The following is a 57,671-nucleotide window of genomic DNA, read 5'->3' on the forward strand; positions in this document are numbered from 1 at the left end:
CTTTCAGGAAAATCAGTGATATTATAGATGGTACTAGAACAAGAACAATACAGGTAATCAGAACTTTCAGGGAAGGCTCAGTATATAGAACAAAGGAAGGAAGCCTGTAGAATACATCAAACTCGAGTCCCTGGAAGAAAATCAGGAACAATACTGGAATCAATAGTAGCAGGAAAAGAGCCTTCTTGCCAAGATTAGCATAGATTGTGGATAGTAAGAATACAAACGATAGACCGATGCAGAATGAAAAGAACAGTGTCAACAGCAATAGGAAGAATGAATAATGCATGTCAATTATGATGGCTCCTGCCACAAATCCCACTGTGAACGGCAGCACATACAAGAAGAAATAATAGATAACATCCTTGACAATGAAATTAGCAAAAATGGTTCTCTCAGATATCGGAAGTGTCCTTGAAGAATAGGCTAGCAGACTTGCCTGTCCGAATCTCCTGTTCATAACTTCCCTGCCTAGCAGACCGAAACCTCCAACCATTGAACCCATGAAAAGCAACAGGTAATGTATTCCCAGCAGCACATCGGTCTGGCTAATTATCCTCCAGAATATTATCATGGAAAGTGAGAGTAACATGGAAGCGGCTGCAATCACAGCCGGAAATAGGGCAAAGCCTCTATCCCCGAAGAATGCGGAATGCATCCTCCATTCTTCCTTCATCATGCTCCTGAACAGCTCGAACATTACCGGCACCTCAGTTCACAAGTTCAAGGAAGAAATCTTCAAGCGGCCTGTCACCAATCGCAGGGTCGTCCATATTTCCTGAGAAAACCAGCTTTCCCTTGTAGATTATACCCATACTGCTGCATATTTCCCTGGCAATTTCCAGAATGTGGGTCGATATAAAAACCGTGCCTCCCTTGCTCACATAGTCCCTTAGATAATCCTTGACCTTGCGCTGCATCAACGGATCGAGATTAATAAGAGGTTCATCGATTATCACAAGTTCAGGCTCGTGCAGAAAAGCCTGTGCAAGCATCAGTTTTTGTCTTGTTCCTCTGGAAAGATCTTTGCAGAGAATGTCTTTCTGGCCTGCAAAATCAAGATATGTGAACCACCATTCACATTTATCTTCAAAAGCTTCAAGCTTTCTTATTTTTGCAACAAAATGCAGGTATTCTTCAGCCGTAAGGAAACTTGGTGGTGTTTCCTGCTCAGGAATGATACCAGTAAGCTCTTTTACTCTCAAAGGATTGGCAAGCACATCGACTCCAAGCACTGAAACCTCACCTTCAGTAGGCTTAATCTGACCGGTGAGCATTTTTATCATTGTTGTTTTGCCTGAACCATTCGGACCCAGAAGGCCAAATAGTTCACCTTTTTTGACTTCAAGGTCAACGGCATCCACAGCTTTTGTATCACCGAAATTCTTTGAGAGATTCTTTACGGTTATCAAGGTATCTACCTGCAAGTATTGGGTTGGTTTTCTGTTAACCTATAATTATAGTTTTGAAAAGTATAAATAAGTAAAGAAAAGAAAAAGTTCTCAAAAGAGAACTTCAGCAACTGTCGTCAGCAAATAACTGCTTTGCAAAAGCAATTCTTTCTCCAAGACCCGGACCTTCAAACTCCTCTGCAACCTTCTCAAGCGTGTCAGGTATCGGAATATGCTGAGGACATGCATCCAGGCACTGGCCACATTGCACACACTGTGAAGCAAAGTTTGTCTCGGCACCTCTGAGAATTCCACCCATTTTCGCAGCATACATCATCTTAAGTCTGTCCTCGCCACCAAACATGTGCAAGTTGTTGTAGACCTCAAAACATGCAGGGATATCGACTTCTTCAGGACATGGCATACAATATCTGCATGCGGTACAGTTGATCTTCATAAGCTCACCGTACTTCTCTGCGGCCCTTTCCACAAGTTGCAGCTCTTTTTCGGTCAATGAGTTTGGAAGACCATCATCTGCAACCTTCAGATTCTCTTGAACGTGTTCCGGTGCACTCATACCTGAAAGCACAACTGTAACTTCCGGATGATTCCATACCCACCGCAGAGCCCATTCAACCGGACTGCGTTTCACATCAGCCTCATTCCATATATCCAGAATCTCCTTTGGAACAGGATCCGCAAGATTTCCACCACGCAAAGGTTCCATTATCACAACAGCAAGACCTTTGGAAGCGGCATATTCCAGACCTGCTGTTCCTGCCTGGACGTTGGTATCCAGGAAATTGTACTGTATCTGGCAGAAATCCCAGTCGTAGGCATCGATTATAGGTGCAAAGTCCTCCGGGTCACCATGATAGGAAAAACCGGCATTGATTATGCGACCATCTGCCTTTGCTTTGTCAAGGAATTCAAGCACACCTATTTCCTTAATTGTTTTCCAGCTACTGCCTACAAGACTGTGTACAAGATAGTAATCGATATGATCAGTATTGAGTTTCTCAAGCTGTGCGTTGAGGAACTTATCCATATCCTCCAGCCTTTTAACCATCCACTGAGGTAATTTTGTAGCGAGCTTTACCTTTCCCCTGTATCCGTCTGCAAGAGCATCGGCAAGGAAAGTCTCACTTTCTCCCATGTGATAAGGCCATGCAGTGTCAACATAGTTCACGCCATTGTCTATGCATGTGCGAACCATATCAGTTGCCGTCTTGTCATCTATACTTCCATCTTCTTTCACCGGCAGGCGCATGGCGCCAAAACCCAGTATTGAAAGCTCATCACCGTTCTTTGGATTTTTCCTGTATAACATCCTTTTATGCTCCGTTTAAGGTATCTAAGTGACTAATCAGTCATTAAACTCTAAGATTACTTAAAGGCTCTGCAAAGGAAATATAAATAATAAAAAAGTCCATTTTCCTATATGCCTTCTAACCAAGATCGCGAAAACAAAACTCCTCATCTTCCAGAGGATTATGATGCTAAGATATCTACCGTTCTCCCTTATTACAGATCATTTCATGAAGAGACCATAAATCTTGTCAGATCACTCCCGAAACCACCAAAAGTATGGATGGATACAGGATGTGGAACCGGGACATTTATCGCAAAAGCGATTGAACATTTCCCTGATACAAAGTTCCTCATGCTCGACCCTTCAGAAGGAATGCTAAAGCAAACAAGGGAAAAACTCTCATCATGTTCCTGTGACAGAGTTAAAATTCTCGAAGCTTCCGCAACCCAGGATTTCACTCAGGAACTCAGTGAACAAACAGACGTAATTACGGCAATCCAGTGTCATCACTACCTTGATATGGAAAACAGAAAAAAAGCGGTTGCAAAATGCTATGAACTGCTCAAAGATGGCGGATTTTTCATCACATTCGAGAACATCAGCCCACTTACAAAAGAAGGTATCAGCGTTGGTAAAAGATACTGGGCGGATTTTCAGAGAGTCCACAAAAGAACTGAGGAAGAAATAGAGATTCACCTGGAACGTTTTGGTACTGAATACTTCCCCATTACAGTTGAGGAACATCTCAAACTGCTTAGGGAAACAGGATTCAGGACCGTGGAACTTTTCTGGTACTCTTACATGCAGGCTGGTTTTTATTGTATAAAGTAAAAAAGTAGTATTTTACTTTAATTCGCTTTCTGCTTCTGGTACCAATACAGAACTCTTATATTCAACAGGGGTGAACTTTACGGCAATCGCACGAACAATACCCAAAACCAGAAGCAATGCTGCAAACGCAAGTAAGGTCTCTGTTTCAAATTCATGGCCGTAGATCAGTACAGTGATTTCACGCATGACTATCAATATGGTTGCGTCGGTCACATATGTAAGCCTGATCCTTTCATGTACCTGATAATCTGCAAAAGCCTTGAAAAAATCAATAAGCACAAAGATTGTCAGTACACTGTACACTACCTGACTGAAACCTCCTTTTTTCAGCCATACCAGTCCTATATTCTGGAAAACATTGAACATTCCTACAATTATTGCCAGCAGAAGTATGTAAAGGACAATTACCGTAACCAGATGAATGATCTTCCTGAATATTTTTTCATGCGATAACATATTATAGTTCATAGCAAGCCTGCTAATCTCTAATGATTCAAAATATGTTATTTATATGTGCATATCATGTATTTCTTTTCTAGCATTGACGATTATTTGGGACTGTTATATGCAGAAAAATTGACAATTCAGTATCTTAGAAGCGCACCCACATCATCATCAGATTCAAGGAAGTCCTCTTTTTCTACAAACTCAACCTTTGCACCTGTGCGCTGTGCCATCTCATAGAGTTCTTCTATCACATTGACAACCAATGTTGGACCTCCACACCTGTCACATTCTTTTGGAGCATTGGCGTTTGCCTGAAGGTTCTGGCATCTCTCACATATCCAGCCGGGAACAGAAGAATCTTTCAGTATGAGCAGGGTGTTAACTCTTGCCTGTTCAAGTGCATTCTTAACATCTTCAAAGCCATGAACAGCGAGCCCGCCTTTGAGAATCGCACTTTTCAGTTCTTCACCCACCGTTATGGCCTCGGAATGCTCACTCTTCTGAAGCACGGCATCTCCGGCTTCTACCAGTTCATCCCGTGGAATATCAATAGGAACATCAATAACACCCAGAACCTTCTGCTGGACTTCATATGGCAGCATTTCCATAAGCTGCTGTTTTGCCTCCCCGGGTCCTGCAAGAACAAAACCTCTTGTCTGAAGCTGATCACATGTTCCCTGGACATTTTCAGCAACCTCTGAGAGGAAGGATTTGATAGCGCCTTTTCTCAGATGGTTGAAACGCATCTGACTCCAGCCACCTTTTTTGTGCTTATTCATAAGGTCTGTTGAGAGGTGTTTTTTCTCCTCTGCAATATCTGAACGTATGCAGGTGAACTTAGCCTCCTGGGAATCAACCAGAAGCACACCATAGTCCTCATAATCGGCTCTTAATTTCGCCAGTGGAAGCAGATAAGGTGATGTGTCAAGAACAAAAGATTGCTCCGGTTCCACTGCAAGCCTGTGAACACGTAGGAAAGATTCTTTTGAACTTGCGAAGATAATTCTTCCCTTCTCACCTGAAATTGCTGCATCAAAAACTGCGGGTTCTGCCATCTCAAATGTCTTTTCGAATTCTGAGCGAAGTTCAGGGTCCAGAGCTTTTTTGATAGCACTCACTCTTGAATCTATAAATATACGGTTCAGGTGCTCATTTTCCCTTCCGGATACAGGAAGATAAACTGAAAGGTAGACTGGTTTTTCATCATAGATATCTGCCAGTGCCCTGATATCAATATCCGTTACTGGAAGCAGTTCCTCATTAATTATCTCTTTTTGACCTTTAGATGATTGCATAAAATATCTAATACAGAGTTCTATATAAATTTATTTAGCATGGTTAAATGTGATGGAATGAACCTTAAAAGAATAATTCTGAAAAATGGTTCATCAAAAAGAGTAAATAACCGCTATGACAGATTTTTATATATGACTCCTGTAGCTCCATCATCTAATACTGCAGACATCCTTTCAAGCTCACGAAAATATATCATTTCAATTCTTGACAATATTCCACAGTCACTTAAAGACGCAAGCAGTGAAGTTGTGGTTGAGTTCGTGTGTGATGAACTGAGAAAGATACCCGTACCTCTTCTTGGTTCCATACTTGCAAAGGCTGTTGAGAGTAAGTATGGAGGAAAGAAAGCTAACGACGAGTCCCTCTACGAACTCGGAAAAATGCTCCAGAGTATGAAGGATTCTGATGATGATTTCCAGAAAGAGCTTGAGAAGATCAACATCTTCCTGCCCGAGATCATGCAGGCCATAACTACACAGGAACAGAGAATGATAGACAGGGATGCTCCCGATCTTCAGGTGCTGAATGCAACACTGGACCTGAAATATCCCATGAACGATGATGAGCTGAGGATCATTCTTTCAAATACTGGTGGCAGTTCCGTCATGGTGGATGAAATAGTCCTTGAGATAGAGAACTGGGAACCTGAAATTAATGTAGACCTCAGCATGCCAGCAGCTCCGATGCAGATGATTTTTCTTAAAACTGAGCTTTCAGTTGAAAGAACCGAGTATCCGCTTTTCAATCTGAATTCGATTCAACCACGCATATTTGGAGAAAGAGGAGATGGTGCAGAAATCATTGTAATACAGATTTCTTCACTTAATAACGCAAAATACAGCATTAGACTGAAAATACCCTGGCAAGATCTCTCTACTGGAAATAAAGGGTTCTTAAACTATCCTGCTTCTGAAGAAAAGCCCCTGGAAATCGCATTTCCTTATTCACCTGGATGGAATCAGTATATACAAATAGATTCACTTCTGGAAAGTCAGAAAATATTTGATCAGATGCAACTGAAACTCACAAAAGTCAGATCAATACTGAAAAATGGCCATCTTTCTGACGGAAAGAATGTGGATAAAACCAATAATGAGCTCTTTGCTATCGGATTGAACACAGGTATTGGTACCTATCCTGATCTGAATTCTATGCTCACAGTATTCGGACCAATATTTGTGGAACTAGCACCTGATGAAAGGAAAAATGATGCAGGGGCACTTATTGCAGAAATTGGAGAAATGCTCCAATAGCAGCTTCAAAGATTTTAAATGGTATTATCTTCAATCATATATGGGTTTAATAAAAGTGGACGTTGCTGAATATAGATAAGTATTTTAGAATGAGAAAATTATGCAAAAAAGAGAGCTTGTAGATGTGAGTATTGTTAACGCTGTGAACAATATAAATAAATCAGATTTTAAATGACGTGATAAAATGGCCAAAACATCATCAGAACAAAAAGGATGCACGATTCTAAACTCCATGGTCGACAACATATACCGTCCGGAAATTCCGGATATCGTGGACCTTGTCGTCAACAGTTGTTCTGAAAGAGGATGTTTTGACCACCTTGAAGCTGCTGTTATCCCATCCAGAGAAGCGCTTGTAGAAATTATCGACCTGCTGAAGGATATTCTCTTCCCCGGTTACTTTGGAGACCAGACAGTTGACAGGAATACCTTGCCGTATCATCTGGGAAATGAGATCACTGAACTGTTTGGTAAACTATCAGAACAGATAACCAACAGCATAATACACGAATGCAACCGCTGCGATGAGGAATGCACCGAATGCATTGATCGTGGACGCGAGGAGACATTACGATTTCTGAGAAAGATACCTGATATCAGGTCCATGCTGGCTTCAGATATCATTGCCACATATGAAGGTGACCCTGCAGCTAAAAGCCATGATGAGATCATCTTCAGCTATCCGGGAATATTTGCTATGACAATTTACCGCTCAGCACATGAACTGCACAAGCAGGGAATATCCATAATTCCCCGCATCATGACAGAGTATGCTCATAGCGTTGTAGGAATAGACATCCATCCCGGTGCAAAGATAGGTAAAGGATTTTTTATTGACCATGGTACTGGTGTTGTTATAGGTGAGACTTGTGAGATAGGGGACAATGTACGTGTCTATCAGGGTGTTACCCTTGGTTCTCTGAGTTTTCCAAAAGACGAATCCGGAAAACTCATACGGGATCAGAAAAGGCATCCTACCATTGAAGATGATGTTATCATTTATTCCAATGCAACCATTCTTGGGGGAGACACTGTAATCGGAGCAAGAACGGTAATTGGCGGTAATGTATGGATCACAAAGTCTGTTCCGCCTGATACAAAAGTGATCATCGAAGAACCAAGACTAATTTTTAAGGAGAAAAAGGAACACAAATAATGGAGTTGGTAAAATTCACATTTACGAAGACATAACTAAGACCGTTGGCAACACACCTCTTGTACGCCTGAACAGAATCACTGAAGGTTGCCATGCAACTGTGATCGGTAAAGTTGAATCCTTCAATCCATTAAGCTCAATTAAGGACCGTATTGCTCTTAATATGATAGAAACGGCTGAAAAAGACGGAATGATCAACAAGGATTCTGTTGTCATAGAACCAACATCAGGCAACACAGGAATAGGACTGGCTTTTGTATGTGCTGCAAAAGGATATCGTCTTATTCTTACGATGCCTGAGACCATGAGCATTGAAAGAAGAAAGATACTCAGGATGCTTGGTGCTGAAATAGTTCTCACACCTGGGAACAAGGGTATGAACGGAGCAATCGCCGAAGCTGAGGAGCTCGCAAAGAAAACTGAGAGATCCTTTGTTCCACATCAATTCATGAACCCGGCAAATCCTGATATTCACCGCCGTACCACTGCCGAAGAGATCTGGGAGGATACGGATGGTAAAATAGATTATCTTGTGGCAGGTGTCGGGACTGGAGGAACAATTACTGGAATCTCTGAAGTAATTAAAGCCCGCAAACCTTCTTTTAAAGCAATAGCTGTCGAACCAGAGAATTCACCTGTACTTTCCGGTGGCAAGCCAGGACCTCACAAGATACAGGGAATTGGTGCCGGTTTCATCCCTGATGTACTGAATACAGAGATTATTGATGAGGTAATCAAAGTCAGTAATGAGGATGCTTTTGAAAACGCAAGACAGATGGCAAAAAAAGAGGGAATACTTGTTGGGATATCATGTGGTGCAGCTGTTCACGCGGCTTTAGAGCTTGCCAGACGAGAGGAAAATGCGGGAAAAATGATAGTTGTGATATTACCGGATACCGGAGAGAGATATCTCAGCACGGCACTTGCTGAATTTGAGGAATGAAGATAATTAGGAGGAGTTTTTAGCTTATCAATTTGATAGCTGCTCTTGCTATATTATTAATATGGACATTATTTAAATCCAAAACCTATATATCCAATCAAATTCAATTTTTATTTGGGAGTAGTAGAATACAAAATCTGTGATGCGGAGTTATGACTCTGTTTTTCCGGGTTCCCTTATTACCGGGACATCTCATAAAAGAGACCGGGTGATCGCATGGTCAATATAAGACCTTTTAGGGAAGAGGACAACGATACTCTGTTGGACATTGAAAAGCTGTGTCCTCAGGGAAATGAAGAACGCGCAATGATCATTGACAAGGGACCGGATATAACAGCAAGATATGAAATTTATGACAACTGGGAGATCCGTGTTGCAGAAAAGAATGCCACCGCTGTGGGGTGGATAGGGTGGACAATTAAACAAGGAACGGATGAACCATATCTTTATATTGCAGAAGTTGTGGTTCATCCTGAACACAAAGATAAGGGAATTGAAGTCGAACTTATCAGGAAAGCAGAAAAAGCCGCAGCAGAAGTTAAAGCTTCTTATATCTATTGTTATGCATATGAACCAAATGAAGAGTTCATTGATCTTTTTGAAAAACTAGGCTACATGAGAGAAAAGAAAATACAGGCCATTTCAATTTCAGCTTATAAAAAGGAAAAGATAGAAAGCGCATATGAAATTGAAAGGATAAATCCTGATGATATCCATGAAGCTATTAAGCTGATCAATAGCTACTACCATGGAAATGCTCAATTCTATCCATTTACAACAGAGAGTTTCAGGGACTATACTGAAAGAATACTGGGATACGGTCTGGAGAATTTCATTGTGGCAAAGTGGAAAGGACATATAGTTGCATGTGCTGGTTTCTGGGATTCATCTGTCCTTATGGAACTTACCTATACAAAAGAGCCAACTATGTGGAAACTCATGACAAATGCCTATGGAATACTCAGACATTTTGTCAGCATGCCAAGAATACCATCAGAAGGCGAGGTATGCAAAATGCATTCAATTGTTGATTTTGCATTTGAACAGGATCACAGTCTTGCAATGGAAGAGATAATTGACTATTGCAATAACCTGATGTTTGACACTAACTGTAAGTTCTTCGGAGCTTACACAGACCCTGATGATCCGGTTCTTGGAGTTATAAAGAAGTTCAAGCCGATATATGAGAAACTCTACCTCTACGCAAAACCAATCTCAGGAAAAGTGCCTGATTTCAGCCGGATTTATGTGGATTGCAGGGATACTATACTTTAAATCTGGTTCTTCAAACTCATTTTTAATCATTTTTCAGTTAACCATAAAAAGAACCCAAACCTTCTTACTTAGTGATGGAACGTGTGATAATTCATGTGGACATGGACTATTTCTATGCTGCAATAGAAGAAAGGGAAGAACCGATGCTTAAAGGAAAAGCTGTAGTTGTCTGCATGTATTCCAACCGTGGTGAATCAGGCGGAGCTGTCAGTACTTCTAATTACATTGCAAGAGATGCCGGAATTCGTTCTGCTATGCCATGTAAACTTGCAAAATCCAAAAAGCCTGATGCTGTTTTTCTCCCGGTTCGCAAAGCGTTCTATGAAGAGGTTTCTGCAAATGTTATGGAAATCCTTAGATCAAATGCAGATAGTGAGGAATCCTTTGAGAAAATAAGTATTGATGAGGCATTTCTTGAGATAACCGAATCCTGCAACGGTGATTATGATATTGCAAAAGAAATCGGTCTCAGGATAAAGGAAGAAGTGAAGTCACAGGAGAGAATAACCTGCTCAGTTGGCATCGGTCCAAACAAACTTATTGCTAAGATGGCATCATCTTTCCGCAAACCCGATGGGATAACTGTGATAAGACCGGAAGAAACTGAGGATTTTCTAAAACCGATGCCTGTGAAGAAATTATGGGGAATTGGCAAGGTAACTGAGGATAAACTGATCGAAATGGGAATAACAACCGTTAAAGAACTGGCAGCTTTTAATGTTATGGAACTCATTTCTGTTTTTGGAAAGAATAAAGGTATGTGGCTAAAACAAGCTGCATCAGGTCAGGATGACAGTCCTGTGAAGGAGAGGACTGCAAGCGACCAGATAGGCAGGATGGCATCACTGAAAAATGACAGCCGGAATGAGAATATGATATTCTCGTTGCTTGATGAGCTTATGGACGATGTTGTTAGCAAGGTCAAAAAAAGGAAAGTATCGTTCCGCTCTGTTACAGTAACCGTTATATTTTCAAATTTCAAAACCTCAACAAAAAGCAGGACTTTCAATCATGCCGTAAGCGACAGGGAGATACTGGCTGAGAATGCCGTGGAACTCATGAAACAGTTCCTTGACGAAAGTACAATCAACTTCAGGCGTGTTGGTGTCAGGGTTGGCAACCTTCAGGAAAGTACAGGACAAAAGAGCCTTTTTGATTTCTGAGGATTACAATGGCTGCATATGAGCAAAAATATTCAGATAACAAACCGGATGGAAATAACTGGAGAAGCCATCTTTATGAGATAATATTTGAGGCTGATACTCCTGCCGGAAAGAATTTCGATATCGTTCTTATAGTAAGCATCCTTCTGAGCGTACTGGCTGTCATGCTTGACAGCGTGAAGTCATTCAGACTTGCGCACGGTGACCTGCTCTATAATATAGAATGGTTCTTCACCATACTTTTTACAATTGAATATACTCTGAGGCTGCTTTGTGTCAAAAGTAAGACCAGATATGCAACCAGCCTTTTAGGGATAATTGACCTGCTGGCCATCATGCCTACATACCTGAGTCTTTTCCTGCCGGGAAGCCAGTTCCTGCTGGTTATCAGGATACTAAGAGTTCTGAGAATATTCCGTATCCTCAAACTTGTGCAGTATCTGAACGAGGCTGAACTGCTGATAAGCGCATTAAAAGCAAGCGGCAGGAAAATTACTGTTTTCCTTTTCACAGTTCTGACACTTGTTGTTATCCTGGGTTCGCTGATGTATCTTATAGAAGGGGAAGAGAATGGTTTTACCAGCATACCTATGAGCATTCACTGGGCTATCGTGACTCTTACAACAGTGGGTTATGGTGATATTGTACCAAAAACACCACTTGGAATTGCACTTTCTTCGGTTGTTATGATCATTGGTTACAGTATAATTGCTGTTCCAACAGGTATCGTGACTGCTGAGATCAGTTTTGCTTCAATTGAAGAAAGGGAAAAGAGAAGACCTAAGAATGTCTGCATTAATTGCGGTAATGATAAAAACGATAGTGATGCCATGTTTTGCAAGCATTGCGGAACGAGATTAGAAGGTAAATATCAGATATTTACCTGAAGTAAATATATGAGATTGGATATATTATGTGCTTATAATATTGTTCGCTCTCTGCACATAGATTTTATTGATATTTTTTGAGAAGTATACTGATGAAGATTCTATATATCACACTCATCCTCATCATCATATATGCAGACCCCGGATACATATAAATAGCAGAATTCTAGACAGTTTTCATCTTGATTCAGTATTATAACATTATATTAATGATATAATGTTTGGATAACAAGCTACATGCACCTGAATCGCAATAATTGAAGTATCCGGGGGATTCACATTTCGATCTGTGACACGAAAAACGATGAGCTGAACAATAATCAGCTCAGTCTATTGAAAAAAACCCTGTCATCGGTACAGGACCTTATAGTCGTAATAGACCGGGATATGCGGATTGTAACAAGTAACTGGAAGAATTGTGATTCTATAGCTGCTAATGAAAAAATGGGTCATCCATTATGTTACAATTGTCTAATGAAGCAGACAAAACCCTGTGAATCATGCCGTATGCTTGAAGTTTTTGCCACCGGCAAATGCTGCAGCTTCGAAATAACAGACCCTATTGACAACAAAGCAAAACTCATAGAGCTTTCACCTCTTTTTGATGATAATGGCAATGTGTCAATGGTAGTACGGCATGCAAAAGACATCAGTGAATGCAAATCCATTGAAAACATCCTGAAAATGAGAGAAAAACAACAGGCTGCTGTTGCAAAACTGGGACAGGAAGGACTCGCAGGAGCAGATCTTGGCAAGCTTATGCATGAATCTGTCAGACTTGTGACAGACACTCTTAATGTCGAATATTGCCGAATCATGAAAAAAGAAGACCATAACGCTGTCATGGTTGCCGGTGTTGGCTGGGAAGAAGAGAACAACACCAAAAATGAGAGTCAAAGCAGCAAAAATGACATTGTCTGCTATACATTGTATTCTGACTGCGAAGAAGACTCACTTATTCAGGATAACAATTCACAGGACAAATTCAGCGGATTTTCATTATTGCAAAAGAATGGTATTGTTAGCGGTATGGATGTTACTATCGGAAGCAGAGAAGACCCTTACGGTGTCATGAACGTACACACTACGCAGAGAAGGGTGTTCACTAAGGACGATATGCACTTCATGCAATCTGTGGCCAATGTGCTTGCAGAAGCTATCAGCAGGAAAGAAGCTGAAGAGAATCTCAAAAAATATGCAAAGCGTCTTGAAGATGCAAACCATTTGAAAGTGCTTTTCACAGACATACTGACACACGACCTTCTTAATCCTGCAAATATAATACGCGGCTTTACTGAAGAGCTGATAATTGTCGAGGATGAGGACAGCAAACAAAACCTGCTTGACAAGATACACAAGAACAATGAAAGAATGATCTATATGATAGAGTCAGCTTCAAAGTTCATTAAACTGGAATCTATAGACGATATAAAATTTGAAGAGTATGACTTTTTGCCCATTCTCGAAAAAGTTGTCAGGAACCTCGGTTCTGAAATGAATAAAAAGGATATTCATTTCGATATGAAAGCAACCGGACCTTATCCCTCATTTATGAACCCAATAATGGAAGAAGTGTTCCTCAATCTGCTTTCAAATGCTATAAAATTCACTCCTCCAAACGGAAGAATAGCAATATCCATTTCTGATTCAATGGACAAATGGAAAATACAGGTCACTGACACCGGACCGGGGATCAATAATAATGACAAGGAAATGATATTCGAGCGCTTCAGACGTGCTGAGAAGGGAAGCATAAAGGGAAGCGGTCTTGGTCTTGCAATTGCAAAAAGAATAGTTGAACTTCACGGTGGAGAAATTGGAGTTGAAAATAATCCAATTGGCCGTGGAAGTGTCTTCTGGTTCACGATCAGAAAAGCTCCATGCATCTGATTTTCAGATGATAACACTCTGAAACCCCGATAAATTGATTCTTACTACTTTTTTCTCTTTTTACTGAGTTCAATATCAACTTTGACCTTTTTTATCGCAAGATCGGTCGAAAGTCCTCTCAGCATCCATCTGAGTGCTGAGGCTTGCTGGCTTGAATTTTTGGGGAATTCTTTTTTGGCAATGGACGAAGCTTTTGAACCTGCTTCTTTCTGCAAAGTCTCAAGTTTCTTTCTTGAAAATGAGTCAAATCCTCCAACCTTAAGCTGGGCAAACGATTTGAAACCCGGAGATGGAGAAGTGTTAAGCTCATTGATCTGAAGTCTCAGTTTTGAAGAAACAGAAGAAGAGTTCACATCTGCAACGAACTTTCTGTTCTCAGGTTTTACAGAACTTTCCTTTGATGTTTTTGATTCTGTTTTTGACACTTTGTTTCTTCTGGATTTAGGCAGTGCAAGCCTGTCAGCAATACTGTTCTGCTCTCTGGGAACCCATGTGAATTTAACCTTCAGATTATGTTTTTTAATTATGGAAGCAGTTTCCTCTTTGATCTTTGCAAGATTTTCGTTATTGACTTTCCATTTCCCTGACATCTGGCTGATAACAAGTTTGCTGTCACCACGAACGTGAAGAGGACCCTTCCCACCAAGTTTCAGGTAATTGGAAATACCTTCCTTCAGGGCTGTGTACTCGGCAACGTTATTGGTATTGGATGGTGAAGGTTTCTTTTCCTTGCTCCCTTCTGTTGGTTTTTTTCCAGTGCTCCAGTTGATTATCCATCCAAATCCCATTATTCCGCCGGGATTCGGGTCGCATGAGCCGTCAAAGTTCAGGGTGTCCATATTTACTTTTCAAGGGTGTTCATTACTTTTGTATTTGCCGGGAAAATTGAATTAAAGGAAAAAAAGAAAAGTAGAGAGTAGAAATCACGCATCTTTTACAGATTTCCCAAAACTCAGCGCATCCTTTGGACAGATATCAATACATCTTCCGCATTTGATACAATCAGGATTATGTGTCATATCCACGATATTCAGGTGCATCGGACAGATCTTTTCACATTTGTGGCATTTGATACATTTTTCGATATCCATTTTTAGCGGATACTTATTCACACCTACTATGCTTTGGAGTGTCCCCATAGGACAGAAAGTGCACCATGTCCTTGGAGCTATCGTAACTCCCAATACAACTGCAATGGAAGACGTTACCAGACACATTATCACAAGCACCATTCCAATCTGGTTGATGAGTCCATGAGTGTTCATGAGCCTGTAACCCATAAAAACAATCATTAGCATGAAAAGAGGAACTCTTATCCAGTAGCTTTTGAGAAACTTAGGTATCTTTCTTTTTTCTGAGACTTTACCCACCCAGAAATCCATGAAACTTCCCCTCGGACAAAGGTTTCCGCAGAACCAGCGGCCTCTGAACGGTGCGATCAGAAAGATAGCACCAAAAACAAGCAACATGAAATAGCCAAGCAGTGGAAACCATAATCCTGCTATTGAAACGATGATCACAAGTGGCCCCATATAGGGAGTTATTTTTAACATGATTTCACCAGTGTGTTATTTTTGTATTGTTGTATTATTAATTATTGTTGGTTTCAAATAAAAAAGAAAAAGAGTCGGGATTACTTTTCAACAGTAACAATATATTGTTACACTGAAACAAAAAGTAGGATGATAAACTGGTTTTGAGACGGTATCCAAATTATCTGTTGATAATAGCGAGAATGCGATCACAACACGTCCTCACTTCATCTGTCCTATTGTTTTGCTTATAATTGGTGGTCCGGGTCTTTAAATTCACTTATTGTACACTGCTGCAAATTCCACGAAATCATCGAAATCGACATCTTTGTCATTGTCAAAATCGAATACTGGATTGTATTTTACATTATCTGATGTTGAATTATAGACTTCGGCAAATTCCACGAAATCATCGAAGTCAACATCTTTATCTCCGTCAAAATCTCCCTTCATGGATTCAGAAGGCATTACTTCCAGTTCCCATGCAACGGAATCGGTTCCTCCGGAACTCACGGCGGTTGCCTCAATATCGTGAGTGGCTTCCGAAGGTGATTGCATGTTGTAAGAAGAAACGGTCACATCTTCATCGGTCTTGACAACAGTGCCGTCCACCGACCAGCTGACATCACATAAATCGTTTGCCTGTATGCTGAAAAGCTGGTCACTGCCATCTGAGCTTATGCTGTATGACGCCGGGCTGGATGAAGTAATGGAAAATGCAGTTTGTGCGTCCGCATTCCAGCCGAAGTCCTCTGTGTACATGGCAGTGTTCGGATATGAAGTGTATTCTCCGACCCATATGCCAATACCTATCTCATTGTAATCGGGATTCAGGATATTAGCCCTGTGACCCGGAGAGTTCATGAGGTTCTCGTGAGCTTTCACAACATCAGGAGGATAATTCATGGCGATATTCTCGGCAACACGATAGATTGGATAGCCCGCATCCTTCATTCTTTCCCAGAAAAGAGTACCATCATAGGAATCATGGGAAAAATAATCCTTTTCTATCATCTCTTTACTATGGTCTCTGGCAACCTGAGTAAGAACAGGATTGAGACTTAAGGGTTCAAGACCGTAACTTATCCTTTCAGCGTTGATAAGATCAAGCATCTGTTTTTCCTGCGCTGCATACACATCTTCTGCAGAGACAGCCGATACTAAGCAGGATAGCAGTATGATACATACAAAAATGCATCCTGGCAAATAATACGTTTTCTTCATAATAAAATCCCTCAACAGGAACCTAAAAAGTATATTGTTCCTTAAGCAGCAAAAGTATCTGATATATTATATATATTCTTATATAATAACTTGAGAGAGATTATTTTATCGAAAGAACTATGATAATATAGAATTTCAGAAATTTTGGGAAGATACCTTCCAAAGAGTTTTTATGTTGTACTATCTCCATATATAATGGGCACATAAAAGCCCGACTTCAAACATATGGGGAATTAATGTGGAAGATGACAGAATATCGTATCATGAGTCAGTGCGTACAGTATATAAAAGGATAAAAGAAGACGGTATGACCAATGTCTGGGACCGCTACGAAGCCCAGGGAATGGGTAGCAGCCCGGACAGAAGATGTACGTTTTGTCAAGGAGGAATGCGTTGCGATCTTTGTTCCAATGGGCCGTGCCGTGGAGATGCACTGAAGGACAAAAGGGGAGTTTGTGGAATAACTGCCGACGGAATGGCCATGAGAATGATGCTTTTACGCAACGTCATGGGTGCTTCGACCTATCAGTACCATACAAACCAGACCATCAAGACACTTAGGGCCACCGCAAAAGGTGAAACTCCTTTTAAGATCACCGAAGAGGAAAAACTGAGAAACTTTGCCGGAAGACTCGGAATAGATTCCAGTGGAAACATAGGAGATGTTGCCCTGAAACTCTGTGATTTTGTAGAAGAGGATTTTACAAGGGAATACGGACAGTCAAGTAAAATTGTGGAATTACTGGCTCCAAAGGAAAGACAGGAGTTATGGAAGAAGATCGGTATCTTTCCCGGAGGAATCCAGACAGAGATCCTGAGGTCAACAAGCTCATCCCTGACCAATGTAGATGGAAATTACGTCAGTCTTGCACTGAAGGCCATGAAACTTGGTGTGGCAATGGCATACCAGAGCCAGATAGTCAATGAATACTGCCAGGACATCATATTCGGATTGCCCAGACCTCACAACATGAGAGTAGATCTCGGAGTTCTTGATCCTGATTACGTGAATATTCTTCCGAACGGACACGAGCCATTTCTGGGATTTGCCATGGTGCAGCTTGCAAGAAAACCGCAGTGGCAGGATAAGGCAAAGCAGATTGGAGCAAAAGGTCTCAGAATTATTGCCAACATTGAGACAGGCCAGGAAATGATACAGCGGTGGGAGATGGATGACGCTTTCTACGGATTTACCGGAAACTGGATCATGCAGGAGGCTGTGCTTGCAAGTGGTTGTGTGGATGTTTTTGTTGCGGACATGAACTGTTCAATGCCAATAGACCCGATGTATGCTGAAAAATACAAATTCAAGCTCATTCCTGTGAGCGATCTTGTTTCATTTGAAGGTGTCAGCGACCGTTTAGACTACATTCCTGAAAAAGCAAGTGAACAGGCGGCAAAACTGCTTCAGATGGGTATTGATAATTTCAAGGAACGGAAGGCCAGTGTAAAGCCTGTTACAGATCTGCCGATGAGTGAAGCTGTGGTAGGCTTTTCCACAGAAAGCATACTGGATGCACTGGGAGGAAAACTTGACCCGCTCCTGGATGCCATCAAAGACGGAACCCTGCGTGGAGTAGCTGGACTTGTTTCCTGTACAACCCTGAGAGACACGGGTCAGGACAGTCACAGTATTGCCGTTGCGAAGGAACTTATCAAAAGGGATGTGCTTGTGCTTTCCATGGGATGTGGGAATGCAGCCATGCAGGTTGGAGGACTCTGTAGTCCCGAAGCAAAAGAACTTGCAGGACCCGGACTAAAAGCTATCTGTGAAGCACTGGGAATTCCTCCGGTACTCAGCTACGGAACCTGTACCGATACAGGCAGGATCGCTGATCTGATAGCTGCTGTATCTGCAGCTCTTGGCGATGTGCCTGTGCCTGATCTGCCAGTTGTTGCAACGGCTCCTGAGTATATGGAACAGAAAGCAACGATAGACGCGGTATTTGCACTGGCATTCGGACTTTATACACATGTGAATCCTGTTCCAACCGTTACAGGAGCACCAAATCTTGTGAAACTTCTCACCGAGGACTGTAAAGACGTTACAGGCGGAGTAATGAATGTGGAAACTGATGCCGTAAAAGCAGTGGAACTCATGCTTGAACATATTGAGAACAACCGTAAGAAACTTGGAATCTAAAAAAGAAGTTACCGGTGAAAGAATGGAACATATGAACCATGATGATTCTGCCACAAAAGAAGAAAATGGAATGCATCAACATGAAAACGAGCATGAGGACAATCACGCAAAACATGAGATGCACCATGAAATGACAGAGAAATCAGGAGAGAAGCATGAAGATCATGTTTCCCATAATGAACATGGTGAACATTCAGAACATGGAAAACACGAATCTCATCAGGGTCATGGAGATCATTCCAACCATCATGCAATGATGGTCCAGGATTTCAGGAAAAGGTTCTGGATATCAATTGTTCTGACGATACCAATACTTCTCCTGTCTCCTATCATACAGGATTTCCTTGGTTCGACTTTTGGAATTGTCATTCCTTCCTTTACCGGTGACACATACCTGCTGTTTGTTTTCTCAACTGTGGTTTTTTTCTATGGCGGCTGGCCTTTCCTCAAAGGAATAAAGGACGAACTCTCTGCAAAAAATCCCGGCATGATGACACTTATTGCGGTTGCCATCACCGTAGCCTACGGATACAGCAGTCTTGTTGTTTTCGGACTTCAGGGAAAGCTATTTTTCTGGGAACTGGCAACCCTGATAGACATCATGCTCCTCGGTCACTGGATGGAAATGAAATCTGTCATGGGAGCTTCCATGGCCTTGCAGGAGCTGGTAAAGCTCATGCCATCGGATGCTCACCTGATCAAAGCTGACGGAAGAACAGATGATGTTCCAATTGATAAACTTAAAATCGAAGATAAAGTCCTTGTCAAACCCGGGGAGAAGATTCCTGTTGATGGTGTTGTTGTAGACGGGCAAAGTTCTGTGAATGAGGCAATGCTTACAGGCGAATCAAATCCGGTTCCAAAGGAAAAAGGGGACGAAGTTATTGCCGGTGCCATTAATGGAGAAGGTTCTCTTACAGTTGAGGTTCGCAAAACTGGAAAGAATTCTTTCCTGTCACAAATGCTTGATCTTGTTTCTCAGGCACAACAGAGTAAATCAAAAACCCAGAACCTTGCCGACAGAGCGGCATTGTGGCTTACAATAATTGCACTGACAGCCGGTACTCTCACTTTCTTTGCATGGCTCTGGCTGGCAAATACCGATCTGGCTTTCTCAATGGAGAGAGCGGTGACTGTTATGGTGATTACCTGCCCTCATGCTCTGGGACTTGCAATCCCGCTTGTAGTTGCCGTCTCCTCTGCCATAGGTGCACGCAACGGACTGCTTATCAGGAACAGGGGACCATTTGAGAGAGCAAGGAATATTGATGCAATTGTTTTTGACAAGACAGGAACTCTCACAAAGGGAGAATTCGGAGTCAGTGACGTTGTTGTCTTTGATGAGAACATGCAGGAAGAAGAAATACTCAGTTATGCAGCATCCATTGAATCTGATTCCGAGCATCCGATAGCAAAGGGGATACTGAATTCTGCTGAACCTGGATATAAGGTTGAGAATTTCAGTGCCATTTCAGGAAAAGGTGCACAGGGAACCGTTAATGGAAAAGATGTGAAGGTCGTAAGTCCTGCATATCTGGAAGTTGACGGAATCAGTTATCCTGGAGAGAAACTGAAAGAAATAAGCAGTCAGGGGAAAACCACGGTTTTTGTTCTGATTGATGAGAAGGCAGTGGGAGCTATTGCACTTGAAGACGTTGTCAGACCTGAATCGAAAGAAGCTGTCGGCAAGCTAAAAGAAATGGGTATCAAATGTTTTATGCTCACAGGTGACCAGAAGCAGGTGGCTGAAAGAGTTGCAGGCCAGATCGGTCTTGATGATTACTTTGCAGGAGTTCTGCCAGATGAGAAGGCTTCCAGAATAAAGGAGGTTCAGGAAAGGGGACTCATCGTTGCGATGGTGGGAGATGGAATCAATGACGCACCTGCCCTTGCACAGGCTGATGTGGGTATAGCAATCGGAGCCGGTACTGATGTTGCAGTGGAAACAGCGGACATAGTACTTGTAAAAAGTAATCCGCTTGATGTGCTGGCTATCATGGAACTTTCAAAGGCAACGTACAGCAAAATGGTGCAGAACCTCTTCTGGGCAACGGGTTACAATGCACTGGCAATACCGCTCGCTGCAGGAGTGCTGTACCAGCAAGGAATATTGCTTTCACCGGCAGCAGGAGCAGTGCTTATGTCAATGAGTACGATCATAGTTGCCATAAATGCCAGAATGCTATCCATTGACAAAGACGGCAAGTCTGATTAATTTCAATATTCCGATTTACTTATTTTTCTATGCAGAGAAAATCTTTTCTGCATTGTTCATTCAACTTTTTGTATATTTGTCAGCTATTTTTGTAACCGACACACCAAGTAAAAGACCCATAAATAATCCAATATGAAATGTAAGTTCACCGAATCCTGATTTGGCATGTATTTCCCATTCACTGAGTTGCAAAGATATAAAAAGCTGAATTGCAAGCAAAAAAATGGCAATTATTTTCCATGTTTGTAATCTCATTTATTTGTTCCCCGGATGGAAGAAATACGATCTCATCATCGAATTTGACCATGCTTCTTCCTAATATAACTAATAAATTAAGATTAAATATAAAGAAATTATGCTAAAACATGCTTTTTTTAATGTTCGAGATAATAAAATAATCAGGAATGAATCTCAGACCGTTTATTTCAATAAATATATATATAAATACAAATCAACAATATAAAAGCCATGGAGATCCTCATACCTGATATTGTTGATACAGCTCTTATAAGTGGAGTAATATCACTCTTCCTTATTGCAGACATCCTGATCAAAAATTACCTGAAAATCAATCTCAGGGATGTTGGAGCTGATCTTGCTATCGGTGCAGTGGTTATTCAGTTTGGATATATTTCCATTATACTTGTAAGTCAGCAGATGGATATTTTTGGAATTAATGTTCTTCTTGCTATCTGTTTTGGGATTTTTTGGGCAGCCTGCCTCTGGCTTGCAGGCAAGAGAGACGCACTTACAGATATGTTCTCCTACACCATCGGAACATTTACCCTGGCAGCATCCATTATGCATTTCCTCGGAACTTTCAAACCCATGGGAATGATAATGCTGTTTGTATATTCACTCATTTTCTCTGTGTTAGCTTTCCTCCTAGCTGATTACCTCAGAACTGAAGCTGTGAAAAAGACCTTTGAGGAACTGACCAAAGACCTGCAGATATATGATATGAATGAAAGTTACAGAAAACTGGAAGCAGGGAAGGAAAATATCGACCCGCTCCAGCCTGTGATCGATAGAATACGAGGAGCCGTCAGGAATAATGATGATTTCACTGCAAGCGTGGGAGTAAGGACAATCCCAAATTTGTGCTTAAAAGTTCTCAGTTCCGGTGGAAAAAAGAACCTCATTATAAAGTATATCAATATACACCTGTACCAGCTTGCCATCCTTGCAAGAGAAGAAAAGAACAGGTTCGTATTGATGGAAGTTATCGATGCTTTCGGTTCCATTGGAAAAGAATCGGCAGAATCCGGTATGGAAAGCTTTAGTCTACAAACCCTTGACAATATGACTGGTTTCTTCGAACTGCATAGGGAAATAGAATACTTTCCTCCGGTAGATAAACTCACACTCATCAAACACTCAAAGAACATTAAGGATATAGTTGACATTTTCAGTAAAAAGAGCATCTCAAGTCCTCTTCACAAACTTGCAATCGCTACCGGTGATATCGGAGTTGCAGCTGCTAAAAAAGACATGCTCGACAGTACTGAAAAGTCAGTTGTCCTGCTTAAGAAGATAGCACTTGATGCAGCAGTTAACAAGGATACTGCAACCCTTAGCAACATCCGGGAAGTCCTGCTTGAACTTGCAAGGACAGTCGATAATAAAGACCAGAAACATCTGAAGAAACTTATTATCTATTCACTGAGGGATATCGGAATTAAAGCTGTGCAGGAATCTCCTGGAAGAGAAAGGCATGACTGCCTCGATAAAGTGATAGAAGCACTTGAAGAGGTCGGGCAGATATTCGGAGAGGAATCTCTTCCTGACGTTACTGCTGCACTGAAAGACATAGGAGTTGTTGCCGCGAGGAAACATTCAGATGAAAAGGTCTCAAGGATAATTCCTGTGATGGAACATTTCTGTACTGTTGCGGCATCAGATAATCAGGGAGACAACGTCTCACTTGCTGTCAATGCTATTGTTGAGGTATGCGAGATATCTATTAAGGAGCAGATGGTTGAATCTACTGCCAGTTCGTCAAAAAGCCTTGCAAACCTTTCAAACATCGAATCTATTTCAGTTATTGTTAGTGAAGCTATTTTTGAGATCGGCAAGTATCAGGAAATTGACAGGGAGATGTTTGCCCTTTTTGATAAGACATACCGCAAGTCAGGCGGAAGATAGTCTTCTTTTCGAAGAGTATATGTATTGTAATTGTCTTGTATTACTGCTATAGTTAGTGCAACATGTGAATGTTGGCTACTTAATTCAACTTAAAACAAGGGATTATTATGGAAATCAATGGAGTAGAAATCGAAGATACTTTTGCAGAAGCGTTCCCGATCAAGATCTCAAGAGTACTTATCACCGCAGCAACAAAACGCTGGGCAGAGATAGCTGCACTTGAAGCAACAGGATTCGGTACCTCTGTTATTATGTGCCCTGCAGAAGCAGGTATTGAAAAGTTCGTTGGTCCTGATGAGACTCCTGACGGAAGACCTGGTGTATACATCCAGATCTGCACCTTCGGATACGAATCACTTGAACACCAGTTACTTGAGCGCCTTGGCCAGTGTGTACTTACAGCACCAACAACAGCTGTTTTCAACGGTATGCCAGAAGCTGAGAAGCAGTTCAATGTAGGTTTCAAACTCAAGTTCTTCGGTGACGGTATGGAATCCGAAACTGAGGTAGCAGGCCGCAAGATGTACAGCATCCCAATTATGGAAGGTGACTTCCTCGTAGAAGAGAACATTGGTGCTGTAGCAGGTATTGCAGGCGGTAACTTCTTTATCTTCGGTGACAGCCAGATGACAGCACTTACAGCAGCAGAGGTTGCAGTAGATGCTATCAAGGACCTTGAAGGTACAATCACTCCATTCCCAGGCGGAATTGTTGCAAGTGGTTCCAAGGCTGGTTTTAACAACTACAAGTTCATGAAGGCAACTGCAAACGAGAAGTTCTGCCCATCCATCAGGGACAAGGTCGAAGGTACCGAAATTCCAGAAGGAGTAAAGGCAGTTTACGAGCTTGTCATCAACGGTGTCGACGAGGATGCAATCCAGAAGGCAATGAAGGCAGGTATCGAAGCAGCTATCGCAGTTCCTGGTGTATCAAAGATCACCGCAGGAAACTACGGCGGCAAACTCGGTAAGTACCAGTTCCACCTGAAAGACCTTTGCTAAAAGGCCCTTTCATTTTTCATATTTTTTGTATTTTAGTCATATTGTAATCGTTCTTCTTCTAAGATATTTTGTACTTGTCTTAGTTGTGCTTCTCCTCAAATCCCAAACAATGTCTAAAGCCTAACAATATCACATCACTGTTCTGTTGGAGGTTTTGACCACAATGGTTAAATCCATAAATATAATATTTTTGTTGATACTCTTTGAAAAATAAAAAAAGATGGAAAGGAATAAACATCTGTTGCCAACATTGTTCACAACTTTAGTTGTTGTAGGAATCCTTTCTGTATTCCTTGTACAAACCATATACAAAAAATTCATTGAAGATATAGAATAAGTTTTAATACCGGGGACTATTCATGGCGTATAAAAGTAAATATGCGATACTTACATTGTTTTTGCTATTGCTATCATCTTATTTTATTTGGCCTGAATTATCACCTTTGAATCAGGATATTAACAAAAAGGAAACTAGTGGTCCTTTAGGAAAAAATGTAAGCTCTTTTATATGGGAAAACTATCAAAACGTGGATTGGGTAAGCTCAGCTGAATTACTGGAATTACAAAATGTTTCTGATAATTATACGCATGGAAATATAACCTCAATTTGTTCGATAGAAAATACCAGCAATTTGACCGAATAAGAATTATCACTTTAGCAGTTGTCTAATCATGTCTTTTGGGTCAACTTCTTGACTTCATCCTCTTTTGTTCAAAGTAACTCCTTCTATAAAGTCAGTCATGACTCCAAAAAAGATTCTAGTTTTCTGGCAGAATCTTTTATTAAATAATCAAAAAAAGGATTCTGAAGAGCTATTTTAGCTATTTTTTGTTTATACCATTTTCATCAATAATTTCTCTTTGGTTTATATTAATAGATAGACATTATTGCGTTTAAGTTGGATGATTAGGCCATAAAATTTTAATTAAACCATCTCAATTTTTTAATTAGTGTGGAAATATGAAGTAATCAAATATTTCCATTCCAGCTTAGACCATAGAATATACAGAGATATGGAAGTGTAGATTATGCTATTTTTCATGTTTATGCAACCTAGTCTCTGAAGCATGAAAAGAGGAGAAAAAATAAAATGGATTTAAGAAAACTGTTTATAGTATTCATAGCAGTATCGATGTTAGTCTCTATTTCTGGTTTTGCATCTGCAAACTCAGAATATGCGTCCAATACTATCGAAGAAAGCAGTCCTTTAGGAAAAAATATCAGTTCCTTTGTTTGGGAGAACTATGAGAACATAGACTGGACAAGCTCAGCCAAACTATTGGATTCAAGCAATATCTCTCATAACTCAACGAATAAAAATTCAATTAAAATATCGCAACTTGAAAAGTCTAATGGAGATAATCATGCACTAGTTAAAGAGAAGTACATTGACAAAATATTGGAAATGGACGAGTTTAAGAATTACTCAAAAAATGAGTTGGAAAAAATAATTGTACCTTACTCTGACATCTCTTCAAACATGATTGAAACTATGTATTTAGAAAAATATCCAATGACTTTGGATATCGAATCATTCGACGAAGGAAATGTAATGAAAATGTCTTCAACAATAAGTTATGATTTGAATCAAAGTTCATCTGACAAAGGAACAATTAGTACAACTGCCACGGTTCCTAATGTAATAATAACAAATGTTAACTGTGACTGGAGCTGGGTTCAAAATGAAATAGCTTTGCAGACAATTACCATTCACAACTATGGAACAACTACTGCAAAAGGTGCAATATCAATTGTCTCACTTGATGAAAATCAAGGATACGTCCTGTTTTATGAAAATTTGGTATCAGGACAAGATGGTACTGTAACTATACCATTTTATGTTGATAAAAATACATTCCCCACAGTAGGAGAAAAGCCAATTTCAATTCGGGCATATGTTCAGAGTGGTGAGTATTTTTATTTGACCAGCGCACCTACAATTAGTGTTCCTATGGTTGAAATGTATAGCAATGAGCCCGGCGAACTAGAAGACCCTGATGATGGAGTAAGTTTAGAACTAGATGATCTAAATCATCATGATCAATATGAAATTGCAAGAAGAGCTGCAAGCGCCGGTGACGGTACTAGTACTCCATACCAAACAGCAAGTGCAGTATTAACTCAAGTACATAACGATATGAATTATAATGAAAGTATACTTTCTCCTCTTTATACTGGAGCTGACATATGGATCATCGAAAATGGTTTTAATGGAATATGTGATGAATATGCAGTTCTATACGAATCATACCTCCGAGCATTAGGAATTCCTACAAGGAGAATTGGTATATTTTTTACGGTTAATAATCTAAACACTGCACACCAATTTAATGAATTGTGGGATGGATCAACATGGATTCATGCAGATTCAAAAGGTAATCTTTTTTCGACACCAAGACGTTATACCGATGTTTTGGGATGGGATATAACACAGATATTTGTTGTACATGGTGCGAACGATAGCCTAAGTCAAGATGATGGACCAGATAATGATGACATTCTCCATTCAATCAGTGATATGAGTTTCTCATTGCCAGATGGATTAGAGGATAGATATTGTTAGAGAGCTTAAGGGAAAAATTTCCCTTTTATATTTTTATATTCTTGAAATAATCAAATTGCCTCATCTTTTTATCCATTCTAAATCCTTTTTCTCTTAACCTGTATTTCACAAAATGGTGAAGTGTTGCTCCAGTTAGCATTGAAATATCATCGTTCTTATTAACAATACGAAGAAGCAAAGCCTCTTCAACTGTTAGTGAAGCTATAGTTTTATTATAAGATAACTGCCTGACGCACATCACAATAAAGAGTTTTACCATAGAAGAAATGTTCATATTTGTAATGCCAATGCTGTTGGAATAATAAGCATGTTTCACGTGCTTTAGAATATCTTTTACGCAGAGAAAGTACAGGAATTGGCAAATTGAGGGGGCTTTCTCTGTTAGGATAACTTTCAATTGAATCCTCAAAATGATTCCTCCATACATCTTAGATTTTTTGTCTATGAGACGTGAAGATTATGCTATTTATAGCTACTCTCCTCCATAAAAAAGCATAAGCTTTTATACTGAAGTCCTAATTAGACGCCCTTGAAAAGCCACAACTAGCTTTCAGGATTCAAATGAAAAATAGAATAAGAGCTATCACCCTGGCAAAAAACTATTCAATAACCTATGATGTTGAATTCTTTCTGTTTGAAAATACTATGCCTTTACATTGCATTTTTAGAGATGCCAAATAGACAAAATATAGCTTGCTTATGATTAATTTTCCAGTTATATTAATAAACCAACTCGGGATATCTATCAGGTACGTAGTTTTCAATTCCTGGTTCATCAGGAGTGTAATGAGCACCATCAACTTTAATATGATAATGATTACTAATAACAAATGTTGATATCAGTTGACTTTCATCGTAGAATTTTATTGAATGACTCCATCCTCTACGCCCTTCTAGGGAAGAATTTTCTGTATATGAAAATCTGGAAAGGTGTTTTATCAAATCACTTATTTCATCTTCATTAGTTATTTCAATTAAATTGCCGTTGTATCCATTTCGGATGGACAATTTGGTTATATCGGAATAACTACCATTTGTCATCTCCAGATTGCCATTAGCATTAATAAGTAGGGTCTTTGGCCTTTCTTCGATTATATCTTTTCCAGATTCATACTGTATGAAACCGACTAGCCCAATTATAAAAATAGCTAAAATTAAAAAATATCTTATTTTTCTCATAAGTATCATCTAAAGTTAATCACTTTGTTCTAAATCCATTATATAATCATGATTTTAAATAAAATAATTAGAGAGATAGTTTTTACTATCTCTCTAAATTTTGAATTATTCAATGTATACCATTTCCTCAAAGCAACTGTCTATCAGAGTATAAACATCATTATTTCCCCATCCATCATTGAGTAAGACATAATAATGTGGAGTTACCCATGGAGTAGTTTGGACATAGTATCCATGTACTACTGCCCAGTGATCATCATATGTAGGATGATTGTTTAAACCAACAATCGAAGGCTTGTCAGAGTTAACAAGAGATATTACCTTGTTTTTATCAACATAGTTTTTGCTATCTGCGTCGTAACTGCTAGTGAGACCATGATCAAATAAAATATCAAAGAGACCTTGTTCCATTTGCGGCAAAATTGCACCTGTTGGAATGTAGCTGGGAGTTAAATAAGGAAACAAAGCACTTTGGGATTCGTATTGTGACGGAATGAAAGCACTATTGTGGTATCCATCGAGATAGTCCAGAGTTATAGCAGCTGCTGTGGGGCCACAATCATAAGTACTTGTAGCTACCCATGTTTTTAATGAATGATCCAATTCTCCACCATAATTCTGTATGCTTATTGTACTTTCTGAGGCTTTTAGATCTGACAGTTTTTTATTTTTATCGATGCTTTTAGCAGCATAAATATATTCTGGAGTGGTTGTTTCCTTTGTGTTTTTTTCTATTCCTATCTGGGATATTTCTCCTTGGTTTTCTTCCATGTAGGCAAGAGGACCATTATAGACATATGTCTTGGTTTTGTCACTAAATGGTGAATCTTTCTCGAATGAAAATTCAGGAATTGAAAGGTCATTTGTATTAATAATTATGTAGCCACCCTTTTTTATGGAAAATGCTACTGCTTCCAAATCGCCGTTTAGGTTATTTAATGGAATTGGTTTAACTAATTTTCCTGGCTGGCCCATATTCTTCAGGAAAAGTTCACCATATTCTTTTTCCAGACTGAAGTCATTTTTCTGGCCCATAGCAGCCGGTACAAACGCCATGGTTACTACAAACATTGCAATCAGAGTCAACGTTGTAATTTTTATTTCTTTGGTTTTCATTTATCGTCCTCTATTATGTAATTTTCTCTGAAAGCAAAGCTATCCTTATATAGTGTAAACTACAAATTCAACTCTGCCTCAGGCATGGAGTTCAACCACTGTTGCTAAGTCAAACTGAACTCCATAACATCTTTATGATGCTCTAAAAGAAATTATTGTCTTTTGCATAAATATTTCATGGCCATATCATCAAACTGAAACGTTACACAATGAAAACTATTACTTTTAAGTTGGATGATAAGGCCATAAATTCTTAATATAACTCATATAAAGATTTTTTATGTTCAATCAGGTAGGTGAATATTGTAGAAATCCTACCACAGGAGAAAACATGAATATCAAAACAATATTTCTAATCGCAATGGTATTGTTGTCATTACCATTAGCAGTAGATGCTAAACCAGTGATTGTAGGATACACTGGGAATATAGACACTGCTATTCTTGAAAAATACAATATTTCAAATTACACTATTCATCAACAAATAAATGCTTTTTCAGCAAATATGTCGGAATCCAGTATAGAAGATTTGTTCAGTGAAAAGAAAATTCGCTATATAGAAGATGATGTCTCTATCAGTATTGAAAAGAAAGAAACTCAATCCTCACAGATCATTGATTGGGGTGTTTCTGAGGTCAACGCTCCAGATGCCTGGAACAATTGTACAGGAACAGGAATCAAGATTGCAGTAGTAGATACTGGAATAAGCAAGAAACATCCTGATCTGAATGTAGCAGGTGGAGTAAGTTTAGTAGGAGACAAAAGCAGTAAGAAATGGGATGATGACAATGGGCATGGTACACATGTTGCCGGTATAATAGGTGCCTGCAATAATTCTATTGGTGTCGTTGGTGTGGCATATGATTCTGAACTATATGCTGTAAAAGTCTTGGATGAAAGCGGCAATGGACAGATATCTGATGTGATAGAAGGCATAGAATGGGCTGTTGATAACAATATGGACATCATTTCTATGAGTATTGGAACTACTCAATATTCACAGGCACTTGAAGAAGCTTGTGATTATGCATATAGTTCTGATGTTCTTTTAGTTGCTGCAGCTGGTAACAGCGGAGATGGTGATACTACTTCAAACAATGTTGAGTATCCTGCAAAGTTTGATTCCGTAATAGCGGTTTCAGCCATAGACAGTACTGGAACTGCACCAATGTGGAGTTCTGACGGAGATGAAGTAGAGCTAGCTGCACCGGGAGTAAGTATCTATTCAACATTCCTCAATGATGCCTATGCTACAGAATCAGGGACATCAATGGCAACACCGTTTGTAAGTGGAATTGCTGCATTGATTAAAAGTGAGAATCCATCCTTGAGTTCAAAGGAAATAAGAGCATTGCTTTGCTCTAACGCGATTGACCTCGGGAGTTCAGGAAAGGACCCTGTTTACGGGTTTGGACTGGTAACTATTTAGATTTGATCTCGTAGCTTTGAAGAGAGGAGAAAATCTGATTCTCCTCCATTTTTATCATATTACTGCTGTTGTCATCCGATAACAAAACAGACTGTGGGTAGTATCTTTTAAATCTCCCATCTTTCTCGAAGTTGATAAATTTGTCTTCATGGAGCTCTTTGATGTGCCAGTGTACAGTGCTTTTATCAATATTGAGATCAGAAGATAGCTCCTGCCCGGTAATACCTGGCTTTTTTGTTATAATATCAATCATCTTTTTGCGTGTCTCATTTCTCTTATGCATATCAAGAAGCTTTTGATCTTCAGTTTTTGGGTAGGTAGCATGGAAGATACATTTTATCCTGCCTCTTTTGATAGTATGTATACGTTTAGCAGATTCCAGTCTTGCAATATAATATCTCAGAGTGCTTCTCTTTAAGCTCAAATCTTCAGCAATTTCGGATTCCAGACAACCTGGATTCTCAATTATATAAGAGACGATTTCCTCCAATCTAGGGTTAGTACCTTTTGTGAATATTTTTCCAAGGAAAAGAGGAAGGTATTTTAAAAATACAAAAGTAGATAGGGTTGCTCCGCCTATTACGGACAATTGTATCCATAGTGGCAAATCCCAAAAAGTGATGGCTTTATCCGGACCACTATCATCAAGTACTTTACCATCCCCAACTGGCCCAATGGCTGGGGTGACAAGATATCTATCATTTTCTTTAGCAGAAGCTAATGTTATTGATCCTAAAAGGATGAGCAGGACAAATCCTGCCCTTAAGATCAATTTGTATTTCATGTTCCAATTGTATATGTTTCAGTACCTGATACACTATATCCGTATACACGATAATCCCATGTACCTGTTTCAACACCATGGGAATCCTCAATACGCAGATCAATCCTACCATTGGTTGAACCATCAAAACTGTCGTAATATGGTCCTAGTGTAATTTCATCTGGTGTGTATATTGTCAAACTAAGAGAATCTGAGGAGTCTCCCCAAACAAGGTGTGTATCAAGTGTTGTAGTGTAAGAACCAACATATTTTGAATACCAATCGGTATCACCTTGTGTGATGGTCCCTGAAAAAAGTCTCATGACAATATCACCAGATGATTGATCATCATCAGAGAGTTTTATAGGGGTAACTTTGTATCTATCCTTATCTTTCGCATTATTCTCGCCTGCCATCGCACAACCTACAAACAGCATCATTATTATCAATATCAATCCTATTTTTTAATCATTTATCTCACCTTTTTTATGTTTGCAGGAAAAAATAGTGAAGTAATATATATAGTAATTATGGCCTTATTATCCAACTAAAACATAACTAAATATTTTAATATATGATTATTAATTGGATAATAGGGCCATAGAGTCTTAATATAAATGACGTTATTTGATCTTGAAAAGATCTTTCAGGATAATTCTATCTCACGAGTTTGCAAAGCAGGAGCTTCTTAAAAGTGGCTCTTTTATATTCTGGAAGTATCTTTTCACCTGAACTATGTTTTAAAAATTTGTTCAGGAACAATTTCCAACTAATCTCTTCTGATTCATCAAAAACATGCATTTTTTCTTAAACTCAAGGAAGGACGACTAAATTCAAATAAATAAGATAATTATAGTTCCTTAAAGCGAAATATAATTTAAAATTCAAAATTCTGATGGTCTCAGAAACCAATCCAGGAATCTCCTGCAACCCAGATTTCAATATTTAGTAATCTATCAAAACTTACCTGCGTTTCGCGAGTTGATTTAGAAGTAATTCCAAATCCTTTACTTTTCCAGGTAGCAGAGTTTGATAAAACAGCAACTACTTTTTGATTTTGAATGTGGGTTCTGGAGGATTGTGTTGACAAAATAGGACTATTCTCCAATGCATTGGTTTTTCCTGATGCAATGACATTGTCATCAATGTCAATCAAGTATATGCCACTTAGATGAACATATTTACTTTGATGGCTCAAATGGAGAAAACTGTCTTCCCAATTTTCATGTATTATTTTAATGGCATTGACACTGTAAGAGCCATTTGATTCTGTTAAATGTAATTCCAGTTCACACAATTGAATTGTGGTTTTTTCATTGAGAGCACCACTTTTATTAGTGAATTCCTTTGTTTGGATTACTTTTAATTCCTGATTTCTTGTTGCAATAATATTCTTTTCATTATCAGAAATAATTTCAATTATATTTCCATCTGATTCTACCAGGATTATATTATTTTCTTTATCTTCAATCAATCCTATGATATTTTGTTCTTTTTTGCCAAGGTCAACTGAAGTAAGAACATCATCAATATAGTCCTTTGAAGAATTATAATCAACTAATGCTGCCGGAACTTGTTTGAATGGATCATTTGATATTTCAGAGAATTTAATCTCATTATTTGATTCATCGTATGATTGTGATTGGTAGACAGTAAGTAAGCCAAAAACCAAGCTAATTATGAAGACTATACTTGCTACCTGGATGATTATTTTTTTATTATTGTGCATGGTTTCCAAAATTTATTTAGCTAAAATAAAAAGATTTGAGTTATTAATAGCTTTTGGGTCTTTTGAAGAACTCAGGAATAGTTATGGAAACTCAAAAGAAATCTCTTCTGCAAATGCTTTCTGGAACCTCAATTTCTTCTGCTGATAGTCTTCCTGATCTTCGATCAAAAGGTTACCATATGTAGGAGCAAAAGTATAGCCACTTTCATCATCTCCTTTAGTAACAAAAAGATAGTTCTCCCCCGGCCGGAGTAATTCATCTCCATCCGCAAGGGTCAGATACTTCCAGATGAGCACATGTTCATAGCCACCGAACTGGTTTACGATGACGTTCCCGGTAGCATTTCCTTTTATCGTTTCTATGACATCAACACTGAAATGAGTTTGCAGATATGGTTCTGTTGACGTGCCAGTCTGTTCGATTACTTTACCAATAAATACATCAGTGGCAGCCCTAACCAGTTCTCTGTCATCAGAAACATTGATTGCATAATCTATCTGAGCCATTCCATGTTGGGTGTCGAAGTAGTAGACTTGAATGAGCTAGGCAGATACTCCCAGCAGTGCTGCAATGATTAAGAAGGCTAAAAGGATAGTGGGTTTGGTTGTCATTGTTTCCTCTTGTTAGTATTCTGCAAACTATTTTATTGATTGTAAATGGTTTTTAATATGTGTGGTTTTTTGTATAAAATAAATGTGGCCTATCATCAAACTGATAATAATGCTTCAATTTACATTGAATCCAATATTCTTGAACATGAGAAATTTCATTATTCCAAATACTCTTCAAAAACAGCAAACCAACTAAGAAAAAGACCAAATAATAGAATGCAGATGATGTGCAAAATTCCGAATATCTGAACATGGGAATAGTATGCCCTTATAACCTGGGTTACTATGAAGTAAATGGATATCGATGCAGTCATAACTATAGAGAGGGCAAAAGGTATTCTCATTACTTTTCTTCTGTTATCCGGCATTGAGAGAATGAGCAATATGGAAGATATTGAGAATATTATTGATACAAGGCCTTGTCCAATTTGTGTCTCTAAGAAGGGTAAGCTACCATTGGCAGACATGAATGAGATATCGTATATAGCTGCCATGTAAAGATGATCTCGAACATACGTTAATAAGAATATCGAGATTAAGAGTGGAATTGCCAGATACCATCTCTTAGAGATCGGTCTTATTTTATCCATATATAGCAGGATTCCTAACATCGGAAGGATCATGGATAGAATATAGAAGAGAGAGGATGATGTAATTTGCTGTTGTATAGGAAATGAATAAACTTGGTACAAGTTGAGTTAGTATCAATGAAATTATTCCAATGATCCACAATGCTGTGTATGTAAATGATGTGAATAGTAAAGGTATGTTTATTCTATCGGTTATCGTTTTGAGTGTCAATTCTATTTCTCCAGAAGTGAGATTTTTACGTAACTTTATGGCTCCTTATTGAAAGTTAAAAAAGAGATCAAAGGATTATATCATGGATATCTCCCTTCTCCTGTTATAAGTTCACCTGATACCTGACTCCATCCGTTCTGAGGACCCGTCAGAGTGGTTATTATTGATTCCCTGAAACTATTTGACCTCCAGCCACTAGTAAACCATTCATTTGAACCATCTGAAGTTATGTATATCTGGACTTCGGCATTATCCGGTGCATCATATTGAGCATATATCATGCTATCGTAGTCGTATAATTTTGCATTTGGTTTATTATAAAGTTCGACCATGGCTGCTGCTTTTTCTTCGTTTTCTACAACGTTGAACTTTGGCATCAGGACTTCAGAAGTACCTACGGGATTTTGGGTATCAATAGTATCATTGACCGTTGCTCCTGCGGATAGGTAAATGTTTTCTTGAGGGTAGGGTGTTTCTTCAGAATAGGTGCCGGATTTTATGAATGTTATTTCCATTTCATCAGGATTGCCTGGCACTGGTACATCGATAGGATCAGAATAGAATATTGGTGTAATCTCGTCTATGCTCATAGCCAGCATTGTTCCATATTCTGTGTCTATTATGGAACAATTCCATGAGGGATAATCCTCTGAACAACGTTCCATAAGGTTTGAACCAATGGATGATGTATTATTTTTAGCAGGGATCGGCATGTAAAGAGTTACATTACTTATCTTTGAGTCTGAAGTAATTATAAGGTCGTAATTATAGCTCTTTATATCATAATCGCTGTCAGTGTTACTATTATCACCAAATAATGTTGGCAAAAAAATCAATGAAATGATTATGAGTAGATATAATCCAATTTTGTATGGTTGCCTCATTTTTATTTTCCTGTATAGCGCTGATATAGTTTTATTAGTCATCGCAAGTCGATATCATCTGAGAGTACTCCAAGCAATTCCCACTTCACTTCTCCATAATAAGGATGTGGATACTCCAATTCCCTTTTCAGGTTGACCTCTACCAAAACCTCATATGTTTTTCCAGATTCCAGATCAATTGTACATTCATAATAATTAGAACCCAGATACTCTAAGACCACTTGTTCCTCATGTATCAATTCTGTATCTTCATCTGAGTATGACCCGTCAGCAGGTGTGGAAACACTTACCTGAACAAAGACCGGCAGGTTATCTATCATATCTCCTGTATTGTTGGTATGAAGGTAAGCATCTTTGTTTTGATAGTTTAGGTTCATTGAAAGTGTCACTCTTGAATATGTTTCATTTATGGGAATTGAATTGGCCTCTAAATTCTCAACATAAACATTGTTTGCAGGCAAACTGGACTCGAATGGAAAATACCATGCAAGAAGCAAAATAGCTGAGATTATGATCAATGCAACTAAACCAAAAAGTCCTTTCTTCAACCAGGATAAGCCGAAATAAAAAGCAATTATAGTTAGTATTGTCAGAGTGATGATCACAATAAGAATAGCCTGTAATAGACTAAGTTTTATGTTTTCAGCACGGTTGTCTGCAAATGAATTATCCTCAATACTATTTTTATCGTCTGGAAATCGGTGGTAAATAGCATATTCTTCATTTGACCGGAACTTATTATTTTTAATAATATTGTCATCGGTGCTTTCGATTGTTATCCCGTTCAGATTGCTATAGAAAGAATTTCGCTCGAATATGTTATTTGAGCTTAAACAAGTCAAGTATAGTCCAGAATCCTTATTTTCTGCAAAATAATTATCTGTTACTGAATTTGAATTTGATTCCCATATATGAAGACCATATTGCTTGTTCTCATTGAGATTGTTGCCAAAGACTGTGTTTTTATCAGATGATGTCAATGCCAGACCAATATTATTGAGTATTAGTTCATTCTCGACAATTGTGCAGAATAAGGATTTCCTGAGGGCTATTCCATACATCTGGTTATTACTGACGTTATTACCTTCAATGGTAATCTGATCAGATTCATCCACATAAAGACCGCGTTTGTTATTCTGAACATTGTTATTTTCCAGGTTGTTCAGTGTGGAATCAAGAAGATGGACCCCATGTTCAATATTCAGGAAGATAGTGTTATTTTGAATCTCACTACCTGAAGAGGAGACAATATAAAGACCGTCTAGTGTGTTAGAAATAATGTTGTTACTTACAAGAGAAGAATCTGCATGATCAATGAATATACCTACAACAGAGGGGTTACTACTAGCCCCTTCAATCGTTAATCCACTTATTTTCACGTTATCTACTGTTATGTGAATTATTGGGGCAGATGAATTGTTAGAAATAAGAACAACATCTTCAGGGTCAAGCGAAAAGGAGCTTATGCTTAAAGGTTTGTCTACCGTGAGAGATTCAGAATATGTTCCACTGTAAATAATTATAGAATCATCCTTTTGAGCATGATCTATCGCATCCTGTATGGAACTGAAAGAGAGATTTGTAGTGCTGTTGTCACCTACTGTTATTGTAGTTGCAGAGACACAACCAACAGTAAGGAAGAGAAAGAGCATTAATGTGATTATTCTAAGATTCACGGTCTTTGTCCTTTAAACTCAGATAATATCAGAAAATTTGTTTAACTTTGTACTAATTTTTTAGTAAACTATATATTTTTTATGGCCAATGCATCCAACCAATATGATTGTCAGTCCTGACTTTACCCAGATAAAAATGTCAGTTGGATAGTATGACCATAATCAATAAATAAATTAGATGTAATTTTTAATTAATTTACGAACTAATTTTAGAATATAGTAAGTTTTGTAAAAATATGGAGTTATTAAATGGCAGCAAACCGAGGAAGATACCTGACAATAGGAAGGTACCTGGCAATAATTGGTGGAGTTTTAGGTATCTTTGTAAGTTTAGGACTATACGGCTTAATTGAAGGGATAATACCCACCAATGGTATAGCTATAGGCTTTATTTATGGTGCGACACCAGTATTGGGAATATCTGACCCAAAAGCAGTGTTGGCAATCCAGACATTTTCAGCAACAGCACTTGCATTCATTGGAATCATAGCAGCTTACAAATTATCGAAAAACGTGCGTAATTCTGCATTAATTATAATTGCATCAGGTATTGCCGGATTCATATTCATGGGAATTTTATGGATTCCAACCGGAATTTTGTTTGTACTCGGCGGGATACTATTAATGAGAGACATGAAGGTTAGTACCCCAGCTTAGCATTATACAAATTAAGAACTGATTGAGAAAAGAAAACTCGATGAAAATAAGGAAAATCCATATATTTCTATAGCAAAAGCAGTTGGATTGTTAGTTGTTGTATTTTTCCTGCCTTTTGCAACCTTTTTTACATGGGGGGTGGATACAACCATGAGAATTCAAAATCCATAGATGCAATGTTATTAGACACTGCCTCTGATGATTTCATAATACTTACGAAACAGGAAATCAACAATTACCCGCACTATTACAAGGTAATGATTGTTTTCTGATAAATTTTGATACTACCTCCTCTTAAAAATAAGTTTATTCTTTCAACAGGAATGATTATTCTGATCCTGTCCACACCTGAACAACTGCACGAGTATCCATATCAATCAGGGCAGATATCGAACTATCCATCCAGGTTACACTAATCAGGGGTTTTCCGGTATAGAATTTCTCCGAGGTCTCTGGTAATATTTGTTTTACGGAAGGATCTCCGTTGGTATACATACCAGAACCCATAGCACTGGCAACTTCTTCGTTTTGAAGAGCAAGGCTAATAGCTTCAGACCGGACAGATTCAGGGATAGCTTCAAGGATATATCCGGTGATAATTATTTCATTGTCACTGTATACGAAATCATATCTATCCATATACTTTGAAGCTGATGTAGAGGCAGTAGCATGTATGTGGATTTTGTTATTCTTTTCTGATGTAGCGAGTGTTATGTTGTCATATTCTATACCCTGGTAAGGACTGACCAGCTGAGATATTCTTGCCTCGATCTTATCAGCATTAGAAGGAGGAGCCCCGGTCCATAGAAATTCATTAACAGAAGAAGAATTAGTAAAATTTGTCAGGGAAATAATACCTGCAAAGAGAAATATCATAACTACCAAAGCTATGGATATTTTAGACATACCAACCATGTATTTCACCTAAAAAGATAGACAGGACGTACCAATACGTCCATGTCTGGTATTTATTCCGAGTCCCCAATGGTTATCAAATAGTCAAACTCTTCTATATTAATCGGAAGAATGTTCAATGTCCATTCTCCAACAGCACCTGATGTTTCATATGTTTCCACATATGATTCCAGAGTTTCCTGATAAATTCCAGCACTATCGATTTCCCATGGAGGATAGGAGGAAGCTCCAAGACTTACAGTACCGCCATAAGTTGTTCTGATCAACTTCAGTTCAACATTACCGGATCCATTTTCAAGTTCCAGGTCAAAGGAAGGATCTTCGGTTTCTGTTTCACTGCCTGTCCCCATCCATTTGTCATAATTGTAAACACTAGAGGACAACTTAATTGTGATAGGATCGTTGGTCTGAGTTGTAAATTTCTTAGCGTAAGGCTCAACAGGCTGGGTCCATACATCAAAGTTCAATGATACTTCATCGTCCCATTCATCTATAGAAGGATCATCAATATTCAGATCAATATCCCCGTAATATGTGCCTCTTGCATCCTCAGGTACTTCAAGGTGTACATTGACTACAGCCGTTTCTCCGGCTTTGACGACAGATGGAGCAGTAATTTCCATTGCATCACTTTCAAATGCAAATCCACTTGTTCCATATCTACTGGAAAAACTCCATTGATCATCATCAAACTCAGGATCGATTTCAATATCATGGTCAGCTATGTTCTTAAGTGTGATCTCATAATCATATTCTTCTCCTGATTCGACACGGTCTCTTATGTATGATGTCTGTATCTGAATGTTTGGAGGAGTCCATACTTCAATATATAAGTACATAGCATTGATATATTGTGGATAGACGGAGTATGATTGCGGCATTGTATCGTCTGTGAAAGCAACACTAGCCCCATAGTCTCCTATATCTGCGTCTTCAGGAATGTCCACTTTAATTGTAAATTCTACCTTTTCTTCCGGTTCCAAATCTTTGCTGGAAGGTGTTATGCTTACCCAGTTTTCATCAATGAGATTTTGTTGATATGCCGTAGGAACCATTTTTGGCTCAAGAGTGATTGTTTTATTATCTTTGTTGGTGACTGTTACGGAAATCTCATTATTGTCCCCTGGCTTTAAATCAATGTTTGAATAAGTCGGATTGATATTGAGTTTTGCAAAAGTTATATCCGAGTATAGTATTGCTTCATCACTGCCTTCGATTAATATCGTTTCTGATGTGGCATATGTTTCAATATCCGCACTGGCAACAGGTGAAAATGCCATTCCGATAAGTAGCATCGAAGCAATTAAACTGTATATTCGTATTCTTTCATTGTTGTACATATTTTCCTCCTCTTTGATCAGATCATTTTTTTGTTGGTTTAAAATCCAAGAGCATTTTTAATTTTTATGTATCTGATGCTATGTTATTTTCAATGTTAGTATGCTTAATTGGTAGCCTACTTATAAAATAATTATGGCCATTGTCTAAAACTATGAAATAGATTTTTTATATATATCTAATAGTTTTCATCAAATAACAGAGAAGCTTGTGGATAGTATTTTTTGTATCGTCCATCCTTTTTGAACTCAATCAGGTCATCTTCATGGAGTGCTTTGATATGCCAGTGTACTGTACTTTTGTCAATGTTCAGGGTAGAGGATAATTCCTGCCCTGTGATACCCGGTCTTTCAGATATTATCTCAATTATTTTCCTGCGGTTCTTGTTCTTCCTGTGAAGATGAAGCAATTTTGCATCTTCCGTTTTTGAATAAGTGATATGAAAGAGGCCTTTTAACTTGCCTTTTTTAAATGTCTGTATTCGATTATCAGAGGACAGTTTCGAAAGATAATAACGTAAAGTACCTCTTTTCAAATCAAGGTCTTCAGATATCTCAGACTCCATACAACCAGGATTTTCAGCTATGTAAGAGGCAATTTCCTGCATTTTAGGATTGGTACCTCCTGTCAGTATTTTCCCAAGAAGAAGTGGAAGACATTTAAGTAGTGTTACCGTAGAAAATACAGCTCCACTTATGACAGATAGTTGTATCCATAAAGGCAGTTCCCAGAAAGTGATTTGCTTGTCTGGACCACTGTCATCAACTACATCACCTTCTTCAAGGGGCAAATGCCCCGGAGTGACAATATACTCGTGCTCATCACCACCACCAAATGGGTGCAATAATGCAGAAGGATGATATAGATAGAAAAATGGACTTTTTTTAACACGGTAGCCATCATCACCATTTAAAGTGCAGACTGTCACTATCGTTCCAAAAATAATAATCAGGATTAATCCTGCTCTAACCAATGAACCAATTCTCATAATTTTCTAAGTTTGTCCAAATCTAACATTTTAGCATATAGTAATTGTCAACTAATTTCATCAAATGTTGCTAGAACTTTTTGTATAGCTTGCTAAGGAAATTTCTTATCGGAACATATTATTTATTGCTTATGGCCATATTGTCCAACTGTTCTCCAAGTTTCCACTTACCCGTGCATTTTTTCTCAAATAACGCTAATTACTACAACAGTTGACATTTATGACAGGAATGCAGGATTATCTCAGACCAACAGCCATCATCGACTTCGACCATCCCGATGTTCTAAAGAAGGCAAAGGAACTTGCAGAAGAAACTGAGGACCTTATAGAAATATCCAGACTCTGTTTCGAGTTCGTCAGAGATGAGATCAAACACAGCTATGACTACCATATGAATCCTGTCACCCTGAAAGCATCCGAAGTCCTTGAGCATGGAACAGGTTACTGTTATGCTAAAAGCCATCTCCTTGCAGCACTTCTCAGGGCAAACTCAATTCCGGCAGGAATCTGTTACCAGCGCTTGAACAGGGATGATAATGCAGAAGGTGGACAATTCTGTTTGCACGCTCTGAATGCAGTTTATCTGGAAGAATTTGGATGGTACCGGATGGATGCAAGAGGAAATAAAGAAGGAGTGTATGCTCAGTTCAACCCACCTCATGAGAAGCTTGCATATGAAATTAGAATCGAAGGTGAAGCTGACCTACCTGAAATTTGGGCAGACCCGCTTCCAGTTGTTGTAGAGACTTTGACTAAATATAAGAGCTATGATGAAGTTTACGAGAACCTGCCGGATGTTCCGTTAATTAGTAAAAAATGAGAGTTACAGGTAAGTAAGGATTGAGATAATGCGTCCGAGAGAACTTATAGAAAAATGGGTCGAAGCCTTCAACAATGCAGACTTCGACGAACTTGGTGAAATGTATAGTGAGGATGCCGTAAACTATCAGGTTCCGGAAGAAACGGTTGAAGGTAAAGAAGCCATCAGGAAGATGTTCGAGGAAGAGTTTTCCCGTGCTGAAATGGTCTGCATAGTTGAAAATATCTTTGAGGACGGTGAGTGGGCAATACTGGAGTGGAAAGACCCACTGGGACTTCGTGGATGTGGATTTTTCCATGTTGTAGATGATAAAATCGTTTTTCAGAGAGGATACTGGGATAAGTTGTCATTTTTGAGACAACATGGACTTCCTATACCGGATGAATAGACAGAACTGAATATGGATCATAGTTCTCATGTTAATTTATTCAGTAATAGATTCAATTTTTTTAAATAAAGAATCTAATGCCTCTATTTTTTCAATATCTTTCTTTTCCATCATATTGGCAAGTTTCATTGAAAAATCTACTTTTTTCAAATAATCATATTCAACATCATTATTTCGTTTGTATTCACTTATCATTTTTTCTAGTGAACTTGAAAACTTAGACGTCTTTCTCAATGATGCTACATCTGCATCAACCCAACATTCATCACCATTTTTCGGCCAATGCTCATTTAAACACTTACAAATCAAAGCATCATCAAATACATCTTCAAATTCATTCTCACCAATTAAAACTATATGATTGTCAAAAAAGTCTTGTTGAAATCCCATTTTTACAAGGTTAGCTTCATTCAACCTTTTGCCTAATCCTGAATCTTTTATATCGCTATCTAACAGCATTAAAGTAGCTTTACTTTTATAGTTACTAAATAATTTGAGAATTTTATCCCAAGAACTATTACTTTGAAGATTGATTAAAACAACTCCATCTTCAGACATGCATTTATCAAAATATTTCTTATACAGAATCGGAAGAGCGAAATATTCAGTTTCACCTTCAACAATCAAAAAACATCTTTCAAAGAATATACCACTATTTGTAATTCCTGAAATTTCATACACATTATCAAGAAACTCAGAAATGTCACTATTGTCACTTCCTTTCAAAAATTCAACTTTAGAAAGACCATCTTTGTGTTTTATGTAATTAATACTCTTAGTTGAAGCCCTGTCAATCATCTGAAGAGAATGTGTTGAAACTATAGGCTGTATGTTTACGTCTTTATTTTCAGAAAGTGACTTTAATAAGTAAAACATTGCTTTTTGTGATTTATAATCCAAACTCGCATCAGGTTCATCATAACATCTAATTACTTTTTTTTGCAAACTTTTAGACCTTACTTCTTTGTCCCATTCAATAATTGCTAAGTACAATCTTTTCTTAGACCCATCTCCAATATTGTTAATAGAATGTGGACCTTGACCATAATCAACATTAATATCAGAAAGTGTGAAACCTGCTGCAAAATCGATTCCAAAATCACCATTAATAGATGTTACTTTTGGAATTATAGTCTGAACTTTTTCTTTTAATTCATCTTCTATTTTTTTGTTCAAACTTTCTTTTATCTCGTCTTTCTTCGAAACTAAAGACTCTTTTAAAGATTCTTGCCCATCTTCATCATAATCATAAAAAAACGTTCTATATACAGAATCTAATGTTTTATGAATAAAAGTCAAAGGATTCCCATAATCCGAACTACCATAATACTCAACTCTAGGCAAATATTCAGATATGTCATTCCATTTGATTTCTGCCCAATCTAACTTTTTGTCTAGATAATCATAATTAGATGAAACGTACTCTTGTAAGGCTATTTTTGCATCTTCAACTTTAGTATATGGTAAATCAAAACTATGGCACAATTCTTTTAAAGCAGTAGCTTTTAGCGAATTTATGTTATTCAAATCATCAATTTCGAAAATCTGACGTTTTACTTCACAACTTCCTATGATTTTATCAGTGTCATTTATTTTAAAAACTTTTTTCACTGAAAAATATGAATCATCTAAAAAATACTGTGGTATTACTACAGTGGAATCCGAGTTTACTTTAAATCTTAATTCTATCTCACAAGAATCTGAAAAAACTTCGCTAAGTCTATGAAATAACTCAGGACTCAATGGTTTATTGTTTAAAAAAATATCCAATGCATTTAATATAGAAGTTTTTCCACTGTCATTTTCTCCAATAAAAAAAGTTAGTTTATGGATAGGAACTTCTCCACTATCTGAAAAACACTTGAAATTGACGAGACGAATCAACTCTAAGTCCACTTATTTCACCTTTTTAGTAGGATACTTATCTCGTATCATTTTATGGAAATATTTTCCATGTGAACTGGAACTCATTAGTTTTGAATATATTTCCTCTGGAACCGTAGAATATTGATATATTCCACCGCTATTGAACTCAACTTCTAAAATCTTATTTTCACTATCATATCCCACAGATTTTAAGTCACTTGATCGTACATTTTCCCGGTTGATTTAAACTCCTCCTATTACATCAACATATTTTAGAAGATTTGAAGTTAATAAATAGTTTTCTAAATATGTTTTTAAAATTTATTATTATAAGAAAGTTCCAAAAATGAAATAGTTGTATAATATAAGCTATTTAATATCAGAAACCATCTACTGTAATTTAGAAATAATTATGGTCCAGATAGACAGACTCCGCAAACTACTGAAAAATACTTCTCTTAATGCATTTGCCGGCTGGACAATAGTTCTGTTCCTAACACTGCTTGGGATAGGTAACTTCATCTACGGCAGGTTCATGTGGACCATACTGATCGCCTTTGTCATAAGTATAATAATAACACCTGCCATCAGGATGCGCAAACTCTCAGTTATGCCATCGTGGTATTTTATTTTCCTGGCCATCCTGCCATTAGTGGGGAGTTCAACTGCCTGGTACTTCTTTTCCACCAGTATACCGTTTTACGTTTCAGTAGCAACCATTGCACTGCTTATGGCTGCTGAGATTAACTGGTTCACCTCGGTCAAAATGACATATAGGTTTGCAATACTGCTTGTTATCGTCACCACACTTGCAATATCAGGACTATTGCATCTCACTGAATGGTTGTTGGATATTTATTTCGGAACAAACTATCTCCTTAGCGGTCTTTCACCTGATGCTATCAACGATGTTGTTATGCAGCAGTTCATCTACGCCACAATAGCCGGAGTTGCAGCAGGAGCTTTGTTCGGGTGGTATTTCAGGTCATCCAATAATACAGATCTTGTTGAGGTTCCAACTCATTTTTCGGTAGAAACAGATGATTATGTCACACACAGACCACCTGCCCCCATACGCAAACTTCTTGGAATTTCCGATAAAACACAGGTTTTAGCAGCCAGAATACTGCAGGGTGGACTTGTACTGCTGCTACTGTTTGGAATCTTAAGAAGGGACTTATCCACCACAGTGAATGCAACAACCGGACTTATCCTCACTTTTGTACCTCATATAATCACACGCAAATATAACATCAAACAGGATACAGGAGTGGTACTCTGGCTCACTTTGGCTATCTTTCTGCATACCATCGGAACCTTTGAATTCTACAACTACATCGACAACTGGGACCACGTAACCCATGCACTTTCAGCCAGTGTAGTCGCTGCTGCCGGATATACCCTGATAAGAGCCATCGACATATACGTTGATGAAATTTACATACCTCCAAGGGTGCTTTTCATTTTTATACTCATATTCGTACTTGCAATGGGAGTAGTATGGGAAATTATCGAATTCCTGAGCGATGTGCTTACATCAGCACTTGGCTTTGATGCCATACTTGCCCAGCATGGAATTGGTGACACAATGCTGGACCTCATGTTCGATCTTTTCGGAGCTGTACTTGCAGCAACCTGGGGAACTGCCTATCTCTCTAAAATATCCTACAAGCTGGCAGCTAAGTTCGATGAGATGGGGAAAAGTCAAAAACAGGGAATAAAACGAGAAAAAAGGAAGTAAAAAGGGATTTAAAAGTGCTTACCTTTTTTAACCCAGTCCAAGAGCTGCAAATCCGGCACTTATTCCATTGCGGATAAGTTCCTGAGGATCGATTCCTGTAACCTGGATCATTACATAAACACCAAGGAAAGTACCGATCATACTTCCAAGATTGGCAAGAGCTGCCACAAGAACAACACGGAAGAGATTGTTCTTCATCATGTCTTCGGTTGTTTCGATCTCAACAAGCTCCTTGAAATTATCGGTTGTCGGAGGGCGGTATTTTGCTTCGGTCAGACCTGCGAACCATCCTGCTGCCATCATCGGGTTAAGGGATGTGAGCCATGCAACCGAAAAAGCCGTCAGAACTGAATAAGGATGACCTCTTGCAAGCAATGCACCGGCAGCGCTGAGAACACCATTTATGATGAACCACCATGCAAATGCAAGTGCAAGTGTTTCCAGTGGAACTCCGGAAAGAATAAGCAATGCGAATGTTCCAAGAGCAATTGCAACCACCAGAGCACCGAAAAGCTTCATGACACTGAATTTCTTCTTTGAAGCCTCAACTCCATAGTTAATTCTGGGAATGGTCTTTGGATTTTCAAGATAACGCTGGATACCTGCCCTGTGACCTGCACCTACAACAGCTACAATTTTCTTGTTGCCACCCATAGCAGCTTTTACAAGATTGTTAGCCATGTATGCGTCTCTTTCATCAATAAGAACCTTGACAGCATTTGGTGAGGTATCCCTGAACTCCTCCACAAGCATGGAGACTATATCCTGATTGGTTATCGTCTCCATATCAATATCCTGAGTGCCACCAATACCAAGAACAGCAGCAATAAGTCCACCAAGCATCTTCAGTTTCTCGATGAAACCCATCTTGCTCCAGAAACGCTGGAGAGTTACCTGAACATCCCTGTCAATGAGAAGAACCTGTGCGCCACTGGCTTCAGCAGCCTCGATAGCACTTATCATTTCTGCACCCGGCTGAACACCCATCTCGTCAGCAAATTTCTTCTGGATATGAGCCAGCAACATGTGAACAAGATAGAAATAGACCTTGCCTTCCTTTAGAAGCTCCTTTACCGGAATATCAGCGTTCTGGACATTGCCTTTGATAGCTTCATACCTGGAACGGCAGAGTTCAACTGCAACTATGTCCGGATGTTCCCGTTCAATAGCCTCATTGACTTCCCTGACACTTTTTTCAGAGACGTGGGCTGTTCCCACAAGAATTATCTCGCTGGGCCTTTCAGTATTTTCAGGTTCACCTTCAGATGCAGGTTTTTCAGAAATATCATCTTTGATGACCTCTTTTATGATCTGGATCTCAGAAGGCCCTGAACTGGAAAACGATGAACTCCCTGGATATTCCTCAGAATACATATCATCATTAGTTGATGTGTAACTGTAATCCGAAGAGTTTTCCTGGGAATCACTTAAATTATCATGTTTCAATGTAGATCCCCTTTAAGACTGTAGAACTACCTGGTCACTCGTTCAATAACATCAGCGATCTCATAAGATCGGTTCTTGAAAGGATGCCCGTTACATTACCGTCATCCACCACAAGGATACGCCCTATATTATTGATCGCCATTACCTTGAATGCTTCTGCCGCACTGGCGCTTGATGGCAATGTTACGACATCCTTGGTCATAACATCGGATACAACGACCGCATATCGTTCATGTGGCAGTACATTACGTATGTCTGTAAAGGTTACAATCCCTTTTAAAGAATTGCCCTTTATTACAGGATATCCCAGATGTTTGTTCTCAAACATAAAATGTGAGAGTTCCTCAACTGTCATTTCCGGTTCGACCGAGATCACATCTTTTGACATGACATCAGCAACTTTGTATTTTTCAAGACTTACTGTAACAGTGGTTGACTTGTCCTCTTCTGAAGCACCCATGTACACAAAAAAGGCTATCAACAGCAACCAGAGATTAGAAACAACACCCACTAGGGCCATCAGGAAAGCAAACATCTTTCCAACGGAAGCAGCATAGTGAGTTGCCCTTACATAGCTCATCCTCTTTGCAAACATAGATCTTAGAATTCTTCCACCATCCATAGGGAAAGCCGGGATCAGATTGAAAATTCCAAGTATTATGTTTATGTAAGCCAGGATGCCTATCATTAAAGAGAACCATGTATTGCTGTAAGATGGCACGTAAGAATTAGCAAGCATGTTCAGTCCCAGAAGACCAAAACCTATTATAAGACTCACAAGTGGTCCTGCAAATGCCATCTTAAATTCCTGTGATGGTTCCCTTGGAATTTCTTCCATGGATGATACGCCACCCAGTAACATCAGTGTTATATCCTTGATCTCAACACCGTAGCCTTTGGCTATGTAAGAGTGGCCAAGCTCGTGGAGCAGTACGCAAACAAATAGTAGTATGGTTGTTAAAAGCGACAATCCATAGGTCATCGCAGCCGAACCAATATCCGCAAAACCATAAGGTTGTGGGTTTGTTGCGAATACAAGCGCAAAAATGGGAAGAACGAACAGAAAAGTGATGTGCACTTTTATGGGTATTCCCATAATGCTCCCGATCTTATATGAAGAATTCATGACAGTATTTTAGATGGGTTAATATTTAGTTTTAACTTATTTTTGAAAATAATCATTCTTTTCTCTAAATTTTCCCTGAAAATTGTTCATGGGACTTCTGAATACTTTCACCCCGCTTGGCTCAGGAGTATAAGTAACAAAGACATACTAGAATTTAGAAAAGGCAAGATGAACACACGCCTTACACGCTTCAAGGCCAGGTGTCATCAAGCCTCATCCCCTCAGCTTTTATTTTTTTATTTTAGATTATTCAAGTGAATCAAGAATCTTTTTCAGATCGGCAACAAAAGAATCTATCATTTCAAAACTTACATGGGGCATGATAACAAGACGAAGTCCATGTGGATTCTGGGTTATAGAGACCTGCCAGTTGAATTCCTTTGCCAGTCTGCTTCTAACAAGGTCACATTTTGGGACTTCCAGTGCAACTACATTCATAACCGGTTCTATCAGCGGATAAACATCCATATCTTTAAGTTTTTCCAGTAGATAATGAGTTAACTCCATGCATCTGGAAACTGTTTTCCTGTATCCTTCCTTTCCAAGGAAATTCATAACTGCATATGTTGCTGCCACAGCAGCACCACTTCTTGTTCCTGTCAGTGTGTACTGTGTGGAAACAGTAAGATACGGCGTATCCGCCTTGAGACTTTCAAGCTGATGGAAATCACGGAAAAGAAGAACTCCTGACGGAATTGTGCTCAGACCCATTTTATGAGGATCGATAGCTATTGATGTAACTCCCGGTAATTTGAAATCGAATTCGTAGGACTTTTTCATGAAAGGAAGGACAAAACCTCCAAATGCTGCGTCAACATGCAGGAAAATATTCTTTTCAAGAGCAATATCCGAAAGTTCTTTTATCGGATCTACCTGGCCGAATTCCGTTGAACCTGCAATCGCTACAAGACCAATTGTGTTCTCATCTATCAGTGATCTTACTGATTCAACTGAGACTTTTAGCTCATCGTCAAGACTTGCTTTCCTGAGCTCAACATCAAGTATGTCCGAAACCTTATCAAAAGAGAAATGAGCTGAATCCGGAACCACCAGATTTGGTCTTGCACATTTATTATCACTATTCTTACTGCTATTAGCAGAATTCTGATACTCTGAACTTTGTAAAAAGAGATTTCTCATTGAACGAATAGCCTGGATATTTGACTCGGTACCACCAGTTGTCATATAACCCACAGCATCAGCCTTATGAAGCAGATCTCCGATTAAACTTAAAATCTCTTTCTCAAGATTATATGTTCCCCTGAAAAGACCGAAGTCACCCATATTCGATTCTATGAACTGCATGTGCGCTTGTACTGCAATTTTGTGCGGATAGGTACACATAGAACTCAGCACACGTTCGTATTTCAGGTCCTGACCCTTAGAATCGTTTAAGATGTTACGTATTTCCTCTTCAGATAGGCCGGTTTCGTTCATTTGCTATATGAATAAAAGAAGATGCTTAAAACAATTGTGTTACGAAATGACATATACAATTATCTAAGGATTTATTTTTAAAAAATGTTCTAAAAAATTAATGAAAAAATAAAATAAAAAATAGAATGAAAAAGAAGATCAGGATACACCTTTGTATATCTTCAGACCTTCATCGGAAACCGTAACAACCCACGGATCCATGCTATGTGTCGTTGCACGCATCTTGAGCACCCTTATGAAACGGTAGGACACATTCTGTTTTGAAGCTATTCCAAGCTCTATTATACCATCTGTAAGATAGCCCTCTATACCTGATTGTGACTGATGAGTGTCAAGGGTATTGAAATTCTCGAATATGATAAAAGATGTAAGGTTCTCACGGCGCAAAGGTTCGAACAGGTGATACAAACGTTTGCGCATTTCATCATCACTCTCTTCCATAAGTGAATACAGTGCACCAAGTGAATCCAGTGCGACACAGGAAAATTTATCACCCCATTTTCTCTTATACTGCATGATCTGGGTCTCGATGGTAGAAATAAGATCCTGTGTGTATTCATCGAACTGCAATCTGTAGTCACTGTAATCAAGAATTCCAAGTCTCTCTGTTAGTTTCACTCCCATATGCTCCATATTCCTGATGTGATTGGCTTTGCTTTCCTCAAGAGTTATATATAAGCCATATTCATCAGCACCTTCCAGGTATTTTGAAAGTATGGAGAAGGTCAGTCCTGATTTTAAGGTACCAGGGGCACCGGTAATAAGAACAACACTGTTTCTTGGTATATCAGTCTGAAAGACTTTGTTCAATCCTTCGATAGTATCTATGAATCTCATTTGCATCACCTTTACATCACAATAATTTATCCATCATCTTCTTTTTAGCATATTCCATTTCAAATTCCCTGAGTCTCTCTGATTCCACAAAACCGGTTAAAGAAGAATCTGTTACTTTTTCACTCAAGTGGTCTTTTATCATCTTAATTGCCTTTGGGGTCAGTGTAAGATCATCATCAATAAGTTCTGTCTGTACCATGTGTTCAAGTTTGGACGAAACTGCAAACGGTTCAATGGAACACAGGTATGCAAGGTCTTTTTTTTCTTTCACTCCGATGTAAATCGCATTGATAAGTTTGTATGTAGTATCCTGATTGCTATCCAGGATATCGAACATAGCAAATGTGATCGAATCCTCAATTGATTCCAGCGTGATGTCAACATCATTTTTTGTTTCGATCTTCAGATTAGAACCTGAATTGGAAAGTTCAATACTTACCGTTTCTAATTGTTCCAGTGGAAGAAACTTCCATAGATGTTCTGTGTTTACATGACCTATCAATGAAGAAATATCGAATTTCCATGCAACTTTGTTCATGTTCTCAGTGGCTTTGAAACTTGTAGTGTGACTCCAGCTTTTTACGATTTGCTTGAAAGAATTGGTCAGATCTTTGCCAATCGTACCTTCTCCTTTTCCTTTCATGTCTTCGATTATTGCATATCCATTAGGAGTGACAAGAGCAAATTCATCTACAAGTTTTTTCTTTTTAAGCACCGCAAATGCATGCTTCAAAAGAATCTTATCCTTGTTGAAAATAGGAAGCAGTACATCCATGTCAGTTATTCCTGAAGAAAGCAGGAACAATAACCTCACCTGCTCAGAACTTAATTGCTCATATTCTGCATCCGCACTGAAACCTAAATATGAAAGCAGATAGGACTTCAATTTTTCAATATTAGATCTGTCCCCGGTAAAGATCATGGAGGATGTCACATAACCTGTACCAAACATTGATAGCTTTTTGTAATCCACAACAATATAATTAGAATGACGACTGGAAGCCATTATCCTGTTTTCTATGTTTTTTGGCAGTCTTCGGTTCACAAGTTCTATGGACTTTAAAGGAATAGTTTCCCAATCATCTCTTTTTGAAAGCCACAGTTCCTGGTCACTTATACCTACTTTACCGTGTGTCCACTGAGAATCAGAAATAGTTATGTTAGTAACAAGCTGAGGAATACCGACTATAAAGTCCAGATCAATTTCCGAGTATTCCATGGCTAATTGCCCCTTGTTCTTTTCTGCTATCGTGTTTGATTACTTCATTTCCCGACATCTTTTACACTGCTTTTATATGTTTCATCCAGCGGGTCATCAAGTGGAAATCTTTCTGTTCAAGGGTTAAAGAATCAACATGAATGACCATACTGGAATTTGAACTCATGACTGAATCGTTTACCTCCTCGATGGCTTTTATAACAGACTTTATGTCATTATCAAGGCCCAGATATTCCAGACCGTCAAGGAACACTACTCCTCTATCAACTTTTTCAATAAAATTGTAAATTGCAGGCTGTAACTTGTAGAGCTCACTAGAATCAATATACGGCTGGCCAGATTGCTGATTTTTGGTCAACCAGATAAAAGGGGTTTTCAACAGTCCGTATTCAGCTCTTATTCTTTCAGGATTCTGTCTTGTAATGCAAAGTCCGGGAACACCACTTTTCACCATGTTTGCAAACATCTGGTAACTTTCATCTGCTTCAATCCCGTCCCTGAAATAAATATGACCGGCTTCAAGATCTATATATTTTCCATCTGCATCAAAATCCTCATCTGTTATTTCCTCCTGTAAAGGATCAAAAAAGAGGTTTCTCAAATCGGAAATGTTCTGGAAAGTAATGACAGCTCTTTCATCCATTCCTTCTTTTGTTACAATGGACTGGGAGACATTAGCCATTAAAGAAGTACCATCTTTTGTGATTAACTCAAGTACCTTAGGTTTTGTAGAACCTCTTTGGAATTTTTCCGGTTTCTTGAGAAGATTCAAAAAAGATGCACCGATCAATTCATCAAACTCAAAACCCAAAGCATCAAGAGCTTTCTGATTGATCGTTATGATCCTCATTTTATTGTCGAGAGACAAAGTTGCTATGGGTGAAAGTTCCATGAGATTATGAATAAATTCATAGGTCTGGACCAGCTCATCACGTGATATTTTCAATGTTTCTTCAGAAATTACATGTTCAGTGACATCACGTATAAGAGTAACAATTCCTTCCAGATTTTCTTGTGAATCAAAAATGGCTGTTTTTGTGAGCTCTATGAATTTTTTTTCTCCTTCATCGTCAATGAAATCCATTGTGAAACGTATGGTTTCACCTGTATTGATCGCTTCTTCATCAAGCTCAAGAAATTTTTCAGCAATAGATCCAGGGAATAATTCTCTGTCAGTTTTACCCGTTATTTCAGTTCCAGGCGTTTTTGTAAATTTTTCAAACGCCCTGTTAAATATTATACTCTGACCCTGATGATTTTTAAAATAAACAACAGAAGGAATAGATTGTACCAATGAATCGAAGGTTATCTGGATTTGGTTTTCTCCATCTTCAGTCTGAAGATTACAAAGGAACTTTGAACCTTCAAATCTTGTGAGTTCAGTTATATAAGCCAAATCACCCTTTTGGTCATAATTGTAAGATGATCTCAGACAAATGGTTTTTTCTTTTTTATCAAGATATTCGTTGTACGCAAAAGAAACATCTTTTCGTGAAATAGTTTCCGGACAATCTTCACATGGAGCAGATTTTCCAAAAATTTGAAAACACTTTTTTTCTTTTTCTTCTCCAAGCTTAAAACCTGATAGTGTAAATCCCGCACGATTTAAAAATAGAATATTATAGTTACTGTCATATACACCGATCATGTGAGGAAATGAATCTAATAATGATCTAAGTATTGGATTTGTATCTATATCTGCTTGAATAGATGCTATTTTTTTTGACAGGAATTGGATATTCTCATTTTCAACTAACATTTCCCTGGTCACCACACAGTTTCTATTCAATGTATATATCTTTTATTCTATATATCTATTTATAGAAAAATAAGATTATTTTTTAAAAGTTGTTGAAAGATTTGTTCAGTATTTTAAGTGAATATGTAAGTGGCTAAATTACTTAAAATAGTGATATTCAGATTGTATACTTGAGATACTAAAGTAACATACTGACCCCATGATTTCTACTGGAGATTTGTTTTTAGGATTATGAATTATGGTTATTTTTATTAAACCAATTTTATTAATGAGTGCAACCCCATTGTTTCTACTGGAGATTCAAAAAATTATCTTATTTTGAGAAATCCAGTTAACTTCAACTATTTTTTAGTATAATTTTTAAGTTAATTTTTAAAAATATAATTAAAATTAATTTAAAATAAAGAAAAGCTTATATAGTAATATATCGATATATACACTGCCATCTTTTTTTATAAATTTAAAAAAAAGATAGTCATATCTTTTTTCCAGCTTCCAGAAGAAATCATAGGGTCTCTGTTTTTTATAAACCTTCCAGTTGAAATAAAGGGGTTTACTTCCATATGAAGTCATATCCTTTATATCCATGTTACTCTGTTATTCAAAAACAAAGTATCTTGATACGTTTTTAAAAGCATTCTTGTATTTTTATATAACTTTCCAGTTGAAACAGAGGGGTCTAAACCATAAACATTAATAACCACCACTTCCATTGTATCGTTTGGAATTGAGAGAGGAAATCCAATCAATCATTTCAATCATACAATTTGATTCACAATTTTCAAATCAGATTTAAGTTGATTTTGATTTGTTCTTGATTGGTAGTTCTTATCCAAAACAAACAGATGTTAGAGTGGTTTGTAAGTTTTAAGGATAGGGTGAAATAAGTAAATGCAAAGTAAATCATTAGATGGCCTGTTCCAGGAATTACTGGAAAATGAACCTATTTTCAAAAACAAAGAGGTTTTAAGACATTCATACACTCCTGATTCGCTTGTCCACCGTGATGACCAGATCAATAGTCTTGCGTCTATTCTTGTTTCAGCGCTCAGGGGAGATACTCCTTCTAATATTCTTATTTACGGAAAGACCGGTACAGGAAAAACAGCTGTAACAAGGCATGTTGGAATTGAGCTTGAAAGAAAAGGTGAATCACTTGGACTTTCCTGTAAAGTTGTCTATCTTAATTGTGAAGTCATTGATACTCAGTATAGGCTTCTTGCAAATCTGACCCGCCAGTTCGGTGAAGATGTTCCAATGACCGGATGGCCTACAGATCAGGTCTTTTTCAAATTCAAAGAAACAATTGATAATGAAAGACAGGTTGTAATTATAATTCTGGATGAAATAGACAAGCTCATCAAAAAAGGTGATGATGTTCTTTACAACTTATCAAGGATTAATACTGATCTTGAAAATGCAAAGGTCAGTATGATTGGAGTTTCTAACGACTTGAAATTCACAGAATTTCTTGATCCCAGAGTCAAGAGTTCTCTTGGAGAGGAAGAAATTATTTTCCCACCATACGATGCTGACCAGATTAGTGATATCCTTCATGAAAGAGCTGAAATAGCTTACAAGCCTGATGCCCTTGATGAAATGGTCATTCCTCTCTGTGCTGCTTTTGCAGCTCAGGAACACGGTGATGCAAGACGCGCTCTTGATCTTCTCAGAGTTGCAGGAGAAATTGCAGAAAGAGAAAATAAATCCCATGTTGAAGAACAGCATGTTAAAGGTGCTCAGGAAAAGATCGAAGTCGATCGTGTCATTGAAGTTGTGCGCACCCTTCCTACCCAGTCCAAACTTGCACTCTACAGTGTAATGCTCCTGAGGAACAACGGTTACAAGAACGTCACGACCGGGGAAGTCTACAATGTTTATCGCCAACTATGTCTTCAGGTGGATATGGACATTCTCACACAGCGCAGGGTAACAGATCTGATGTCCGAGCTTGATATGCTTGGTATCGTCAATGCAGTAGTTGTAAGCAAGGGAAGATACGGCAGGACAAAAGAGATCGTGTTGAGTGTCCCGATAAACAGCACTAAAAAAGTATTGTTTGAGGACTACAGGCTTAAACCACTTGAGTTCTTCAAACCCGTCCTCACAACACAGTTGCATCTTTAAACTCAGATTGAAGTTTAAAGATCCAACTTTTATTCTTGTATTTTCAATATCTTATATTCTTATTTTCCAGCTTTTTAGTATTTTGTCTTATTCCATTAGAAACCAGGAAGCAGGAGTCTTAGATATCCTACGTATGGAATTCTGTAGCGTGCAATACCGATTACCCATTCTTTCTTAACAGGCATCAGGTAACTCACCTGTCCCTGCTGGTCATAGTATTTATTTGTCACTTGGTTGTCACCTTTTGTGATGTAACCGGCATAAGGCGCAGCGGGTCCGCCGTCCCACATGGGCTCTCCTTTTTCAACATAATACATAGCCCTGTGGATAATTGGTGTCACACCTTCCTGTCCATAAGGTTTGTAAAGTATCACATTACCGTAATTCTTGAAGGTAGTGTAGTCGTTATTCATGCCTTCTTCATAAGTGACAATTTCCGCCCTGTCGATGTTCTGGATGAATATTATATCACCGATATTCATATGGGGTTGCATGCTTCCGGATTCTACTGCAACCATAGGTGTCCACATACCGAAAACGATCTGAGAGAAAGTTGCAAATACCAATACGGCTAACAGAACAGTCAGGATGTCCCGGGCAAGCGAAACAAAGAAATTATCACTTTCTTTGAAAACATGGTAGGTTTCTTTTAAGTTCATGTTCTTACCTGTCTTCCGTCCAAATCAATGAAAGAATCTATTAATGAGTTATGGAATATAATTGCAAAAAATAAAATGTTTCCCCTTATAAAACATTTTTCAGATTTTTATTGTATGATAAACTGTACTTAACTATTGTATCACCATGAATGAAACTGATGTCCTTACAGCCTTTATTGAAGAAGGCTATCAGATAAGTCCTGAAGCAGTGGACCTTATATGTTCTCATTGTACACCCAGGGAACTTGTAGCTTACGTACTTGAGCATATAGATCTTTCAGTGCTCGTAATTGATGTTGAACACATTGATCTGGAAGCTTTCAATTCTTCCCTTCATGTAGATGAGGAGACTTTCAAGCTATCAGAAGAGCTTTCTCCGGAACCTGATAATTCCTACAGTGATTCGTATGACGATCCATATGACTCATCTTATTCTTATCAGCCATCTTCAATGTCATCAGGCTTCAAGAGTAATTACTGTAACGTTGACAGTCCGATTTCCGTGCTTTCTGATATTACCGATAATTCAACATGTGTCGGTGAGTACATGGAATTCGTTCAGTTTTTCAGGAACAGGTATACAAGGCTCAGCGATATCATACGTGGAAGGATAACGGCACGCCCCATCGAGAGCCTGAAAAAAGGCAAAGGCACTAATTTCAGGGGCAGCCGCGAGGCAGGAGAAGTTTCCATAATCGGAATGATATCTGATATGAAAAGCACCAGCAATGGTCATAAGATCCTTGAGGTCGAAGATCCCACAGGTTCATTTTCAGTTCTCATACGCTCGGCTGACAAGGAACTTTATGAGCAGGCAAGTCACTTTGTACTGGACGAAGTTGTGGGTTTCACAGGAACTCTCACAAATGATGGCAATCTTATGATAGCACAGAAGGTCACGCTCCCGGACCTGCCTGCTGTAAATCCGAAAAAGACCGGAAGTTTCGGCAAGGCAATCCTTACATCTGATATTCATATCGGAAGTAATACTTTCCTTGAAGAACCTTGGGACAGGTTCATTGATTTTCTAAACGGCGATACTGATAATGAGGCTTTGCTGGCTATTTCAAAAGAGATACGCTATCTTCTGGTAGCAGGTGATCTTGTGGACGGCGTTGGCATCTATCCCGGACAGGAAGAAGAGCTTTCCATCATGGATGTTTACGACCAGTACAAAAAAGCCGGTGAATATTTCCATATGATCCCAAAACACATCAAGATTATTATTTCTCCTGGAAACCACGATGCAGTACGTCAGGCTGAACCGCAGCCAAGACTGCCTGAATGTATCAGGGATTATTTCCCTGATAATGTCACGTTTGTAGGTAATCCATCTATTGTTGACCTGGATGGTGTAAAAGTGATGCTGTATCACGGTCGTTCCATTGACGATCTGGTGGCCTCAGTTCCGGGTGTTTCATATGGCGAGCCTACAAAGGCAATGGTTGAAATGATGAAGTTCAGACACCTTTCGCCAATTTACGGAAGCCG

At 38.6% G+C, this 57,671-nt stretch carries 52 protein-coding genes (2 of these 52 cut by a window edge); 21 read left to right on the forward strand and 31 right to left on the reverse strand.

Annotation, left to right across the window (positions count from 1 at the left end; translation table 11 throughout):
* The 3 genes from BLP52_RS11850 to BLP52_RS11860 all read right to left on the reverse strand — a co-directional run.
* Positions 1 to 700, reverse strand: the 5' portion of a protein-coding gene (locus BLP52_RS11850; RefSeq protein ID WP_238380825.1) for a hypothetical protein. It extends 683 nt beyond the left edge of the window; the window shows 700 of its 1,383 coding nt (coding positions 1–700); the start codon lies at positions 698 to 700; the stop codon falls past the left edge of the window.
* Between the two features lie 10 nt (positions 701 to 710).
* Entirely contained in the window at positions 711 to 1,427 is a 717-nt protein-coding gene (locus BLP52_RS11855; protein ID WP_238380826.1) for an ABC transporter ATP-binding protein, read from the reverse strand.
* Positions 1,428 to 1,515: 88 nt separating this feature from the next.
* Positions 1,516 to 2,721 (reverse strand): aldo/keto reductase, encoded by a 1,206-nt coding sequence (locus BLP52_RS11860; protein WP_091710700.1) that lies wholly within the window; start codon positions 2,719 to 2,721, stop codon positions 1,516 to 1,518.
* A gap of 111 nt (positions 2,722 to 2,832) precedes the next feature.
* Between BLP52_RS11860 and BLP52_RS11865 the strand changes: the two genes are divergently transcribed.
* Complete coding sequence (locus tag BLP52_RS11865; RefSeq protein WP_091710701.1) at positions 2,833 to 3,534, forward strand: class I SAM-dependent methyltransferase; 702 nt, start codon at positions 2,833 to 2,835, stop codon at positions 3,532 to 3,534.
* Positions 3,535 to 3,546: 12 nt separating this feature from the next.
* Here the strand turns inward: BLP52_RS11865 and BLP52_RS11870 are convergent, their stop codons facing one another.
* Together BLP52_RS11870 and BLP52_RS11875 are read right to left on the reverse strand one after the other, a co-directional pair.
* Positions 3,547 to 4,002: a phosphate-starvation-inducible PsiE family protein gene (locus BLP52_RS11870; RefSeq protein ID WP_238380827.1), complete on the reverse strand. Its 456-nt coding sequence runs from the start codon at positions 4,000 to 4,002 to the stop codon at positions 3,547 to 3,549.
* A gap of 116 nt (positions 4,003 to 4,118) precedes the next feature.
* The gene (locus tag BLP52_RS11875) at positions 4,119 to 5,276 is read right to left on the reverse strand and encodes a baeRF10 domain-containing protein (RefSeq protein WP_091710702.1); all 1,158 of its coding nucleotides are present in this window, start codon (positions 5,274 to 5,276) and stop codon (positions 4,119 to 4,121) included.
* A 39-nt stretch (positions 5,277 to 5,315) separates the two neighbouring features.
* Here BLP52_RS11875 and BLP52_RS11880 point away from each other — a divergent pair, with 39 nt between their 5' ends.
* The 7 genes from BLP52_RS11880 to BLP52_RS11910 all read left to right on the forward strand — a co-directional run bounded on the left by BLP52_RS11880 (position 5,316) and on the right by BLP52_RS11910 (position 13,844).
* A complete protein-coding gene (locus tag BLP52_RS11880; RefSeq protein ID WP_091710703.1) occupies positions 5,316 to 6,530 on the forward strand; it encodes a BAR domain-containing protein in 1,215 nt (404 codons plus the stop codon).
* A gap of 184 nt (positions 6,531 to 6,714) precedes the next feature.
* Positions 6,715 to 7,686 (forward strand): serine O-acetyltransferase EpsC, encoded by a 972-nt coding sequence (epsC, locus tag BLP52_RS11885; RefSeq protein ID WP_091710704.1) that lies wholly within the window; start codon positions 6,715 to 6,717, stop codon positions 7,684 to 7,686.
* A 13-nt stretch (positions 7,687 to 7,699) separates the two neighbouring features.
* Positions 7,700 to 8,629: a cysteine synthase A gene (gene cysK / locus BLP52_RS11890; protein ID WP_091710705.1), complete on the forward strand. Its 930-nt coding sequence runs from the start codon at positions 7,700 to 7,702 to the stop codon at positions 8,627 to 8,629.
* 216 nt (positions 8,630 to 8,845) lie between these two features.
* On the forward strand, positions 8,846 to 9,904 hold the full coding sequence (locus BLP52_RS11895; protein WP_091710706.1) for a GNAT family N-acetyltransferase: 1,059 nt from the start codon (positions 8,846 to 8,848) through the stop codon (positions 9,902 to 9,904).
* A gap of 74 nt (positions 9,905 to 9,978) precedes the next feature.
* The gene (dinB, locus tag BLP52_RS11900; RefSeq protein WP_091710707.1) at positions 9,979 to 11,067 is read left to right on the forward strand and encodes a DNA polymerase IV; all 1,089 of its coding nucleotides are present in this window, start codon (positions 9,979 to 9,981) and stop codon (positions 11,065 to 11,067) included.
* 8 nt (positions 11,068 to 11,075) lie between these two features.
* Positions 11,076 to 11,954 (forward strand): ion transporter, encoded by an 879-nt coding sequence (locus BLP52_RS11905; RefSeq protein ID WP_091710708.1) that lies wholly within the window; start codon positions 11,076 to 11,078, stop codon positions 11,952 to 11,954.
* Positions 11,955 to 12,287: 333 nt separating this feature from the next.
* Positions 12,288 to 13,844, forward strand: a complete 1,557-nt coding sequence (locus BLP52_RS11910; RefSeq protein WP_154717868.1) for a GAF domain-containing sensor histidine kinase — start codon at positions 12,288 to 12,290, stop codon at positions 13,842 to 13,844.
* A 44-nt stretch (positions 13,845 to 13,888) separates the two neighbouring features.
* Here BLP52_RS11910 and BLP52_RS11915 read toward each other — a convergent pair whose 3' ends face one another.
* The 3 genes from BLP52_RS11915 to BLP52_RS11925 form a co-directional block, all read right to left on the reverse strand.
* Positions 13,889 to 14,683 carry a ribonuclease HI family protein gene (locus BLP52_RS11915; protein ID WP_091710710.1) on the reverse strand — a complete coding sequence of 265 codons (795 nt, stop codon included), beginning with the start codon at positions 14,681 to 14,683 and terminating at the stop codon, positions 13,889 to 13,891.
* Between the two features lie 84 nt (positions 14,684 to 14,767).
* Positions 14,768 to 15,397 (reverse strand): 4Fe-4S binding protein, encoded by a 630-nt coding sequence (locus tag BLP52_RS11920; RefSeq protein WP_202905787.1) that lies wholly within the window; start codon positions 15,395 to 15,397, stop codon positions 14,768 to 14,770.
* A 255-nt stretch (positions 15,398 to 15,652) separates the two neighbouring features.
* Complete coding sequence (locus BLP52_RS11925) at positions 15,653 to 16,600, reverse strand: CAP domain-containing protein (RefSeq protein ID WP_091710711.1); 948 nt, start codon at positions 16,598 to 16,600, stop codon at positions 15,653 to 15,655.
* A gap of 238 nt (positions 16,601 to 16,838) precedes the next feature.
* Here BLP52_RS11925 and cooS point away from each other — a divergent pair, with 238 nt between their 5' ends.
* Together cooS and BLP52_RS11935 are read left to right on the forward strand one after the other, a co-directional pair.
* On the forward strand, positions 16,839 to 18,743 hold the full coding sequence (gene cooS, locus BLP52_RS11930) for an anaerobic carbon-monoxide dehydrogenase catalytic subunit (RefSeq protein ID WP_091710712.1): 1,905 nt from the start codon (positions 16,839 to 16,841) through the stop codon (positions 18,741 to 18,743).
* Between the two features lie 118 nt (positions 18,744 to 18,861).
* A complete protein-coding gene (locus tag BLP52_RS11935; protein WP_394328637.1) occupies positions 18,862 to 20,958 on the forward strand; it encodes a heavy metal translocating P-type ATPase in 2,097 nt (698 codons plus the stop codon).
* 60 nt (positions 20,959 to 21,018) lie between these two features.
* Here the strand turns inward: BLP52_RS11935 and BLP52_RS11940 are convergent, their stop codons facing one another.
* Entirely contained in the window at positions 21,019 to 21,213 is a 195-nt protein-coding gene (locus tag BLP52_RS11940) for a hypothetical protein (RefSeq protein WP_091710713.1), read from the reverse strand.
* A gap of 213 nt (positions 21,214 to 21,426) precedes the next feature.
* Between BLP52_RS11940 and BLP52_RS11945 the strand changes: the two genes are divergently transcribed.
* The 4 genes from BLP52_RS11945 (at position 21,427) to BLP52_RS11960 (ending at position 26,668) form a co-directional block, all read left to right on the forward strand.
* Positions 21,427 to 23,103 carry a hypothetical protein gene (locus BLP52_RS11945; RefSeq protein WP_091710714.1) on the forward strand — a complete coding sequence of 559 codons (1,677 nt, stop codon included), beginning with the start codon at positions 21,427 to 21,429 and terminating at the stop codon, positions 23,101 to 23,103.
* A gap of 107 nt (positions 23,104 to 23,210) precedes the next feature.
* Complete coding sequence (fhcD, locus tag BLP52_RS11950; RefSeq protein ID WP_091710715.1) at positions 23,211 to 24,104, forward strand: formylmethanofuran--tetrahydromethanopterin N-formyltransferase; 894 nt, start codon at positions 23,211 to 23,213, stop codon at positions 24,102 to 24,104.
* Between the two features lie 359 nt (positions 24,105 to 24,463).
* On the forward strand, positions 24,464 to 24,748 hold the full coding sequence (locus BLP52_RS11955; protein ID WP_091710716.1) for a hypothetical protein: 285 nt from the start codon (positions 24,464 to 24,466) through the stop codon (positions 24,746 to 24,748).
* 447 nt (positions 24,749 to 25,195) lie between these two features.
* Positions 25,196 to 26,668, forward strand: coding sequence for a transglutaminase-like domain-containing protein (locus BLP52_RS11960; protein ID WP_091710717.1), 1,473 nt, complete (start codon positions 25,196 to 25,198; stop codon positions 26,666 to 26,668).
* Positions 26,669 to 26,693: 25 nt separating this feature from the next.
* Here BLP52_RS11960 and BLP52_RS11965 read toward each other — a convergent pair whose 3' ends face one another.
* The 3 genes from BLP52_RS11965 to BLP52_RS11975 form a co-directional block, all read right to left on the reverse strand.
* A complete protein-coding gene (locus tag BLP52_RS11965) occupies positions 26,694 to 27,077 on the reverse strand; it encodes a hypothetical protein (protein ID WP_091710718.1) in 384 nt (127 codons plus the stop codon).
* Positions 27,078 to 27,388: 311 nt separating this feature from the next.
* Positions 27,389 to 27,847, reverse strand: a complete 459-nt coding sequence (locus tag BLP52_RS11970; protein WP_154717869.1) for a hypothetical protein — start codon at positions 27,845 to 27,847, stop codon at positions 27,389 to 27,391.
* A gap of 105 nt (positions 27,848 to 27,952) precedes the next feature.
* Positions 27,953 to 28,963 (reverse strand): hypothetical protein, encoded by a 1,011-nt coding sequence (locus tag BLP52_RS11975; protein WP_091710720.1) that lies wholly within the window; start codon positions 28,961 to 28,963, stop codon positions 27,953 to 27,955.
* A gap of 331 nt (positions 28,964 to 29,294) precedes the next feature.
* On the opposite strand from BLP52_RS11975, the gene BLP52_RS11980 reads away from it, so the two are divergent.
* Complete coding sequence (locus BLP52_RS11980) at positions 29,295 to 30,392, forward strand: S8 family peptidase (protein ID WP_162272984.1); 1,098 nt, start codon at positions 29,295 to 29,297, stop codon at positions 30,390 to 30,392.
* On the opposite strand, the gene BLP52_RS11985 is transcribed toward BLP52_RS11980, so the two are convergent.
* The 7 genes from BLP52_RS11985 to BLP52_RS12015 form a co-directional block, all read right to left on the reverse strand.
* Positions 30,385 to 31,176: a winged helix-turn-helix transcriptional regulator gene (locus BLP52_RS11985; RefSeq protein WP_091710722.1), complete on the reverse strand. Its 792-nt coding sequence runs from the start codon at positions 31,174 to 31,176 to the stop codon at positions 30,385 to 30,387. The genes BLP52_RS11980 and BLP52_RS11985 overlap by 8 nt on opposite strands.
* Positions 31,173 to 31,595: a hypothetical protein gene (locus tag BLP52_RS11990; protein WP_091710723.1), complete on the reverse strand. Its 423-nt coding sequence runs from the start codon at positions 31,593 to 31,595 to the stop codon at positions 31,173 to 31,175. The genes BLP52_RS11985 and BLP52_RS11990 overlap by 4 nt, the downstream gene beginning before the upstream one ends.
* Before the next feature lie 461 nt (positions 31,596 to 32,056).
* Positions 32,057 to 32,884 carry a hypothetical protein gene (locus BLP52_RS11995; protein ID WP_091710724.1) on the reverse strand — a complete coding sequence of 276 codons (828 nt, stop codon included), beginning with the start codon at positions 32,882 to 32,884 and terminating at the stop codon, positions 32,057 to 32,059.
* An 81-nt stretch (positions 32,885 to 32,965) separates the two neighbouring features.
* The gene (locus BLP52_RS12000) at positions 32,966 to 33,391 is read right to left on the reverse strand and encodes a hypothetical protein (protein ID WP_091710725.1); all 426 of its coding nucleotides are present in this window, start codon (positions 33,389 to 33,391) and stop codon (positions 32,966 to 32,968) included.
* Between the two features lie 263 nt (positions 33,392 to 33,654).
* Positions 33,655 to 33,990: a hypothetical protein gene (locus BLP52_RS14460; protein WP_154717870.1), complete on the reverse strand. Its 336-nt coding sequence runs from the start codon at positions 33,988 to 33,990 to the stop codon at positions 33,655 to 33,657.
* Between the two features lie 387 nt (positions 33,991 to 34,377).
* Positions 34,378 to 35,124 carry a hypothetical protein gene (locus BLP52_RS12010; RefSeq protein ID WP_154717871.1) on the reverse strand — a complete coding sequence of 249 codons (747 nt, stop codon included), beginning with the start codon at positions 35,122 to 35,124 and terminating at the stop codon, positions 34,378 to 34,380.
* A 95-nt stretch (positions 35,125 to 35,219) separates the two neighbouring features.
* Positions 35,220 to 36,857 carry a right-handed parallel beta-helix repeat-containing protein gene (locus BLP52_RS12015; RefSeq protein WP_154717872.1) on the reverse strand — a complete coding sequence of 546 codons (1,638 nt, stop codon included), beginning with the start codon at positions 36,855 to 36,857 and terminating at the stop codon, positions 35,220 to 35,222.
* 249 nt (positions 36,858 to 37,106) lie between these two features.
* On the opposite strand from BLP52_RS12015, the gene BLP52_RS12020 reads away from it, so the two are divergent.
* A complete protein-coding gene (locus BLP52_RS12020; protein WP_091710729.1) occupies positions 37,107 to 37,514 on the forward strand; it encodes a hypothetical protein in 408 nt (135 codons plus the stop codon).
* Between the two features lie 327 nt (positions 37,515 to 37,841).
* Here BLP52_RS12020 and BLP52_RS12025 read toward each other — a convergent pair whose 3' ends face one another.
* From BLP52_RS12025 to BLP52_RS12035, 3 genes are all read right to left on the reverse strand, one after another.
* Positions 37,842 to 38,429: a hypothetical protein gene (locus BLP52_RS12025; RefSeq protein ID WP_091710730.1), complete on the reverse strand. Its 588-nt coding sequence runs from the start codon at positions 38,427 to 38,429 to the stop codon at positions 37,842 to 37,844.
* Between the two features lie 53 nt (positions 38,430 to 38,482).
* Positions 38,483 to 39,769 carry a COG1470 family protein gene (locus BLP52_RS12030; protein ID WP_091710731.1) on the reverse strand — a complete coding sequence of 429 codons (1,287 nt, stop codon included), beginning with the start codon at positions 39,767 to 39,769 and terminating at the stop codon, positions 38,483 to 38,485.
* Between the two features lie 176 nt (positions 39,770 to 39,945).
* Complete coding sequence (locus BLP52_RS12035) at positions 39,946 to 40,755, reverse strand: winged helix-turn-helix transcriptional regulator (RefSeq protein WP_023845197.1); 810 nt, start codon at positions 40,753 to 40,755, stop codon at positions 39,946 to 39,948.
* Positions 40,756 to 40,975: 220 nt separating this feature from the next.
* On the opposite strand from BLP52_RS12035, the gene BLP52_RS12040 reads away from it, so the two are divergent.
* Both BLP52_RS12040 and BLP52_RS12045 read left to right on the forward strand, forming a co-directional pair.
* The gene (locus BLP52_RS12040; protein WP_091710732.1) at positions 40,976 to 41,575 is read left to right on the forward strand and encodes a transglutaminase-like domain-containing protein; all 600 of its coding nucleotides are present in this window, start codon (positions 40,976 to 40,978) and stop codon (positions 41,573 to 41,575) included.
* 28 nt (positions 41,576 to 41,603) lie between these two features.
* Positions 41,604 to 41,963, forward strand: coding sequence for a nuclear transport factor 2 family protein (locus BLP52_RS12045; RefSeq protein WP_091710733.1), 360 nt, complete (start codon positions 41,604 to 41,606; stop codon positions 41,961 to 41,963).
* A gap of 36 nt (positions 41,964 to 41,999) precedes the next feature.
* Here BLP52_RS12045 and BLP52_RS12050 read toward each other — a convergent pair whose 3' ends face one another.
* A complete protein-coding gene (locus tag BLP52_RS12050) occupies positions 42,000 to 43,859 on the reverse strand; it encodes an ATP-dependent nuclease (RefSeq protein WP_091710734.1) in 1,860 nt (619 codons plus the stop codon).
* Entirely contained in the window at positions 43,860 to 44,072 is a 213-nt protein-coding gene (locus BLP52_RS14845) for a KTSC domain-containing protein (RefSeq protein WP_091710735.1), read from the reverse strand.
* A 169-nt stretch (positions 44,073 to 44,241) separates the two neighbouring features.
* Between BLP52_RS14845 and BLP52_RS12060 the strand changes: the two genes are divergently transcribed.
* A complete protein-coding gene (locus tag BLP52_RS12060; RefSeq protein ID WP_091710736.1) occupies positions 44,242 to 45,570 on the forward strand; it encodes a DUF2238 domain-containing protein in 1,329 nt (442 codons plus the stop codon).
* Positions 45,571 to 45,597: 27 nt separating this feature from the next.
* On the opposite strand, the gene BLP52_RS12065 is transcribed toward BLP52_RS12060, so the two are convergent.
* The 6 genes from BLP52_RS12065 to BLP52_RS12090 form a co-directional block, all read right to left on the reverse strand.
* Positions 45,598 to 46,944 (reverse strand): TraB/GumN family protein, encoded by a 1,347-nt coding sequence (locus BLP52_RS12065; protein ID WP_091710755.1) that lies wholly within the window; start codon positions 46,942 to 46,944, stop codon positions 45,598 to 45,600.
* A gap of 106 nt (positions 46,945 to 47,050) precedes the next feature.
* On the reverse strand, positions 47,051 to 48,142 hold the full coding sequence (locus tag BLP52_RS12070) for a CBS domain-containing protein (protein WP_091710737.1): 1,092 nt from the start codon (positions 48,140 to 48,142) through the stop codon (positions 47,051 to 47,053).
* 246 nt (positions 48,143 to 48,388) lie between these two features.
* Positions 48,389 to 49,579, reverse strand: coding sequence for a tyrosine decarboxylase MfnA (mfnA, locus tag BLP52_RS12075; protein ID WP_091710738.1), 1,191 nt, complete (start codon positions 49,577 to 49,579; stop codon positions 48,389 to 48,391).
* 138 nt (positions 49,580 to 49,717) lie between these two features.
* Positions 49,718 to 50,416: an RAD55 family ATPase gene (locus BLP52_RS12080; protein ID WP_091710739.1), complete on the reverse strand. Its 699-nt coding sequence runs from the start codon at positions 50,414 to 50,416 to the stop codon at positions 49,718 to 49,720.
* Positions 50,417 to 50,432: 16 nt separating this feature from the next.
* Positions 50,433 to 51,635, reverse strand: a complete 1,203-nt coding sequence (locus tag BLP52_RS12085; RefSeq protein ID WP_091710740.1) for a CheF family chemotaxis protein — start codon at positions 51,633 to 51,635, stop codon at positions 50,433 to 50,435.
* A 61-nt stretch (positions 51,636 to 51,696) separates the two neighbouring features.
* Complete coding sequence (locus tag BLP52_RS12090) at positions 51,697 to 53,394, reverse strand: DUF835 domain-containing protein (RefSeq protein WP_091710741.1); 1,698 nt, start codon at positions 53,392 to 53,394, stop codon at positions 51,697 to 51,699.
* 891 nt (positions 53,395 to 54,285) lie between these two features.
* Here BLP52_RS12090 and BLP52_RS12100 point away from each other — a divergent pair.
* Positions 54,286 to 55,521, forward strand: coding sequence for an ORC1-type DNA replication protein (locus BLP52_RS12100; protein ID WP_091710743.1), 1,236 nt, complete (start codon positions 54,286 to 54,288; stop codon positions 55,519 to 55,521).
* Positions 55,522 to 55,616: 95 nt separating this feature from the next.
* Here the strand turns inward: BLP52_RS12100 and BLP52_RS12105 are convergent, their stop codons facing one another.
* Complete coding sequence (locus tag BLP52_RS12105) at positions 55,617 to 56,180, reverse strand: S24/S26 family peptidase (protein ID WP_091710744.1); 564 nt, start codon at positions 56,178 to 56,180, stop codon at positions 55,617 to 55,619.
* A gap of 145 nt (positions 56,181 to 56,325) precedes the next feature.
* On the opposite strand from BLP52_RS12105, the gene BLP52_RS12110 reads away from it, so the two are divergent.
* Positions 56,326 to 57,671 carry the 5' portion of a DNA-directed DNA polymerase II small subunit gene (locus BLP52_RS12110; RefSeq protein ID WP_091710745.1) on the forward strand. It continues 244 nt past the right edge of the window, so only the first 1,346 of its 1,590 coding nucleotides appear in the window; its start codon is at positions 56,326 to 56,328; the stop codon falls past the right edge of the window.

It is taken from the genome of Methanolobus vulcani (genome assembly GCF_900100715.1).
GTDB classification, from domain to species: domain Archaea; phylum Halobacteriota; class Methanosarcinia; order Methanosarcinales; family Methanosarcinaceae; genus Methanolobus; species Methanolobus vulcani.

Bases quoted from the DNA above. Each gene is read 5' to 3' on its own strand.
- BLP52_RS12000 (WP_091710725.1), bottom strand. From the start codon at position 33,391: ATGGCTCAGATAGATTATGCAATCAATGTTTCTGATGACAGAGAACTG.
- BLP52_RS12045 (WP_091710733.1), top strand. From the start codon at position 41,604: ATGCGTCCGAGAGAACTTATAGAAAAATGGGTCGAAGCCTTCAACAAT.
- BLP52_RS11920 (WP_202905787.1), bottom strand. From the start codon at position 15,397: ATGTTAAAAATAACTCCCTATATGGGGCCACTTGTGATCATCGTTTCA.
- BLP52_RS11870 (WP_238380827.1), bottom strand. From the start codon at position 4,002: ATGAACTATAATATGTTATCGCATGAAAAAATATTCAGGAAGATCATT.
- epsC (WP_091710704.1), top strand. From the start codon at position 6,715: ATGGCCAAAACATCATCAGAACAAAAAGGATGCACGATTCTAAACTCC.
- BLP52_RS12090 (WP_091710741.1), bottom strand. From the start codon at position 53,394: ATGTTAGTTGAAAATGAGAATATCCAATTCCTGTCAAAAAAAATAGCA.
- BLP52_RS11980 (WP_162272984.1), top strand. From the start codon at position 29,295: ATGAATATCAAAACAATATTTCTAATCGCAATGGTATTGTTGTCATTA.
- BLP52_RS11880 (WP_091710703.1), top strand. From the start codon at position 5,316: ATGGTTAAATGTGATGGAATGAACCTTAAAAGAATAATTCTGAAAAAT.
- BLP52_RS11970 (WP_154717869.1), bottom strand. From the start codon at position 27,847: ATGAGAAAAATAAGATATTTTTTAATTTTAGCTATTTTTATAATTGGG.
- BLP52_RS11940 (WP_091710713.1), bottom strand. From the start codon at position 21,213: ATGAGATTACAAACATGGAAAATAATTGCCATTTTTTTGCTTGCAATT.
- BLP52_RS11975 (WP_091710720.1), bottom strand. From the start codon at position 28,963: ATGAAAACCAAAGAAATAAAAATTACAACGTTGACTCTGATTGCAATG.
- BLP52_RS11865 (WP_091710701.1), top strand. From the start codon at position 2,833: ATGCCTTCTAACCAAGATCGCGAAAACAAAACTCCTCATCTTCCAGAG.
- BLP52_RS11955 (WP_091710716.1), top strand. From the start codon at position 24,464: ATGGCGTATAAAAGTAAATATGCGATACTTACATTGTTTTTGCTATTG.
- BLP52_RS14460 (WP_154717870.1), bottom strand. From the start codon at position 33,990: ATGGCAGCTATATACGATATCTCATTCATGTCTGCCAATGGTAGCTTA.
- BLP52_RS12025 (WP_091710730.1), bottom strand. From the start codon at position 38,429: ATGGTTGGTATGTCTAAAATATCCATAGCTTTGGTAGTTATGATATTT.
- BLP52_RS12020 (WP_091710729.1), top strand. From the start codon at position 37,107: ATGGCAGCAAACCGAGGAAGATACCTGACAATAGGAAGGTACCTGGCA.
- BLP52_RS12105 (WP_091710744.1), bottom strand. From the start codon at position 56,180: ATGAACTTAAAAGAAACCTACCATGTTTTCAAAGAAAGTGATAATTTC.
- BLP52_RS12030 (WP_091710731.1), bottom strand. From the start codon at position 39,769: ATGTACAACAATGAAAGAATACGAATATACAGTTTAATTGCTTCGATG.
- BLP52_RS12080 (WP_091710739.1), bottom strand. From the start codon at position 50,416: ATGAGATTCATAGATACTATCGAAGGATTGAACAAAGTCTTTCAGACT.
- BLP52_RS12060 (WP_091710736.1), top strand. From the start codon at position 44,242: ATGGTCCAGATAGACAGACTCCGCAAACTACTGAAAAATACTTCTCTT.
- BLP52_RS11895 (WP_091710706.1), top strand. From the start codon at position 8,846: ATGGTCAATATAAGACCTTTTAGGGAAGAGGACAACGATACTCTGTTG.
- BLP52_RS11990 (WP_091710723.1), bottom strand. From the start codon at position 31,595: ATGATGCTGTTTGTAGGTTGTGCGATGGCAGGCGAGAATAATGCGAAA.
- BLP52_RS12085 (WP_091710740.1), bottom strand. From the start codon at position 51,635: ATGGAATACTCGGAAATTGATCTGGACTTTATAGTCGGTATTCCTCAG.
- BLP52_RS12065 (WP_091710755.1), bottom strand. From the start codon at position 46,944: ATGTATTCTGAGGAATATCCAGGGAGTTCATCGTTTTCCAGTTCAGGG.
- BLP52_RS11905 (WP_091710708.1), top strand. From the start codon at position 11,076: ATGGCTGCATATGAGCAAAAATATTCAGATAACAAACCGGATGGAAAT.
- BLP52_RS11925 (WP_091710711.1), bottom strand. From the start codon at position 16,600: ATGAAGAAAACGTATTATTTGCCAGGATGCATTTTTGTATGTATCATA.
- dinB (WP_091710707.1), top strand. From the start codon at position 9,979: ATGGAACGTGTGATAATTCATGTGGACATGGACTATTTCTATGCTGCA.
- BLP52_RS12070 (WP_091710737.1), bottom strand. From the start codon at position 48,142: ATGAATTCTTCATATAAGATCGGGAGCATTATGGGAATACCCATAAAA.
- BLP52_RS12100 (WP_091710743.1), top strand. From the start codon at position 54,286: ATGCAAAGTAAATCATTAGATGGCCTGTTCCAGGAATTACTGGAAAAT.
- BLP52_RS11945 (WP_091710714.1), top strand. From the start codon at position 21,427: ATGGAGATCCTCATACCTGATATTGTTGATACAGCTCTTATAAGTGGA.
- BLP52_RS11875 (WP_091710702.1), bottom strand. From the start codon at position 5,276: ATGCAATCATCTAAAGGTCAAAAAGAGATAATTAATGAGGAACTGCTT.
- BLP52_RS11915 (WP_091710710.1), bottom strand. From the start codon at position 14,683: ATGGACACCCTGAACTTTGACGGCTCATGCGACCCGAATCCCGGCGGA.
- BLP52_RS12040 (WP_091710732.1), top strand. From the start codon at position 40,976: ATGACAGGAATGCAGGATTATCTCAGACCAACAGCCATCATCGACTTC.
- BLP52_RS11985 (WP_091710722.1), bottom strand. From the start codon at position 31,176: ATGAAATACAAATTGATCTTAAGGGCAGGATTTGTCCTGCTCATCCTT.
- BLP52_RS11860 (WP_091710700.1), bottom strand. From the start codon at position 2,721: ATGTTATACAGGAAAAATCCAAAGAACGGTGATGAGCTTTCAATACTG.
- BLP52_RS12035 (WP_023845197.1), bottom strand. From the start codon at position 40,755: ATGAGAATTGGTTCATTGGTTAGAGCAGGATTAATCCTGATTATTATT.
- fhcD (WP_091710715.1), top strand. From the start codon at position 23,211: ATGGAAATCAATGGAGTAGAAATCGAAGATACTTTTGCAGAAGCGTTC.
- BLP52_RS11960 (WP_091710717.1), top strand. From the start codon at position 25,196: ATGGATTTAAGAAAACTGTTTATAGTATTCATAGCAGTATCGATGTTA.
- mfnA (WP_091710738.1), bottom strand. From the start codon at position 49,579: ATGAACGAAACCGGCCTATCTGAAGAGGAAATACGTAACATCTTAAAC.
- BLP52_RS11995 (WP_091710724.1), bottom strand. From the start codon at position 32,884: ATGCACAATAATAAAAAAATAATCATCCAGGTAGCAAGTATAGTCTTC.
- BLP52_RS11935 (WP_394328637.1), top strand. From the start codon at position 18,862: ATGCACCATGAAATGACAGAGAAATCAGGAGAGAAGCATGAAGATCAT.